This window comes from Kingella oralis (assembly GCF_014054985.1).
GTDB lineage: Bacteria > Pseudomonadota > Gammaproteobacteria > Burkholderiales > Neisseriaceae > Kingella_B > Kingella_B oralis.
The window spans coordinates 1,225,464-1,279,129 of sequence record NZ_CP059569.1 but is presented as its reverse complement, the minus strand read 5'-3'; the positions used below and the strand labels follow the sequence as shown (position 1 = coordinate 1,279,129).

66 protein-coding genes (2 of these 66 cut by a window edge) are annotated in these 53,666 nt (G+C 53.2%); 46 read left to right on the top strand and 20 right to left on the bottom strand.

Going from position 1 to position 53,666, the window contains the following annotated elements; translation table 11 throughout:
- From H3L93_RS06870 to H3L93_RS06810, 13 genes are all read left to right on the top strand, one after another.
- Positions 1-451, top strand: partial view of a phage head morphogenesis protein gene (locus H3L93_RS06870; protein ID WP_050755547.1) — the 3' portion only. Its footprint begins 320 nt before the window's first position; the window shows 451 of its 771 coding nt (coding positions 321-771); its start codon lies beyond the left edge, outside the window; the stop codon is at positions 449-451.
- Positions 432-1,475 (top strand): DUF2213 domain-containing protein, encoded by a 1,044-nt coding sequence (locus tag H3L93_RS06865; RefSeq protein WP_003794924.1) that lies wholly within the window; start codon positions 432-434, stop codon positions 1,473-1,475. Before H3L93_RS06870 ends, H3L93_RS06865 begins: the two co-directional genes overlap by 20 nt.
- Complete coding sequence (locus H3L93_RS06860; RefSeq protein WP_003794926.1) at positions 1,475-1,903, top strand: structural cement protein Gp24; 429 nt, start codon at positions 1,475-1,477, stop codon at positions 1,901-1,903. The genes H3L93_RS06865 and H3L93_RS06860 overlap by 1 nt, the downstream gene beginning before the upstream one ends.
- Before the next feature lie 9 nt (positions 1,904-1,912).
- Positions 1,913-2,887 carry a DUF2184 domain-containing protein gene (locus H3L93_RS06855; protein ID WP_003794929.1) on the top strand — a complete coding sequence of 325 codons (975 nt, stop codon included), beginning with the start codon at positions 1,913-1,915 and terminating at the stop codon, positions 2,885-2,887.
- A 61-nt stretch (positions 2,888-2,948) separates the two neighbouring features.
- The gene (locus H3L93_RS06850; protein ID WP_003794931.1) at positions 2,949-3,233 is read left to right on the top strand and encodes a HeH/LEM domain-containing protein; all 285 of its coding nucleotides are present in this window, start codon (positions 2,949-2,951) and stop codon (positions 3,231-3,233) included.
- The gene (locus tag H3L93_RS06845) at positions 3,230-3,604 is read left to right on the top strand and encodes a DUF4054 domain-containing protein (RefSeq protein ID WP_003794933.1); all 375 of its coding nucleotides are present in this window, start codon (positions 3,230-3,232) and stop codon (positions 3,602-3,604) included. Before H3L93_RS06850 ends, H3L93_RS06845 begins: the two co-directional genes overlap by 4 nt.
- Entirely contained in the window at positions 3,492-4,013 is a 522-nt protein-coding gene (locus H3L93_RS06840) for a Chromate resistance protein ChrB (protein ID WP_343062976.1), read from the top strand. The genes H3L93_RS06845 and H3L93_RS06840 overlap by 113 nt, the downstream gene beginning before the upstream one ends.
- 176 nt (positions 4,014-4,189) lie before the next feature.
- Positions 4,190-4,516, top strand: coding sequence for a hypothetical protein (locus H3L93_RS06835; protein ID WP_003794938.1), 327 nt, complete (start codon positions 4,190-4,192; stop codon positions 4,514-4,516).
- On the top strand, positions 4,513-4,974 hold the full coding sequence (locus H3L93_RS06830; RefSeq protein WP_003794940.1) for a phage neck terminator protein: 462 nt from the start codon (positions 4,513-4,515) through the stop codon (positions 4,972-4,974). The genes H3L93_RS06835 and H3L93_RS06830 overlap by 4 nt, the downstream gene beginning before the upstream one ends.
- Before the next feature lie 24 nt (positions 4,975-4,998).
- Positions 4,999-6,270, top strand: a complete 1,272-nt coding sequence (locus H3L93_RS06825) for a DUF3383 family protein (protein ID WP_003794942.1) — start codon at positions 4,999-5,001, stop codon at positions 6,268-6,270.
- Between the two features lie 11 nt (positions 6,271-6,281).
- Positions 6,282-6,713: a phage structural protein gene (locus H3L93_RS06820; RefSeq protein WP_003794944.1), complete on the top strand. Its 432-nt coding sequence runs from the start codon at positions 6,282-6,284 to the stop codon at positions 6,711-6,713.
- Positions 6,713-7,198: a phage tail assembly chaperone gene (locus H3L93_RS06815; RefSeq protein ID WP_003794946.1), complete on the top strand. Its 486-nt coding sequence runs from the start codon at positions 6,713-6,715 to the stop codon at positions 7,196-7,198. Before H3L93_RS06820 ends, H3L93_RS06815 begins: the two co-directional genes overlap by 1 nt.
- A gap of 32 nt (positions 7,199-7,230) precedes the next feature.
- The gene (locus tag H3L93_RS06810; protein ID WP_155803021.1) at positions 7,231-7,377 is read left to right on the top strand and encodes a DUF6889 family protein; all 147 of its coding nucleotides are present in this window, start codon (positions 7,231-7,233) and stop codon (positions 7,375-7,377) included.
- A gap of 1 nt (position 7,378) precedes the next feature.
- Here the strand turns inward: H3L93_RS06810 and H3L93_RS06805 are convergent, their stop codons facing one another.
- The gene (locus H3L93_RS06805) at positions 7,379-7,558 is read right to left on the bottom strand and encodes a ribbon-helix-helix protein, CopG family (RefSeq protein ID WP_003794950.1); all 180 of its coding nucleotides are present in this window, start codon (positions 7,556-7,558) and stop codon (positions 7,379-7,381) included.
- Between the two features lie 310 nt (positions 7,559-7,868).
- On the opposite strand from H3L93_RS06805, the gene H3L93_RS06800 reads away from it, so the two are divergent.
- From H3L93_RS06800 to H3L93_RS06715, 18 genes are all read left to right on the top strand, one after another.
- On the top strand, positions 7,869-8,498 hold the full coding sequence (locus H3L93_RS06800; RefSeq protein ID WP_155803028.1) for a hypothetical protein: 630 nt from the start codon (positions 7,869-7,871) through the stop codon (positions 8,496-8,498).
- Positions 8,499-8,547: 49 nt separating this feature from the next.
- Entirely contained in the window at positions 8,548-10,704 is a 2,157-nt protein-coding gene (locus tag H3L93_RS06795) for a tape measure protein (RefSeq protein WP_003794954.1), read from the top strand.
- Positions 10,704-11,378 (top strand): phage baseplate protein, encoded by a 675-nt coding sequence (locus H3L93_RS06790; protein ID WP_003794957.1) that lies wholly within the window; start codon positions 10,704-10,706, stop codon positions 11,376-11,378. The genes H3L93_RS06795 and H3L93_RS06790 overlap by 1 nt, the downstream gene beginning before the upstream one ends.
- Positions 11,379-11,386: 8 nt before the next feature.
- A complete protein-coding gene (locus H3L93_RS06785; RefSeq protein ID WP_003794958.1) occupies positions 11,387-11,695 on the top strand; it encodes a phage baseplate plug family protein in 309 nt (102 codons plus the stop codon).
- Complete coding sequence (locus H3L93_RS06780; RefSeq protein ID WP_050755567.1) at positions 11,682-12,587, top strand: phage protein; 906 nt, start codon at positions 11,682-11,684, stop codon at positions 12,585-12,587. Before H3L93_RS06785 ends, H3L93_RS06780 begins: the two co-directional genes overlap by 14 nt.
- A gap of 36 nt (positions 12,588-12,623) precedes the next feature.
- A complete protein-coding gene (locus H3L93_RS06775; RefSeq protein WP_050755549.1) occupies positions 12,624-13,277 on the top strand; it encodes a Gp138 family membrane-puncturing spike protein in 654 nt (217 codons plus the stop codon).
- The gene (locus tag H3L93_RS06770) at positions 13,274-13,630 is read left to right on the top strand and encodes a contractile injection system sheath initiator (protein WP_003794965.1); all 357 of its coding nucleotides are present in this window, start codon (positions 13,274-13,276) and stop codon (positions 13,628-13,630) included. The genes H3L93_RS06775 and H3L93_RS06770 overlap by 4 nt, the downstream gene beginning before the upstream one ends.
- Entirely contained in the window at positions 13,627-15,039 is a 1,413-nt protein-coding gene (locus H3L93_RS06765) for a baseplate J/gp47 family protein (RefSeq protein ID WP_003794967.1), read from the top strand. Before H3L93_RS06770 ends, H3L93_RS06765 begins: the two co-directional genes overlap by 4 nt.
- Complete coding sequence (locus H3L93_RS06760; RefSeq protein WP_003794969.1) at positions 15,040-15,696, top strand: baseplate wedge 1 family protein; 657 nt, start codon at positions 15,040-15,042, stop codon at positions 15,694-15,696.
- 36 nt (positions 15,697-15,732) lie between these two features.
- On the top strand, positions 15,733-16,653 hold the full coding sequence (locus H3L93_RS06755; RefSeq protein WP_246313962.1) for a phage tail protein: 921 nt from the start codon (positions 15,733-15,735) through the stop codon (positions 16,651-16,653).
- Between the two features lie 18 nt (positions 16,654-16,671).
- Complete coding sequence (locus H3L93_RS06750; protein ID WP_003794973.1) at positions 16,672-17,421, top strand: DUF4376 domain-containing protein; 750 nt, start codon at positions 16,672-16,674, stop codon at positions 17,419-17,421.
- Complete coding sequence (locus H3L93_RS06745) at positions 17,414-17,881, top strand: hypothetical protein (RefSeq protein WP_003794974.1); 468 nt, start codon at positions 17,414-17,416, stop codon at positions 17,879-17,881. Before H3L93_RS06750 ends, H3L93_RS06745 begins: the two co-directional genes overlap by 8 nt.
- 61 nt (positions 17,882-17,942) lie before the next feature.
- On the top strand, positions 17,943-18,209 hold the full coding sequence (locus H3L93_RS06740; protein ID WP_003794976.1) for a hypothetical protein: 267 nt from the start codon (positions 17,943-17,945) through the stop codon (positions 18,207-18,209).
- Between the two features lie 76 nt (positions 18,210-18,285).
- Entirely contained in the window at positions 18,286-18,660 is a 375-nt protein-coding gene (locus H3L93_RS06735; protein ID WP_003794977.1) for a hypothetical protein, read from the top strand.
- Positions 18,657-18,920, top strand: coding sequence for a hypothetical protein (locus tag H3L93_RS06730; protein ID WP_003794979.1), 264 nt, complete (start codon positions 18,657-18,659; stop codon positions 18,918-18,920). The genes H3L93_RS06735 and H3L93_RS06730 overlap by 4 nt, the downstream gene beginning before the upstream one ends.
- A 64-nt stretch (positions 18,921-18,984) precedes the next feature.
- Positions 18,985-19,467 carry a M15 family metallopeptidase gene (locus H3L93_RS06725; protein ID WP_003794981.1) on the top strand — a complete coding sequence of 161 codons (483 nt, stop codon included), beginning with the start codon at positions 18,985-18,987 and terminating at the stop codon, positions 19,465-19,467.
- 116 nt (positions 19,468-19,583) lie between these two features.
- Positions 19,584-19,865: a Gp49 family protein gene (locus H3L93_RS06720; RefSeq protein ID WP_003794983.1), complete on the top strand. Its 282-nt coding sequence runs from the start codon at positions 19,584-19,586 to the stop codon at positions 19,863-19,865.
- Positions 19,866-19,867: 2 nt separating this feature from the next.
- Complete coding sequence (locus H3L93_RS06715; protein ID WP_003794985.1) at positions 19,868-20,365, top strand: hypothetical protein; 498 nt, start codon at positions 19,868-19,870, stop codon at positions 20,363-20,365.
- 290 nt (positions 20,366-20,655) lie between these two features.
- Here the strand turns inward: H3L93_RS06715 and H3L93_RS06710 are convergent, their stop codons facing one another.
- The 5 genes from H3L93_RS06710 to H3L93_RS06690 form a co-directional block, all read right to left on the bottom strand.
- On the bottom strand, positions 20,656-20,997 hold the full coding sequence (locus tag H3L93_RS06710) for a hypothetical protein (protein ID WP_003794990.1): 342 nt from the start codon (positions 20,995-20,997) through the stop codon (positions 20,656-20,658).
- Between the two features lie 128 nt (positions 20,998-21,125).
- Entirely contained in the window at positions 21,126-21,308 is a 183-nt protein-coding gene (locus H3L93_RS06705; RefSeq protein ID WP_040558169.1) for a hypothetical protein, read from the bottom strand.
- A gap of 2 nt (positions 21,309-21,310) precedes the next feature.
- Positions 21,311-21,577, bottom strand: a complete 267-nt coding sequence (locus H3L93_RS06700; protein WP_003794995.1) for a hypothetical protein — start codon at positions 21,575-21,577, stop codon at positions 21,311-21,313.
- A gap of 234 nt (positions 21,578-21,811) precedes the next feature.
- The gene (locus H3L93_RS06695) at positions 21,812-22,159 is read right to left on the bottom strand and encodes a hypothetical protein (protein ID WP_003794997.1); all 348 of its coding nucleotides are present in this window, start codon (positions 22,157-22,159) and stop codon (positions 21,812-21,814) included.
- A 261-nt stretch (positions 22,160-22,420) separates the two neighbouring features.
- Positions 22,421-23,410, bottom strand: a complete 990-nt coding sequence (locus H3L93_RS06690) for a tyrosine-type recombinase/integrase (RefSeq protein WP_003795000.1) — start codon at positions 23,408-23,410, stop codon at positions 22,421-22,423.
- 142 nt (positions 23,411-23,552) lie between these two features.
- On the opposite strand from H3L93_RS06690, the gene H3L93_RS06685 reads away from it, so the two are divergent.
- The 6 genes from H3L93_RS06685 to H3L93_RS06660 all read left to right on the top strand — a co-directional run bounded on the left by H3L93_RS06685 (position 23,553) and on the right by H3L93_RS06660 (position 27,806).
- Positions 23,553-23,714 (top strand): hypothetical protein, encoded by a 162-nt coding sequence (locus tag H3L93_RS06685; protein ID WP_155803031.1) that lies wholly within the window; start codon positions 23,553-23,555, stop codon positions 23,712-23,714.
- A 33-nt stretch (positions 23,715-23,747) separates the two neighbouring features.
- Positions 23,748-24,362: a guanylate kinase gene (gmk, locus tag H3L93_RS06680; RefSeq protein ID WP_003795004.1), complete on the top strand. Its 615-nt coding sequence runs from the start codon at positions 23,748-23,750 to the stop codon at positions 24,360-24,362.
- Between the two features lie 92 nt (positions 24,363-24,454).
- Positions 24,455-24,664, top strand: coding sequence for a DNA-directed RNA polymerase subunit omega (gene rpoZ, locus H3L93_RS06675; protein ID WP_003795008.1), 210 nt, complete (start codon positions 24,455-24,457; stop codon positions 24,662-24,664).
- A 237-nt stretch (positions 24,665-24,901) separates the two neighbouring features.
- Positions 24,902-25,246, top strand: a complete 345-nt coding sequence (locus H3L93_RS06670) for a hypothetical protein (RefSeq protein WP_003795011.1) — start codon at positions 24,902-24,904, stop codon at positions 25,244-25,246.
- A 225-nt stretch (positions 25,247-25,471) separates the two neighbouring features.
- Complete coding sequence (locus H3L93_RS06665; protein ID WP_003795013.1) at positions 25,472-27,637, top strand: RelA/SpoT family protein; 2,166 nt, start codon at positions 25,472-25,474, stop codon at positions 27,635-27,637.
- 25 nt (positions 27,638-27,662) lie between these two features.
- Positions 27,663-27,806, top strand: coding sequence for a hypothetical protein (locus tag H3L93_RS06660; protein ID WP_003795015.1), 144 nt, complete (start codon positions 27,663-27,665; stop codon positions 27,804-27,806).
- Positions 27,807-27,833: 27 nt separating this feature from the next.
- On the opposite strand, the gene hfq is transcribed toward H3L93_RS06660, so the two are convergent.
- Positions 27,834-28,118 (bottom strand): RNA chaperone Hfq, encoded by a 285-nt coding sequence (hfq, locus tag H3L93_RS06655; protein ID WP_003795017.1) that lies wholly within the window; start codon positions 28,116-28,118, stop codon positions 27,834-27,836.
- Positions 28,119-28,291: 173 nt separating this feature from the next.
- On the opposite strand from hfq, the gene H3L93_RS06650 reads away from it, so the two are divergent.
- Both H3L93_RS06650 and rep read left to right on the top strand, forming a co-directional pair.
- The gene (locus H3L93_RS06650; RefSeq protein WP_040558171.1) at positions 28,292-28,702 is read left to right on the top strand and encodes a hypothetical protein; all 411 of its coding nucleotides are present in this window, start codon (positions 28,292-28,294) and stop codon (positions 28,700-28,702) included.
- A gap of 191 nt (positions 28,703-28,893) precedes the next feature.
- Positions 28,894-30,894, top strand: coding sequence for a DNA helicase Rep (gene rep, locus H3L93_RS06645; RefSeq protein ID WP_003795020.1), 2,001 nt, complete (start codon positions 28,894-28,896; stop codon positions 30,892-30,894).
- A 4-nt stretch (positions 30,895-30,898) separates the two neighbouring features.
- Here rep and H3L93_RS06640 read toward each other — a convergent pair whose 3' ends face one another.
- Positions 30,899-31,057, bottom strand: coding sequence for a hypothetical protein (locus tag H3L93_RS06640; RefSeq protein WP_003795023.1), 159 nt, complete (start codon positions 31,055-31,057; stop codon positions 30,899-30,901).
- Between the two features lie 624 nt (positions 31,058-31,681).
- Between H3L93_RS06640 and pyrG the strand changes: the two genes are divergently transcribed.
- Positions 31,682-33,310 (top strand): CTP synthase, encoded by a 1,629-nt coding sequence (gene pyrG / locus H3L93_RS06635; protein WP_040558407.1) that lies wholly within the window; start codon positions 31,682-31,684, stop codon positions 33,308-33,310.
- A 60-nt stretch (positions 33,311-33,370) separates the two neighbouring features.
- On the opposite strand, the gene H3L93_RS06630 is transcribed toward pyrG, so the two are convergent.
- From H3L93_RS06630 to H3L93_RS13335, 6 genes are all read right to left on the bottom strand, one after another.
- Positions 33,371-36,289, bottom strand: coding sequence for a type III restriction-modification system endonuclease (locus tag H3L93_RS06630; protein ID WP_003795028.1), 2,919 nt, complete (start codon positions 36,287-36,289; stop codon positions 33,371-33,373).
- Position 36,290: 1 nt separating this feature from the next.
- Positions 36,291-38,180 (bottom strand): site-specific DNA-methyltransferase, encoded by a 1,890-nt coding sequence (locus H3L93_RS06625; RefSeq protein WP_003795031.1) that lies wholly within the window; start codon positions 38,178-38,180, stop codon positions 36,291-36,293.
- A 614-nt stretch (positions 38,181-38,794) separates the two neighbouring features.
- On the bottom strand, positions 38,795-39,655 hold the full coding sequence (locus tag H3L93_RS06620; RefSeq protein ID WP_040558173.1) for a phosphoribosylaminoimidazolesuccinocarboxamide synthase: 861 nt from the start codon (positions 39,653-39,655) through the stop codon (positions 38,795-38,797).
- Between the two features lie 301 nt (positions 39,656-39,956).
- Positions 39,957-41,132 carry an alpha-hydroxy acid oxidase gene (locus tag H3L93_RS06615; protein ID WP_003795036.1) on the bottom strand — a complete coding sequence of 392 codons (1,176 nt, stop codon included), beginning with the start codon at positions 41,130-41,132 and terminating at the stop codon, positions 39,957-39,959.
- A gap of 186 nt (positions 41,133-41,318) precedes the next feature.
- On the bottom strand, positions 41,319-42,242 hold the full coding sequence (thrB, locus tag H3L93_RS06610) for a homoserine kinase (RefSeq protein WP_040558409.1): 924 nt from the start codon (positions 42,240-42,242) through the stop codon (positions 41,319-41,321).
- A 55-nt stretch (positions 42,243-42,297) separates the two neighbouring features.
- On the bottom strand, positions 42,298-42,432 hold the full coding sequence (locus H3L93_RS13335) for a hypothetical protein (RefSeq protein ID WP_003795042.1): 135 nt from the start codon (positions 42,430-42,432) through the stop codon (positions 42,298-42,300).
- 56 nt (positions 42,433-42,488) lie between these two features.
- On the opposite strand from H3L93_RS13335, the gene hisC reads away from it, so the two are divergent.
- On the top strand, positions 42,489-43,715 hold the full coding sequence (gene hisC / locus H3L93_RS06605; protein WP_003795044.1) for a histidinol-phosphate transaminase: 1,227 nt from the start codon (positions 42,489-42,491) through the stop codon (positions 43,713-43,715).
- Between the two features lie 233 nt (positions 43,716-43,948).
- Positions 43,949-44,542 (top strand): imidazoleglycerol-phosphate dehydratase HisB, encoded by a 594-nt coding sequence (hisB, locus tag H3L93_RS06600; RefSeq protein ID WP_003795048.1) that lies wholly within the window; start codon positions 43,949-43,951, stop codon positions 44,540-44,542.
- 172 nt (positions 44,543-44,714) lie between these two features.
- On the opposite strand, the gene H3L93_RS13330 is transcribed toward hisB, so the two are convergent.
- From H3L93_RS13330 to H3L93_RS06585, 3 genes are read right to left on the bottom strand one after another with little or no spacing between them, the layout of a single operon-like run.
- Positions 44,715-46,280, bottom strand: a complete 1,566-nt coding sequence (locus tag H3L93_RS13330; RefSeq protein WP_155803034.1) for a beta-galactosidase — start codon at positions 46,278-46,280, stop codon at positions 44,715-44,717.
- Between the two features lie 9 nt (positions 46,281-46,289).
- Entirely contained in the window at positions 46,290-46,469 is a 180-nt protein-coding gene (locus tag H3L93_RS06590) for a hypothetical protein (RefSeq protein ID WP_003795051.1), read from the bottom strand.
- Between the two features lie 33 nt (positions 46,470-46,502).
- Positions 46,503-46,643: a hypothetical protein gene (locus tag H3L93_RS06585; protein ID WP_003795053.1), complete on the bottom strand. Its 141-nt coding sequence runs from the start codon at positions 46,641-46,643 to the stop codon at positions 46,503-46,505.
- Positions 46,644-46,786: 143 nt separating this feature from the next.
- Between H3L93_RS06585 and H3L93_RS06580 the strand changes: the two genes are divergently transcribed.
- The 3 genes from H3L93_RS06580 (at position 46,787) to H3L93_RS06570 (ending at position 51,301) form a co-directional block, all read left to right on the top strand.
- Positions 46,787-47,791 (top strand): MBL fold metallo-hydrolase, encoded by a 1,005-nt coding sequence (locus H3L93_RS06580; RefSeq protein WP_003795055.1) that lies wholly within the window; start codon positions 46,787-46,789, stop codon positions 47,789-47,791.
- Positions 47,792-48,133: 342 nt separating this feature from the next.
- Positions 48,134-49,072, top strand: a complete 939-nt coding sequence (gene ylqF / locus H3L93_RS06575) for a ribosome biogenesis GTPase YlqF (RefSeq protein ID WP_003795060.1) — start codon at positions 48,134-48,136, stop codon at positions 49,070-49,072.
- Positions 49,073-49,624: 552 nt separating this feature from the next.
- Positions 49,625-51,301: an LTA synthase family protein gene (locus H3L93_RS06570; protein WP_246313961.1), complete on the top strand. Its 1,677-nt coding sequence runs from the start codon at positions 49,625-49,627 to the stop codon at positions 51,299-51,301.
- Positions 51,302-51,605: 304 nt separating this feature from the next.
- Here the strand turns inward: H3L93_RS06570 and rfbD are convergent, their stop codons facing one another.
- Positions 51,606-52,487, bottom strand: coding sequence for a dTDP-4-dehydrorhamnose reductase (gene rfbD, locus H3L93_RS06565; RefSeq protein WP_003795071.1), 882 nt, complete (start codon positions 52,485-52,487; stop codon positions 51,606-51,608).
- A gap of 255 nt (positions 52,488-52,742) precedes the next feature.
- Between rfbD and H3L93_RS06560 the strand changes: the two genes are divergently transcribed.
- Positions 52,743-53,012, top strand: coding sequence for a replication initiator protein A (locus H3L93_RS06560; RefSeq protein ID WP_081446087.1), 270 nt, complete (start codon positions 52,743-52,745; stop codon positions 53,010-53,012).
- Positions 53,013-53,063: 51 nt separating this feature from the next.
- Here H3L93_RS06560 and cdiI (H3L93_RS06555) read toward each other — a convergent pair whose 3' ends face one another.
- Both cdiI (H3L93_RS06555) and cdiI (H3L93_RS06550) read right to left on the bottom strand, forming a co-directional pair.
- Complete coding sequence (gene cdiI, locus H3L93_RS06555; protein WP_003795078.1) at positions 53,064-53,444, bottom strand: ribonuclease toxin immunity protein CdiI; 381 nt, start codon at positions 53,442-53,444, stop codon at positions 53,064-53,066.
- 199 nt (positions 53,445-53,643) lie between these two features.
- Positions 53,644-53,666, bottom strand: the 3' portion of a protein-coding gene (cdiI, locus tag H3L93_RS06550; RefSeq protein WP_155803038.1) for a ribonuclease toxin immunity protein CdiI. 442 nt of this gene lie beyond the right edge of the window; only the last 23 of its 465 coding nucleotides appear in the window; its start codon lies off the right edge, out of view; its stop codon occupies positions 53,644-53,646.

Sequence of the window (53,666 nt, the reverse complement as noted above, 5' to 3'; positions counted from 1 at the left end):
GTTGGATGTGATGAAACAGTTTGAAGCGGAGAATATCCGTTTGATTAAATCGATACCTGCGCAGTATTTGGAAACGCTGCACGGCAAGATTGTGGCGGCGGTTCGCGCGGGTATGCCCCATTCGCAGCTTGCGGATTTTATCCGTGAGACTTATGCGCTGCCCAAAAGCCGCGCGCGCTTGATTGCCCGCGACCAAATCGGCAAACTCAATGGGCAGCTTACGATGGAGCGGCAACGCGGCATTGGCGTTACGCAATACGTTTGGCGCACTTCGCTGGATGAGCGCGTGCGCCATGAACACCGCGAGCGCGAAGGTAAAGTGTTTGCTTGGGATAATCCGCCATCAGACGGACACCCAAGCGAGCCGATTCAATGCCGATGCAGCGCAGAAGGCATTTACCCTGATTTTGCTGATTTGAAAGGAATGGTTTATGAGCGTCATCCGCTATGACCGCGCGGAAATGAAAGCGCGGCGCAATCAAGATGGTTTTATTCACGACACGCCTGTTCTCACGCGAACGGGCGTTTTTGTTTATCGCAATGCAGATGGCAGCGAGCGGCGCGAATATCGCCCGCCTGAAGAGGTATTCCGCGCGGACAGTCTGAAAGGCTACAAAGGGCTGCCAATTACAAACGGCCATCCCGGATTGGTAACCAGTGCCAATGCCGCCAATCATACGATAGGCGCGGTGCTGGGTGAGGCAAGGCAAGACGGCAATAACCTGATTGCCGATATTGTGATTCACAACCCCGCAGCGATTAACGCGGGCAACAAAGAACTTTCAGTCGGCTATGAGTTGGATTTGGAGGAAACCGCTGGCATCACGCCCGAAGGCGAACGCTACGATGCGATACAGCGCAATATCCGCCCCAACCACTTAGCGATTGTGAGCAAGGGACGCGCAGGCAATGCGCGGTTGAATATGGACGGCAACGAAGCCGTGGATGATAAGGACGAAACGATGACAAAAATCTGTTTGGATAACGGCATTGAATACGATGCCGCGCCCGAAGTGATTCAGGCGTTTAATCAATTAAAGCAGGATGAGGCGGCGGGCAAAATCAAACTTGCCCAAGCCGAAGCCCGCGCCGATAGCGCAGAAGCCGATTTGAAGGCGTTGCAAGACAAGCAGCCGCAAATCAAGCAAGATGCGCTAAAAGAAGCGCGCGAACGTTTGCAACTGGAAGCAGTCGCCAAAACGCATGGCGTGGACTTTAAAGAAGACACCGCCGCGCGCGAGATTAAAGTAGCGGTGATTAAAGCCATTCGCGGCGATGCGCTCGTGTTGGACGGCAAAACCGATGATTATGTGGCGGCGGCGTTTGATATGGCGTTGGCGGCGCATGACGAGCAGGCGAAAAACAAAGCCTTGGCGGGGCAGCGTCAAGATATGGCGGATAAGGATGGCGCGGGCGGCGTATCGGCGGCGCAGGCGCGTGAGCAATACAAATCAAATTTGAAAGGGGCTGAATAATGGCTATGTATGACGACCAAATGGATGCGGCGTTTGCCGGCATGAAAGCAGACAGCGGCTTTGACCGCGTGGAAAGCTATGCGGTTGCCGCAGATGGTTTAACCGCAGGCGTGATTGTGGGCATGGATGCCAACGGCGCGGCGGTAGCGGGCAAAGGCACAAAAGCCGTGGGCGTGGTGATTCATTCGCACACGCCGCTTGCTCCCTATAAACAAGGCGATTGCGTTTCGGTGATGACGCGCGGGCTTTGCTGGGTAAAAGTGGCGGCAGGCAAAACCGTTGCCAAAGGCGAAGCGGTGAAGTTTAACGCGGCGGGGCTGCTGGATAATTCGGCAGCCGACAGCCTGAAAAATGCGGTTATCCGCGATGTGAAAAGCGTGGCAGGTGGCAAGATTGCTTGCGTTGAGCTGCACGCACCAACAGCTTAATGAAAGGAAATGATGATGCAAAAACATTTGCACTATGATGAAGCGGAAAAATCTGTTATCGCGCAATTTGCGCAATCTACGGGCAACGCAATGCGCGAAGACGAAAGCGTGTTTGCCGCGCGTGAATTGGATTTTGTGAAAGCCAAAATCTATGAGAAAAAACGCCCGCCGATGTTGGGCTTGGGGCTTGTTCCGATTGCTTCTGATGTGCCTGAATACGCCGAAACGGTGGTCTATAAAACCTATGACACTGTGGGCATGGCAAAGATTGTGGCAAATTATGCCGATGATTTGCCCCGCGCAGATGTACTTGGGACAGAACACACCGTGCGCGTGAAAACCGTTGCCGATTCCTACGGCTTTAACATCATGGAACTGAAAGCATCGGCGGGATTAGGCACCAACCTACCCACCCGCAAAGGCGAGGCTGCTCGCCGTGCGATTGAAGTGAAGCTGAACAAAGTGGCGATGGTGGGCGATGCGGAATATGGCTTGTATGGCATGACCACCCACCCAAATATCGGTGTTACCACGCTGCCTAGCGGCAAGGCTTGGGCGCAGGCAACAGGCGCGGAAATCATCGCCGATTTGGACGCGCTGTGGAATGCGGTGCGCTTGCAAAGCAAAGGGGTGCATACGCCGAACCGCCTGGTGGTTGCCAGCACATTGCACGCGCTATTGACTTCCAAAATCTACACCGAAGCGCACGGCATTACGGTGTGGGAGTTTTTTGGCAAGAAACATCCTTCGCTGCAATTGGTGGAAGCGCCCGAATTTGACGGCGCGGGCGCAGGCGGCAAGCATTTGCTGTTTATCGGCGAATTTGACGCGGAAAACATGAGCCATGAGTTGCCGATGGCGTTTAACCAAATGGAAGCGCAGGCGCGCGGCTTGGAAGTGGTTGTGCCTTGCTACGCACGCACGGCGGGCGTAGTGGTGCATTATCCGCTGGCGTTTTCTAAGTGTGAGATTGCGGCGGCTTAGGCTGGCTGAAAATTTGGGTTATACAGGGCTGCTTCGGCAGCCTTTTTTATGGAGAAAATCTATGTTAATCAAAAACATTAAACCCGCTGTGGTGGTATTGAATGGCATGACGGTGCTTGCGCCGATGCAGGAAGCCGAAGTGGCGGATAACGATGCGGGCGTATTGAGCTTGGTTGAAAGCGGGCATTTGGAAGTGTTAGAACAGCCTAAGTCAGAACCACCCAAGCAAGAAGATGTAACCAAGATGACAGTGGAGCAGTTGCGCCAGTATTTGACGGAAAAAGGCGTTGAATTTGCCAGCGATGCCAAGAAAGAGAATTTGCTGGCATTGGCAGGCGCACAATGAACCCGCTGATTGATAAGCTGCGTTTGCTTTGCCCTTATGTTGCTGCTGCGGATGATGCGTTATTGGAAAAGATGCTGATTTTGGCGGCGGAGTTTGCGCCGCCTTGCTTATCCGACAAGTTGAAAGAACGCGCGGTGTTGTATTACGCGGGCTATTTAGCGGTAAACGCACTTTCGGCAGCAGCGCAAGGGGCGGTGGTTGTGCCTGTGGGCGTAGTGTCGGAGCGTGAGGGCGATTTGTCGCGCAGCTATGGCAATAATGGCGGCGACCCTTGCGGTTATTTGGCGCAGTATCAAAAGCTGGCGGATTTGTGCAAACGCGGTGCGATTATTGTGTCGCAATATGGTGGCGGCTGTGGATGTGGAAATTAACGATTTTGGCTTGGATGATATTATCGGCAACACGCAAAGGCTGAATGGACGGGTGGTTAAGGTGGGTATTCAAGGCGGCTCGCATGATGATATGGTGGACATTGCTATTTACAACCACTTTGGCACGCGCCACATTCCGCCGCGCCCATTTATGGCGGATTGTGCGGAGCAGAACGCAGCGCAGATTAGCGAAGCGCAGCGGCGAGTGGTGTATCGCGTGCTGGAAGGGGCGGATGCGGAAGCGATGCTGCATCAACTGGGCAACTGGTATCGTGATGTGCAAAGGGCGCACATTCGCAATGGCAATTGGACACCGAATGCGCCTGCAACGATTAAGCGCAAGGGGTCTGACCGACCGTTGATTGATACGGGGCAGTTGGTTCATTCGGTGGAATATGAGGTAGTGTAGTTTTCAGGCTGCCACACCACGGGAACAAAGTTATGGAAACATTGGAATGGTTTTTGTCATTAAACGGCTGGGACTTTTTCTGGGCATTAGTAAAGTTGTATTTCTTACTCGCTGTGCTGGGTACATTTTTGAGATATGTATTTTGGCACAAAGAAAACGATTAAAGGCAGCCTGAAATGGGATTAAGAAAACAACACACCATTCGCCGTTTTGCCGATGGGGCGTATATCAAGGGGCGCTGGCAACAAGGCACGGAAACGCAAACGTTGGTTATCGCCGCTTCGGTGCAGCCGATACGCAACGATGAGCGGGAGAATTTGCCCGAGGGCAAACGCATGGGGCGAGCGGTTAAGATTTATACCGATGCGCTGCTGCGGGTGGACGACAACATGGGCGATGTGTTGCTGTGGCTGGGGACGGAATACCGCATCATCGCGCAGGCGCGGTTTCAAATGGGCATCATCAGCCATTACCGCTATTACGCGGTATCGGAGCAGCCATGAAAGAGTATTTGTACGATATTTTGGCAGCGTTGTTGCCTGTGCCGCTGATTTGGGCGTATGAAAACGGCAGGCAGCCTGAAAACGTGTTTGCCGCGCTGGACGTGCGCTCGGCGGATGCCAGTTTACCTGTGCTGCGTGCGCCGATTAGCGAAAGCGGCAGCCGTGCATTATCGGCGGTGCGTGAAGCGGCGGTAACGGTGCAATGCTATGGCGATGGCGCGTTTGAGATTTTGGACGCGTTGGCAATGGCATTGCAAACCGAAGCGGCAGCCGATGCGCTGGATGCAGCGAATGCGGCGGTGTTTGATATAGAGCGGGTGCAATCTGTGCCCAAGCTGTTTGAAGCGCAGTATCACGAGCAGGCGGTGTTGTCGTTTCGTTATCGCTATATGGCGGCTATGGATGAGACGGTGCCTGTAATTGAAAAAGCAGTTTTAGATGTAACCACGCGGCAGTAGCCGCTTTTTTTATGGAGTTTTGACATGGCAAAATTAGACCGATTGGTTAAGTTAAACATTTCGCTAAACACGACGGCAATCGCCACGGAAAGTTTTAGCGATATGATGATTGTGGGCTTGCACGCGGCAACCACGGCACGCATGGCGGCGATTACTTCGGCGGGTGAGTTGCTGGATATGGGTTTATCGGCAAGCGACCCGATTTACAAGGCAGCATTGGCGGCGTTTTCGCAAACGCCGACGCTGGCGAAAGTGTATATCGGGCGACGCGCGGCAAGCAAAATCACGCTATCGGGCGAGCAGATTACCGCCAAAATCACGCTGCCCAGCGGCGAAGTATTGGATATTGATGGTACAGCGGCGCAAGGCGCGGCAGCTTTGCCTGCATCGCTGAAAGCAACGGCAAGCGGCGACACGCTGACGATTGCTGAAGCAGCAGATATTGCGGTAAAGCCCACACGCGGCACAATGGCATTGAGCGCAACGGAAAGCTACACCGACGCGCTGAACGAAATCATCAAGGCGGGCGGTTCGTGGTATGGCTTAGTGGTGGCTGACCGCACGGAAAGCGTGGTGTTAGAAGTGGCGGCGTGGGCAGAAGCTAATGTGAAGCTGTTTGGCACAGCAACCGATGATGTGAAAGTGTTGAATGGCGCAGTACGCACCGACATTGCTGCCAAACTGATGGATAAGCAGTATTTCCGCACGTTTGTGGTATTTGACCGCGAAGCGGCAACGGAATTTAACGAAGCGGCGTTGATGGCGAAGTGTTTTACTTTTTACCCAGGCGGTGAGACGTGGGCGAACAAACGCCTTGCAGGCATTACTGCCGACCGTTTAGCGGAAGGCGAATACATTGCCGCCAGCGAAAAAAATTGCACCACGTTTGAAATGTTTAAATCGTTTGCGCTGACGCAAGGCGGCAAAACGGCGGCGGGTGAATGGATTGATGTGATTCGTTTCCGCGATTGGTTGCATAATGAAATGCAGGCAGATGTGGCGTTTGCGCTGATTAACGGCGACGGCAAAATCCCCTACACCGATGAGGGCATTACCATTTTAGCCAATGCGATGCAGAAATCTTTGCAGCTTGGCGTGCGCCGCGGCGGCATTGCGCCCGAGGAGTTGGACGAGAACGATAAGGTTGTCCCCAGCTACACGATTAAGAAGCCGAAAGCGTCGCAGATTTCGCCCAACAACAAGGCAAGCCGCGTGTTGAACGATTTGGGCGGCTCGGCGCGTTTGGCGGGGGCGATTCATGTGGTGAACATTAAATTTAGCTTAGGCTATGAATGAAAGGATAAACGATGAGTGCAGTAAAAACTTATTCGCCCGACCGTGTGAAATTGGTGGTGGGCGTGCATTCGGTAACGGGCTATGCAGATGGCACGTTTGTGAGCATTGAGCCTTTGGGCGATGGCATCACATCGCAGGCAGGTGCGGATGGCGAAGTGGCGCGCGTGATGAGTGCGGATAAGCGCGTGAAAATCACGCTGACTTTGCAACAAACCAGCCGCAGCAATGATGTGTTGAACACGCTGCTGTCTATTGACCATTTGAGCGGCGGCGATAAGCCGTTTCCGTTGATGCTGACGGATTTACGCGGCACAACATTGGTTGCCACCGATGCCGCTTGGATTGTGAACCGCCCCACGGTGGAATTTGGCAAGGAATTGGGCAACCGTGAATGGGTGATTGAAACGGCACGCGCTGCCTTTACCGTGGGAGGGAATAACTGATGAGCCAAACGGTTGAAATTAAAGTGGGCAAAAACACATTTTTTGTTACCAAAATGAATGCTTTTGAAGCCTTGCCTGTGTTTGGCGATTTGCAAAAGGAATTGCTGCCTGCGCTGGGCGCGTTGCTCGGCAGCCTGAAAGACAGCAAGCAAGAAGGCAGCCTGAAAGATGAGCCAGAAGGCAGCCTGAAAGATGTGAACAACGCGGATTTGGAAAAGGCGGTGGAAAAGCTATCGGCGCAGCTTGACGGCAAATCGCTGGAACGCTGGGCAACGCGCTTGTTGGATAGCGGGCATATTGCCTATGAGGACGAAAACGGCGAAGCGGTGCGCTTTAAGTTGGCGCGAGATGGGCATATCTTTGATGATTTTGCCGAAGTGTTGCAGCTTTTGGCGGTGGTGATTAAAGAGAATTTCGCTGCCCCTTTGACGCGCTGGCTAAACCTTTCTGGACTGGCGGGTTTAGCCGAAAAAGCGAAACCGTAGGGCGTTTTCGCGCCGATTTGGAAGCGGAATTTTTGATTTGGCGACCTGTGTTGGCGCGAAAAATCAGCCTTGCCGAAGTGAAAAACGGCACGGCTGATTTGGTGGACTTACTGAAAATCAATGCGATTTTGGATATGCAAGACGAGGCGGAAGCGCGGGAAGCGGAGAGATGGAAGTGATTTATTCCGTTGCCGCCAACAAGCGTAACGCTGCTTTGAACACGGTGGTTTGCGATTCGCCGCGCTCGGCAGCCAGCCGCTCCAACAGCGCGATGGTGTCGGTATCTAGGGCAAAGGTTTTTTGGCGGATGCCGTTTTTCTCGTGGTATTTGCGGGTACGCTCGGTTTGTGATTGCGCCATAATAAAACTCCTTGATTTTGATGGAGAGATTTTGTATAGTAGTAGGAAGCAGGGGAAGCGGTAACTCCCCCTGTCTGGTACTACGTTACCAAGCTGATTGCGACATCAGCAAGAATAACACCAGAAAAATTACTTTGATGACGGTACTCATCGGGTAATCCTTCCTGTGTAACACCCCCGAATTATCAGGTTTGGGGGTTTTTCCTTTGTTGTTCTCCACAACAAAATAATTGTATTACATATTACAAAATAAGTCAAACTTGTTTTGTGTTTAATGTATTGAAATATAAATTGTTTTTAGGAGTTTATCGTGGCAAAATTAGAAGTATTGGCAGGAGATTTTACTAATGGTGGTTTTCATGAGGTGATGTTCGGGCAATTTAAAATGTTACGACCGCAACCGAAAATTGATAGCTGGTTATCGGTTTTTCTTAGTTGGCTGGACGATATTGAATATGAATTCATCCCATTTGCTGAAATCGCAGAGATGGAGAAAGCAACAGAGGAATCTATTACACGGCTAGGCGGTGCAGTCGGCTGGGGGTTGGCTGGGTCGCTGGCTTTTGGTGGGGTGGGTATGTTGGCAGGATTGCTGCGTGGCGGGAAAGCTAAGGAAGTAATGTTTGTGTGTACATTTGTTGATGGACGCAAAATGATTGCTAAAACGGACAGCAAGACCTACGAAAGAATCTTGGCAAAGTGTTTAGAAAATATCCATTCACCACAGGATTTTGCAATACGTCAGCAACAATGCGCAGAGAGAAAATTGAAAAATCCTGCTAAAACTGCGGCGCAAATCCAAAAAACCAGATGGATGAAAGTGGGGAAAGCAGTTTTGTTTTTATTGTTTGTTGGTATGGCGTTGTATTGGTTTAATCATGCTAAACCGCGCACAAATGAAATGCAAAAAAGTGCTGTAATGCAGCAATTATCAGAATGATGTGATAGCCGCCCATTGGGCGGTTTTTTTATGCCTGAAAGGTTTTGCCATGATTGCAAGAGAATTGGTTACGCTGCTGCGTTTTAGAATGGAAAGGGCGGGTTTAAACCAGTTTTTAAATGGTTTGAACCAAGCGCGAACACGGGCGCAGGCGGCGGCGAATGATATTCGGCGCAGTTTTGCCAGTATGCGTTTGCAGCAGCGCGGCAGCGGGGCGATTTACAACCGCTCGCTGGATAGGTTGGGCATTCGCTCGGATAGGCAGATTTACGCAGACATCCGCAGGGCGCAATTGGCTTATGCGGCGTTTCGGCGCACGGGCATGGCAACCCATGCGGAGCTTGACCGCGCTTGGGCAAACACGCGTGCGCGGATTCGCGAGCTACGCGGGGAACTGAACGGTGGTAGCAGCAATTTGCTTGGTGGGTTAGGCAAATGGCTGGGCGCAGCGGCTGTGGGCGCAGGCGTGAAATCTATTATTGATACCAGCGCGGAGTTTGAACGCTATGAAACGGTGTTGGGCACGATTGAAGGCAGCAGCGAAAAAGCGCGTGCGGCGATGGATTGGGTGGCGGATTTTGCCAAGCGAACGCCTTATGAGCTTTCGGAAGTAACGGAAGCATTTGTGAAGCTGAAAGCCTATGGGCTTGACCCAATGAAAGACGGCTTGATGCAAACGCTGGGCGATACGGCGGCGGCAATGGGCAAGCCTGTGATGCAAATGGTGGAGGCGATTGCGGATGCGGTAACAGGTGAGAATGAACGCTTAAAAGAATTTGGCGTGAAAGCGTCTAAAAAAGGCGGGCAGATTGCGTATAGCTTTACCGATAGCGAGGGCAAGCAGCAAACTTTGCAGGCTTCGGCGGATAACCGCGCGGAAATTCAGGCGACTTTGCAGACGATTTTCAACCAGAAATACAAGGGAGCAATGGACAAGCTCTCTAATACTTGGGAGGGTTTAACGTCTAACTTGGCGGATAACTGGCAAAGTTTGAAGCGGGAAATCGGCAAGGCTGGGTTGTTTGATGGGGCGAAACGGGCGTTAAAAGGCTTGGTGGATTATTTGGGGCAGTTGAGCGCGGATGATTTGAAAGCCTTTGCGCGCGCTTTGACGGAAATCGGCAAGGCGGCGGCGTTTTTGGGCGCGGCGTATGGTGTTTATCGCTTGAATAATGCTTTGCTTGGCGCAATCTGCAGCGCAGGCAGCCTGAAAACGTTGTTGCAGGGCATTGGGATGAGCGCGAAAGCGTCGCTGCTGCCATTTTTGAAAATCGCGGCGGTGCTGTATGGCATCTACTTGATTGTGGACGATATTATCGTGTGGCTGAACGGTGGGCAGTCGGTGTTGGGGCGTTTGGTGGGCGCGTCGAGCGAATGGAAAACGCAGATTGATTGGGTGAAAGAGAAGCTAGGCTGGGTTTGGGAAAAGCTGGGGGCGATTAAGGATGCTTTGGGCGGCGCGGGGCAAACCACGGGCAAATGGTTGATGAAAATTGTGGCGTTGGTGGCGGTGGGCATGGCGGTGTTTAAGGTGTTTATGCTGTTGTATGGGGCAACGAAATTTATTGCGCTGGGCATCCGCTTGATTACGGCGGCAATGGCTGCTAATCCGATTTTGCTGGTAATTATGGCAATAATCGCGGCTATTTGGCTGCTGTATAACAACTGGGACACGGTGGTGGCGTATTTGCTGGCGGCGTGGGATTGGGTGAAAGCCAAAGCATCGGCGGCATGGCAGGCGATTACGGCTTGGGCGCTGGCTACTTGGGAGCGGATTAAAGCAGCTTGCTTGGCGGCGTGGAATGCGGTTTGGCAATCTGCGGCGCAAATGTGGAACAGCATCCAGCAAAAGGCAATTGGTGCTTGGCAGGCGATTAGCAGCAGCGCAAGCAGTATTTGGGGTGGCATCATCAGCACGGTAAACGGTCTTTGGGATACGGCGATTGGGTATTTTAAAGATAAGTGGGCAGCGGCGGTTGCGGCGGTGCGCGGTTGGTTTGATTGGATACCGGGCTTGGGTGGCGGCAGCATCAATGTGAACCATACGGTGAGCGCGGCGGCGATGACGGGCGCGGGAGTCGGTGTGCGCGCGGGCAGCGTGGTGAATAATGTTACGCAAAACATTACGGCAAATGGCGTGCAAAATCCTGCGCGTGCGGCGGCGCAAATGGGGCGTAATGCTTATGTGTTGAAAGGGGCTTCGTGATGGCTTTTCAGGCTGCCTATGATGGCGTGAAAAATGCAGCGGGCAAGGTAAACAAGCTGGTGAACATGGTGTTTGGCATCGGTGGGACAACGGTGGGTGCGTTGCAGTTGGACGCGCTGATTGAAGAAACCACAGAGCTTTCGGCAAATGTTACCCAGTATGCGGTGGAAGAAGGCGCGCCGATTGCCGACCATATCGGCGTGGAATCAGAGCGGCTGTCGTTGAGCGGGGTGGTATCGGGGGCGAGCGTGGTGTTGTTTGGCGATTCGGGCAAGTCTAAGCTGGTGCAGGCTAAGGCGCTGCTGCGACAAATGCACGAAAAGCGCGAGCCGATTACCATTGTGTCGGGTTTGGATTTTTACTCGGATTACGCGATTACCAGTTGCACGATTCGGCGCGGAGCGGATGGCGAGAAGCTGGATGTGGAGATGTCGCTGATTAAGATTCGCAAGGCGCAGCCGCGTGAAGCGGACGTGCCGCCGCAAAAGGCGAGTGGCAAGGCTAAGGGTAAGGCAGGGGAAACGGGCGCGCGCAAGGGCAAAACGGCGGGCAAAACGGCGCGCAAATCGTCTGTGCCGAAAACGGCGCAGCCTGCTGGTAAACCTGTATCGCAGCCGACCCAAGCAAGGCAGCCTGAAACGCGGCGCAGCCAGTTGCACAAAATAACGTATTAGGAGATTTTATGCTGGCTTTGACTTTGGCAGATGCGAATGATTTTGTGATAGAAGCGGAATTGGACGGTGCGGAATATGCGTTGCATTTTGCTTGGAACGATGAAAACAGTTATTGGGCGTTGGGCTTGGAAAATGCTGATGGTGTGATGCAGTTTGAAGGGCTGCGCATTTGCCCGAATGTGGATATTTTGGCAGGTTTGCGCTATTTGGATGTGCCGCAAGGGGTGTTGTTTTGCGATGGCGAGCCTGACCGCATGGCGTTTGTGGATGAGCGGGCGCAGATGATTTACGCTGGAGCGGATGATGTTTTTGTTTGACCGGACTTATCGCTTGGTGGTGGGTGAAGCAGGCAAAAAGGGGGTGGAAATTGCGCCGCCTTTTCATATTGAGTTTTCTGTTGAGAAAACAGCGAAGGAAGACCCGAATAAGTGCCAAGTGAAAATTTACAATTTGAAGCCTGACACGCGCCGTGCCCTGGAAAAACCTGATGCGTTTGCGGTGTTGTATGCGGGGTATGGCGAAAACGCGGGCGCGGTGGTGTTGGCGGCGGGCGCGGTGATTGAGTGCATTACGGCGTTTGATGGGCAAAATGTGGTAACGGCGCTGGAATTGGCGGATGGCTGGGTGGAGTTGCGCGATTGTTATGTGTCGTTGGGCTATGCAGCAGGGGCTTCGGCGCACGCGGTGATTCGGGATATTGCGCGGCAAATGGGGCTGGTTTTGGAAATGGCGGCGGATTTGCCCGACCATGTTTGGCAGCATGGCTTTTCGCATCATGGCGCGGCACGGATTGCGCTGGGCAAGGCAACGGCTGCGGCTGGGTTGGCGTGGTCTATCCAAAATCAGGTGTTGCGGGTGGTTAAAAAGCATGGCACTACGCCACGCCGCGCGGTGGTGCTGGCGGCGGATAGCGGCTTGGTGGGCTTTCCTGAACGCTTTGCCCAAGCAGCAACGGGTAAGGCGGCTAAGGGCAAGGGCGAAAAGGGGGCGGCGGAGAAAAAACGCTATGGCTGGAAAGTGAAGTCGCTGCTGCTGCCGCAAGTGAACCCGAGCGATGTGTTGAAGCTGGAATCGCGGCAGGCGAATGGGTTTTTTCGGGTGGAGAGTGTGAAGCATTCGGGCGGGTTTGATGGCGGCGATTGGGTGAGCGAATTTGAGTTGTTTGATTTGAATGAGCCGCCTGCGGCGAAACAGGCGAATAAAAAATAATCCCGCTTTGGCGGCTTTTTTTATAGGGAAATGGCAATGGATATTTCAGATTTGCGCGAGATGATGCAAACGGAATTGGAGGCGGTGCATACGACGCTGGCGGGCAAGATTGTGTCGTGGGATGGCTCGCGGGCGGTGGTGCGCCCTGCGCTGCCGCGTGCGATGCGTGATGGCACGGCTTTGCCTGCGCCGCAGATTGTGTCTGTGCCTGTGTGTTTTCCTGTTGGGGCGGGCGGGGCTGCGATGATAAGCGTGCCGCTGGCGGTGGGCGATGATGTGTTGCTGCATTTTGCGGAAACGGCAATTGATGCTTGGCTTTCGGGTTCGGACGCTGCGCCTGACGACCCGCGCCGCTTTGATTTGAGCGATTGCTTTGCTTCGCCTGTGTTGCGCCCTACGGTGGGCGCGGCGGATACGGAGAATGTGTCGCTATCGTTTGGCGCAGGCAGTCTGAAAATTGCGCCATCGGGGGAAATCACGATTGCTGCGCCCAAGGTTACGATTAACGCGCCTGTTATCAATAATGGCTTAGTGAGCATTAACCAAGGTATGAACAATGAAGCAGGCGGGGCGGTGGCGTGTCGTGGTGGCTTTGAGATTGTGGGCGGCGATGTGGTGGCGGATGGTATTTCGCATAAATGGCATACGCATCGGGGCGATAGCGGCGGAACGACAGGAGCGGCGCAATGAGTGTGGATTTGAAATTAGATGCTTCGCATGATTTGGATTTTTCGGATGGGCGGTTGCATTTTGTGGCGGGCGAGACGCGGATTCGGCAGCAGGTGGTGGTTACGCTGAAAACGTTTTTGGGCGAGTGGTTTTTGGACAATACGCATGGGGTGCCGTATTTGGAGAATATTTTGGTTAAGAATCCGAATCGTGCGGAAGTGGAAGCGATTTTGCGGGCGAAAATTAAGGCGGTGCCTAATGTGGTGGGCGTGCCGAAAATGCGGTTGTTGTTGAACCACCCGACGCGCTCGCTGGCAACGGTGTTTGAAATTGAAACGGATAGTGGACGGATTGAAACGGAGATTAAGCTATGAGCGGGGTTACGCCTTATGGTTTTGTGAAAATGCGGCTGCCTGAAATTCGGCGGGCAATCGCGGATGATTTGAAAAACCGTTTAATGGCAGCGGGGCTGGACGGCAATATTGAAACGCGCCCTGATAGTGTGTTGGGGATGCTGATTGATACGTTTGCGGAGCGGGAAGCGGCGTTGTGGGAGAACGCGGAAGCGGTTTACAACGCGATGTATCCGCAAACGGCGGCGGGGGTCTCGCTTGACCGTGCGGTGTCGTTGGCTGGGGTGGCGCGATTGGGCGCGCAAAAGGCTTACACGCGGCTAATTTTTTGGGGGGCAAAGGGAACGCTTATTCCGAAAGGGGCGCAGGCTTCGGCGGAAAACGGCTCGTTGTGGGCAACGGATGATGCGGTGAGCATTATGGCAAGTGCGGCGGCGGGTTTGGTGTTGCAGGCAACGGGCGATGAAGTGGGCTTGACGTGTAATGGGGTGGTGTATCGTTTTACGGGCAAGCAGCCTTTGGCTGGCTTGGCGGCGAAGTTTGAAGGCTCTGGCTTGTTGGCAAATTATGATGGTGTGAATTTGACTTTGACGGCAGGGGATGGTGTGAACCGCCGTTTTAGCGATTTGCTGGGCGTGCGGGTGCTGGAAATAGGTGCAGCGGTGGCAGCAACGGCAAGCGACAATGAAGCTACGGCGGCGGCAGGCGAGATTAACCGTTTGGTTGAGCCTGTGGCGGGATTAAGCCGTGTGGGTAATCCTATGGCGGCGATAACTGGGCGGGCGGCGGAAACGGATGCGGAATTAGCTTATCGGCATGGCATGGCGGTTTATCGGCTGGGGCGGGCGACGTTGCCTGCGCTGGCGGCGAATATTCGCGCGGATGTGCCGCAGATTAGGGAGATTGGGGTGTTTGCCAACAGCGGCGATGCGGTGGACGCTTATGGGCGATTGCCGCATTCGGTGCATGTGGTGGCAGACGGCGGCGATGTGGAGGCGATTGCGCGGGCGATTTGGACATATAAGGCGGCGGGTATTGATACGCATGGGCAGATTGTGCAGGAAGTGCAGACGGAATTTGGGCGGCAAACGGTGCGCTTTGACCGCATTGCGCCTGTTTATGTGTGGATTAAGGCGCAGATTACGCTGCTGCCTGAAACGGAGCAGGCATTCCCTGCGGCGGGCTTTGCGCAAATTCGGGAAAGTTTGTTGCAAGCGGCGGATGTGTTTGGGCTGGGCGATGATGTGTTGTATCAAAAGCTGTATTACGCGGTGTTCCGCACGGCGGGGGTGGCAACGGTGGATTTGAAAATCGCCCGCAGCGCGAAGCCGACTGAAAAACCTGCTGATTCGGCTTTTCAGGCTGCCAATCTGACCATTGACCCATTTGCCAAGGCGTATTTCAGCGCATCGCGCATAGAGGTGTCCTAAATGAAACATGATGAGATTGCTTGGGGGCATTGTTTGGCGCAGTTTTCAGGCAGCCTGAAATTGGAAGCGTTGGTGCGCAGTTTGTATGCGCCGCTCAATGCGCTGCAAACGGCTTATGATGATTTGCTGACGGTGCGCCATTTAGATAAAGCCGAGGGCGTGCAGCTTGATGGCATTGGGCAGATTGTGGGCTTGCCGCGCGAGGTGGATGCGGTGTTGTTTGCCCAGTTTTTTGGTTTTGATGGGCAAAGCGGGATTTTGAGCTTTAATAAGGCGCGGATTCGGCGGGAGCACGAAAAGAATGTGCAGGGCGGTATTGTGCTGGACGATGGGCAGTATCGCCGCTTGTTACATTGGAAAATTGCGGCAAACAATGGTTGCGGCTCGGCGCTGGAAATTGCGGCGGCGGTTAAGGCGGTGTTTTTGGCGGAAGAAGTGCGGGTGCAGGATAGGGGCAATGCAAAAATCCGCGTGTGGTTTCAAAAATCGGCGGCAACGCCTGCGGCGATTTTGACCGATGCGGCGCGTTGGATTCCGCGCGCGGGCGGGGTGGGGATTGAGGTGGTGGTTGCGCCAAAGGCGGATAAGGCGTTTGGCTTTGTGTCGCAAAAATTGTATGGCTTTGGCATCGGAAAACTAGTGCGACGGATTGTGTGATGACGGCGAAAGCCGTCTTTTTTTATGGAGATGTATATGGCAATAAGTACCTTAAATAGCTTTAACATGGCTTGGGGCGAGAACGGCGGGCGGTTTGATTGGCAGCCGGCGCAATATCGGCAGGGCTGGGCAACGATTGGCGATGTGCCGCCAAGTGTGGAGCAGTTTAACGCGCTGCATTATTTGCAAGACGAAAAGGCGAATTTTTTGTATCGCCAACTGGCGGATGTGGTGGCGGCAGCGGGCAAACAATACACGGAAACGGAGGTCGCGTCGCTGCTGACCGAGAGTATTCGCGAAATTATCAAGACAACGATTGGCGAAACAAAGGCATCATCGCAAACGGCGGGGATAATGAAGGTGTTGAATACGCTGGGCAGCACCGCCACCGATGCCGCGCTCTCCGCCGCGCAGGGCAAGGCGTTAAACGATGCGATTGCTGCGCTTAATGCGCTGCTGACGGGCTACACCGCAAACAGCTATTGCCCCAGCGGGCAAATCGGGCTGTTTGCAACGGACTACGCCCCTACTGGCTGGCTCAAAGCCAACGGCGCGGTGTTGTCGCGCACGGTGTATACCAATCTGTTTGCCGCGATTGGCACGCGCTTTGGCGCAGGCGACGGGCACAGCACGTTTAACCTGCCCGATTTGCGCGGGGAATTTCCGCGCTTTTGGGACGATGGGCGCGGGGTGGATGCGGGGCGCGTGCTGGGCAGTTGGCAGAGCGACGCCATCCGCAACATCACCGCGCAGATGTACCTGTACGGCCAAGATGGCTCAAGCAGCCAAGGCGCGTTCGGCTTCCGCAAGCAGGGCGAGCGCGGGCTGGTATGGTCGCGCAACGACAACAATGCGGGCGTGGTGATGGATTTTTGGCTGGACGCGTCCAAAGTCGTCCCCACCGCTCACGAAAACCGACCGCGCAATATTGCTTTGTTGGCGTGCATCAAAATTTAATCTGAAAGGAGCAAAACGATGAGTGAATTACCCAAAACCAAACCTGTATGCCAACTGGATGCGGATGGCTTTTACCTGCATCAAACCGTTGCCGACCAAGACCCAATGCAGCCCGAAAACTGGCTCATCCCCGCGGGCTGCATTGAAGCCGAGCCGCCCGAAGTCAAACCCGAGCAGGCAGCGAAATGGCAGCCTGAAAAAAAGGCATGGCAATACTTGCCCGATTATCGCGGCAAAACCGCTTATCGCACCGACAATGGGCAGCCTGAAACCATGCAGATAGTGGGCGAACTGCCCGCGTATTTAACCCTGATTGCGCCGCCGAGCGAATTGCATCAATGGAATGGCAAAGCATGGACGTTAAGCAAAGAAGCCGCCGCAGCCGTTAAAGCTGAGCAGCAGGCTGAAATGTGGGAGCGGATTAAAGCCAAACGCGCCCAATCCTGCCATGCGGGCATTTACATTAACTCCATCAAAAAATGGATGCACAGCGACCTAGACAGCCGCCAGCAATACACCTTTTTGCGCACGCTGAATAAGCTGCCCGAAGACCTAGTATGGAAAACCCTAGACAACAGCTTTGTGCCTATGACGCGCGAGCTGCTGGACGAGTTGAGCTTAAAACTGATTGCCGATGAGCAGCACGATTTTCAAAACGCCGAGCGGCATAAAGCTGCCATGCTGAAAGCAGAAAACCCGCTGGAATACGACTATTCAAGCGGGTGGAGCGCAGCCGAGTTAATGGACAAGGAGGTGCAACATGGATAACCGCATTGTTTTGGCGTTGTACAAAGGCAACCGCAGCGGCAAGTGGTACAGCCCCAGCGTGCTACAAGCGCGGCTGGGCGACTGGTTGATACGAAAATTCACACGCAGCCCTTACAGCCATTGCGAAATCGCCGTAAATAAGGGAAATGGGCAATACGACTGCTATTCCGCCAGCCTGCGCGACGGCGGCGTGCGCATGAAAACCATGCCGCTGCCTGCGGATAAGTGGGATTTAATCCCCGTCAATCAGCAAGATGCCTACATTGATGTGCTGAACTATTTTGCCCAAACGCGCGGCAAACCGTATGACTTTATCGGTGCGTGCGGCGTTATTCTCGGCATTAAAGGCAGCCTGAAAAAGTGGTTTTGCTCGGAATGGTGCGCGGCGGCACTTGGGCTGCAATATCCTGATAGATACAGCCCGCAGGCGTTGGCAAACTGGCTGCGGCAGCCTGAATAAAAGCCAAACAATTCAAATAGTGGTTTAAAATCTTGTTTTTATCACTTTTTGGAGAATAAGCATGGAAAACGACGAATTGGTTCGGCTTTTTATTGAACGAGGCGTTATCAGCACTGAAGAACGTGTAAAGGAGCTTGAAAAAAGGGGTTGGGTGAAGGTAACGCCCGAGGGATTTAATGATGTCTGCAAGGAGTTTGCGGAGAAAATGAAAGAAAAGTATCCCGAAATAGAGGTGCCAACTTGGGACGATTTTAAAAAGAGTATCGCCCAGCAAAGCAAACAAAATATGTTGGATATGTTGCTAAGAGCATCAGGGCAGAAATCTTAATCATCAAGGCAGCCATTTTCAGGCTGCCTTTTTTTATGGAGAAAAGCATGGATTTAAATGGCAGAAAGGAGCGGCAATGCCAGTAAACACAATCAACACCGCTGCAGCGGTCAACATTAGCGCAATCGGCATCGCGGGGACGTTTTTGGGCATGCCGATTGAGGCGTTGGTGCTGGGCGCGGTGGGCGGCGCGGTGGCACTTGGACGCAGCGAACCGAGCGGACGGCGGCAGGCAGTTTCGGGCTTGATTGCCAGCATGATGTTGGCGGGGACGGCATCGCCGCTGGTGGTGGAAATGGGCGCGCATTATCTGCATTTGAGTGATGCGGCGCTGCTCAAAGCCTTTGTGCCGTTTGCCATCGGGGCGACGTGGCAATGGTTTTTGCCCAAGCTAACCGTGTTGGCAGAAGCGTGGTTGCAGAAAATCTTTAAAAAGGGAGACGGTCAATGAACGAGTATTTGGACATGATTTGCGGCATGGTTATTTTTGTTTATTGCGCGTGCCGTTTGGGTGGACGTTGCTGGCGTTGGCATGATTTGGAATTTTGGGCGCATTTAGTGCTGATTGGCAGCGCGGTGGCGATTGTGGCACAACGCGAAGATGTGCCGATGGAAGCGGTGCTGTTTCGGCTGGGCGTGGCGGCGTATTTTATGGCGCAGACGTGGAAGATTTGGCAGATGCAGCGGCGGATGCGGCAGCATGAAGGATGATTTTGGCGGCTTTTCAGGCTGCCTTTTTTTGCGCCCATGCGGCGCGTTTTTTATGGAGTGAACTATGAGCTATAAATTAGGCAATACCAGCCAACAACGCCTTGTCGGCGTGCATCCGAACTTGGTTAAAGTGGTGCAACGCGCGATTGAAATCACCGCGCAGGATTTCGCTGTAAACGAGGGCTTGCGCACATTGGAACGCCAACGCCGCCTTGTGGCTTCGGGCGCATCGCAAACCTTGAACAGCAAGCATCTGAAACAAGCGGATGGCTTGGGGCACGCGGTGGATTTGGTGCCGTGGGGCGATTTTGATGGCAACGGCACATCGGAAATTAGCTGGCATTGGGGGCATTTTTACCCCATCGCCGAAGCGATGCGAGCCGCCGCCAAGGAATTGGGCGTGCGCGTGCGCTGGGGCGGCTGTTGGCAATGTTTAAACGACACCACTAAACCCGCGCAAGAGTTGGTGGCGGATTATTCAGCAGCACGGCGGGCGGCGGGGAAAAAGGCGTTTATGGATGGACCGCATTTTGAGTTGGCAGCCTGAAATATCTAACCGCCGTTAAGCAAGGTGGTTAGATATTTATTAAATATTTTTAAATCAATGGCTTAATTTTGGTAAGCAAGATTGAGTGATGTTTAAGCAACTTTTGGAGATTAACCATGAAAGCATTAACTAAAACTTATTTGGAAACTTTGATTAAAAATGCGGAATATATCCGCCATGAAAACTCTACGCTGACGATTTGCGTTTTAACGCTGAACAGCGGATTTGTTGTAACGGGCGAAAGCGCGTGTTTAAACCATGATAATTTTGACGCAGAAATCGGACGCAAAATTGCCTATGACAATGCGCTTGAGAAACTTTGGCAGTTGGAAGGTTATCATCAGAAAGCATTGTGGCAGCCTGAAAAGGAAGCGGAAGATTGGGTACGGGTGGAATAACGATGAAGCTTTACTGGAAATGTGGGCTGGCATTTGCGGTATTCTCCGCGCTGGTTTCAGGCTGCCTGATGTATGGGCGGCAGGAATATCGGCGCGGACACGCAGCGGCAACAGCCCACTACGAAAAACAGGCGTTGGCAGCGGAAAATGCGCGTATCAACGCCGTGCGCCAAACCGAACAGCAAACCGCGCAAACCTACGCGGCAAAATTGCAAACCATTGAACAGGAGAAACAAGATGCACAAAATGCTAATCTTGCTTTGCGCCGTGAGCTTGACCGCTTGCAGCAACGTGTCTCCGCCCAAGCAAATCAAGGCGGAAGTGTTAAAAACGTGTCCCAAACCGCCCGCGCATCCGCCCATCAAAACGCTGCCCAAGGCTGGGTTTTACTCGGAGAGTGCGGCAAACGCTATGCAGCAATGGCTGAAATAGCGGATGGGCAGCGCGATGATTTGGCGCGCTGGCAGGCTTGGGGGGAAGTGGTATCAGAACTGCAATAGAATAGCCCCTGAAACGGTATTGCATCGTTTCAGGGGGTATTTTTTGTTTTCAGGCTGCTTAATCTGCTGGGTGGTCGCTGATAATCTCCGCATCCCATCCTTTCCATTTTTTCCCCGTCCGCGCGGCGTATTGCAGTCCGTTTGCGGCGTTGCAGTATTCCCCACCGGTGCCGCGTTTGCCGCCCGCCGCCGTTGCCGCAACCGCTTGGCGTGTGACACCTATATATAGATGTCAATCATTAAGGCGGTGATACCATAACACAAAACCGCCCTCTCGGGCGGTTTCTTACTCAGCTGCCAAACTCTTCATAGAGCGCGGCGTTGGCGGCCGCAGCGTAGTCTTCTAAGTCGCAGCTGATGCTTATTACCACATCCATTACACGGTCATATCCGTGCTCTGCCGCCAGTTCGGCAATGCGGTTTTCTAGGGCTTGGTTGTCGGCAACCACTTTCGCCCACCAGTCATAATCGGCTTGGCTGATGGCAAAATCAGCGTTTTCATCGGTTTTTTCAAACTCGCGGGTAAACGCGCCGGTGTTGCCCATAAAATCAAAAATATAATCGCAACCTGTTCTGGGGTCAATGATGGCCAAAGTTTCGATTACGCCGGTTTCTTTGAAGAAGAGTTTCATTTTTTGCTCCTATCCGCCCGCAGGCGGTCAGTTGGTTAATCGGTTGTTTATCGCGCTGTGCTGCGATGTGTGTATTATATCCCATTGGGATATTTATGCAAGCACTTTTTGCACTTTTTTTGTCAAAATTATTTATTGCTTTGTTTTAATTTGGATTTAATTTGCTCTTTGACCCAACTGCCGAAGTTGGGCAGGGATTGGGCAAAGTCCAGTAGTGCCTGCTCGGTGTCGCGGTTGAAAGAAACCGTCTTGTTGGTGCTTTTGGCCGCGTATTTGGCGCGGGCTTTTTGCAGTGGGGTTTTGTCGGCCACAGTCAATCCTCCAGCTCTCTTGTCGGGGTGTCCAGCTCGTCAATGACATTGTGCAGCGCGGCAAACTTGGGACGGTTCAGCCCGCCCAAATCGCCGAACAACTCGGCAATGCGGCCATCGTCCTGTGCGGCCACTGCGCGTTTGAGCCGCTCAATCAAAGTAACATATTCGTCCTCCCACCGGTCCGCCCATTCGTGGGCAAAATTCAGGCGGGTTTGACGATTGCGGCTTTTTTTCAAGCGCTCGGTGATGCTGGTTCTTTTACTCATATATTTATCCCTCAAAAAAACAAAAACGCCTGAAAAATCAGGCGTTTTCTCGTACTGGCTACTAAAATAGCCCTATGGTTTCAACACGCGACCTTGCGGGCGAGAATATGAAAATGGCATTATAGTTTCAATACAACAGCCGCTTGCGGCGGCTGAAACAACAGGGCAGACTTTACGCCTTTTCATCTGCCCCGTCAATACTTACGACGATAATTCACGCCATGCCTCAGTTAGTTATTTAAAAATCTCGGCTTGGTGGGCTTGTATCCAGTGTGCATCAAATGATGTGCAGTCATTGTCAATCCAAAACCGCGCACCGTTATTGGCAAATGTTTGTTTGTAAAAATCAATAATTTTTCGCTGTTTTGCCGTCATTTCCGGGTCATCTAATTTATTGTCTTCGATTTGGCGGATAACATTTGCTGCTGTTTCAGCTTTGCGCCATCTGATGTCCTCTGCCCAATCAATCTGCTTTTGGCTGCCCTCCGTAATAGGAGACGCACACAATTCGCGGGCGATGGCTGCCTCTCTATCCATTTTTGCCTGTAAAACAGTAATATCGGTGTTTTTGTAATCACACATTTTTTGCTCCTATCCGCCCACAGGCGGTCAGTTGGTTAATCGGTTGTTTATCGCGCTGTGCTGCGATGTGTGTATTATATCCCATTGGGATATTTATGCAAGCACTTTTTGCATTTATTTTGCAAAAGATGGTGATATTATTGATTTTATTGTGAATTTATTTTGTTAAAAAAGAACCGCCGCGCAAAAGTCCTGACATCAAGACTTTTGCGCGGCGGGTTTGCGACTCAAAACGATAAACTATTGTGTTTTCAGGCTGCCTTAATCCAGCATATTGGCAATCTCCGCCATATCGGGGCGGTAGTATACGTTGAGCAAGATATTCAGGCTGCGGTGCCCTGATATTTTTGCCAGCGTTTCCACGGGTACTTTTTTGGATAGGCGCGTTAAGGCTTCACGGCGGCTGTCGTGGAAATGCAGGTCTGTGATTCCGCAGTTGTCGCGGGCGCGGCGAAACAGCACGTCTAGGCTGTGCGCTTGGATTTTGAACACGCTAATCGGGTCAATGGTGCGCAGTTTTTCCAAGAGGGCGATGGCGCGTTTGGTTAGGGGGACATCGCGCGGATGCCCGTTTTTGCTTTGGGCAACGTGGGCAATGCGGCGGTCAAAGTGGATGTTTTCCCATTTGAGCGCGCAAATTTCGCCTGCCCGCATGGCGGTTTCTACGGCGAAGAGTAGGGCGATGGCGCAACGTTGGGTAATCAGGCGGGGTGGCTCGCTTTCGCTGTAATGCAGGGCTTCGCAGATTTGCTGGATTTCTTGTGCACTGGGGCGGCGGGTGCGTTCTTTGGATGCTTGGGGTTTGCTGATTTTGCGCACGGGGTTTTCGCGCAACAGCCCCCATTCTTTCATGGCGTGTTCGCAAACGGCGGAAAGGGTGGATAATTCGCGGTTGACGCTGTCTCCTGATACTTGCTCCAAGCGGGCATCGCGCCAGTCGGCGAAATCTTGCGGACGCAGATTTTCCAAGCGGATGTGCGCCAGCGATGATTTTAAAATGCCGTTGATGCGGTAGGTTTCGGAGCGTTTGCCGCGTTTTTTGACGGTTTCGGTTGCCAGATACCGCTCTAAAATGTCGCCAAAGAAAACGTTGCGGCTTTGGTTGCCTTGCAGCCCGTCTCGGATTTCGGTCTCTACACGCGCCGCCCATGCTTTGGCATCGGAATGCCGCTCAAAGGTGGCTGAACGCGAAACGCCCCGCATCCTGATTTGGACGCGCCATTTGTCGCCGCGTTGGATAATGGTTGCCATGATGTTTTTGGTGTAATTTTTGGTGCAATCATTATCGGTTAAAAGTGGTTTTTTGTGTAGGCTTGGCGGAGATTTATTTTTATAGTCCGTTGTTTTATCGGGAATTATGGGTTATTTGTGTAGGATTAATGGGCGTTTAGAGTTGCCCTCCATCCGCACCACACTCAAAAAGCAGCCTGAAACGGCTGTTTTTTTGCGTCTTAACGGCATGAAGGTTGAGCGGATGTCGTCTTCATCTGAAATCCCAAAAGCGCGAACCATGCTGTTAATTTCCGCAGTAGGCAGCCTGAAAACTATGGCATAATTGTGTGTGATTTTGTAATAAAAGGTAAACACCATGACAACCGCCAAAGGCAATGTATTCGTTATCTCTGCCGCATCGGGCACGGGCAAAACCACGTTGGTTTCGCGTTTGACCGCACACAATCCGAACATTCGCGTGTCCGTTTCGCACACCACGCGCGCGCCGCGTGAGAACGAGCAGCACGGCAAGCATTATTATTTCACCACGCGCGAGCATTTCACCGAATTGGTGGGGCAGGGCGCGTTTTTGGAGCATGCCGAAGTGTTTGGCAATTTGTATGGCACCAGCGCGGCGGCGGTGCAGGAAATGTGCGCGCAAGGCTTGGATGTGATTTTGGAAATTGATGTGCAAGGCGCGGAGCAAGTGCGCAAGGCGTTGCCCGAAGCGGTGAGCATTTTTATTCTGCCGCCCTCGCTTGCGGTGTTGGAGCAGCGTTTGCGCAACCGCCAAACCGACAGCGAGGAGGTTATTGCGCGGCGGCTGAGCGAAGCGGAGCAGGAAATCCGCTATGCGTTTGCGTTTGACTATATTGTGGTGAACAACGATTTGGTGCAGGCGGAGAGCGATTTGCTGCATATTTTTAAGGCGCAACGCCTATTGCTGCGTAATCAAACGTTAAACGTTGAAAAAATATTGCAAAATCTTTAAAATTCAATTCTTAACAATTTTCAGGCTGCCTTATATTTTAGCTTCGCTACGCAGGCTGCCTCAAACCCACCCGCAACAAGGAAATAAGCAACATGGCCCGTATCACCGTTGAAGAATGCATTGAAAAAATCCCTAATCATTTTGATTTGACCCTTGCCGCCGCGCGCCGTGCCCGCCAGCTTGAAAACGGCACCACGCCTTTGGTGGAGGATATCCGCCACGACAAGCCTACGGTAACGGCGTTACGCGAAATCGCCGCCGGGCAGGTTACCAGCGAAGAGATGTTGTCGCGCGTTAAATAATGGTTTTCAGGCTGCCTATTGCGTTTGCTTGCGCGTTGGGCAGCCTGAAATGTTTAGAACCTGCATTCACTATTTACATAGGCATCTTTTATGCCCTAAAAACGCGGCTACCGCGTTAAAAATGCTCGCAAGGTGTCCGACCTTGCTGCGCTTTTTGTCTTGTACCCGCGCTTTTATGTCATAAAATCTACCTATGTAAATAATGGATACAGGTTCTTATAACTGGAAGGAATCATCATGTTAAAAAAATTGGTTTTGCTCGCCCTGATTGCCCCCGTGTTGGCAAACGCATCTTGGTTGGAAGAGCGCCGCTGCGGCAATCTTTACGAAGCAGGCTTTGCCACAGGCTTGTATTTGGGGCAATGCGGCGTATCCGCCGAAGCCATGCGGCAAAAATACGAACCGCGCTTAACGCAGGCGCTGAATAAGCATAACTGCGCCCAATACAACGAAAAAAACATCGCCAAGCTGAACCAAAACACCGAAGCGCTGAAAGCCAAATATTTGAAAAAAGCCGGCGCGCCCAATTTCTGCGCGAATTTTGATGCAGAAATCGACAAGCTGTTTCGCAAGTATGAATAGTTGCATTAAGGCAGCCTGAAAACCTGTTTGCCGTGTTCAACACGCATGCCCGCTGCACGGTTTTCAGGCTGCCGGATTGCTTTAAGCGTCGGCCATGCGCAAAACGCATGATGCCTTTTTCAGGCTGCCTAAACTCACGCGCAAAGGCAGCCTTGCACCTTTGCCCTGAGTATAAAAGGGCATACCGCAGCGCAACACGCAAGTTAATCAAGTCCCAACACCCCCATGCCCATTCCCTCTCCCCAAGCCTCTTACGACCCGCTCACCGCCGATTACCGCAACAAGCTGTTTCGCGAAGCCGGCTATCTTTCCGATGCCGAGCAACGGCAGCTTGAAACCGCCTGCGCCTACGCCTTTCGCGCTCACGACGGGCAAACGCGCAAAAGCGGCGAACCCTACATCACCCACCCCATCGCCGTCGCCACCGAGCTCGCCCGTTGGCACATGGACATCCAAACACTCAGCGCAGGTTTGATGCACGACGTGTTGGAAGACACGCCCGTAACCAAAGCGCAAATGGCAACCGATTTTGGCGACACCATCGCCGAAATGGTGGACGGTTTGTCCAAATTAGAAAACCTGAAATTTGACAGCCAAGCCGAGCAGCAAGCCGAGAGCTTTCGCAAACTGATTTTAGCGATGACCAAAGACGTGCGCGTGATTATCGTCAAACTATCTGACCGCCTGCACAATATGCGCACCCTCGGCGGAAAAAGCCCCGCCAGCCGCCGCCGCATCGCCACCGAAACGCTAGAAGTCTATGCCCCCATCGCCAACCGCTTGGGGCTCAACCACGTTTACCGTGAACTGCAAGACTTGTCGTTTCACGCCATGCACCCCAAACGCTACGAAATTCTCAAACGCGCCATGACCGCGTTCAAAAAAAATCGCCACGACGTGATAGACCGCGTGTTGCGCGACATCAACCTGCGCTTGGTTGCCTGCAACATTGAAGCGCAAATTCGCGGGCGCGAGAAAAATCTCTACAACATTCATCAAAAAATGCTGTCCAAAAAACTCAAATTTGAAGAAGTGTTGGACATCTACGGCTTTCGCGTGATTGTGAACAGTATCCCCGCCTGCTATGCCGCCTTGGGCGCGTTGCACAGCTTGTATCAACCGCGCCCTGGTAAAATCAAAGACTACATCGCCATCCCCAAATCCAACGGCTACAAATCGCTGCACACCACGCTCAACGGCCCGTACGGCTTGCCGATTGAAGTGCAAATCCGCACGCGCGAAATGCACGCCGTCGCCGAAGTGGGCGTGGCCAGCCATTGGGCATACAAATCCAAATCCGGCAAGGAAGACGAAGCCACGCAGCGCACCAACCAATGGCTGCAAAACATTTTGGACTTGCAAGCGCGCAGTGCCAACGCGATGGAATTTTTGGAACACGTTAAAGTGGATTTGTTCCCCAACGAGGTCTATATCGTTACGCCCAAAGGCAGAATCATCACGCTGCCGCGCGGTGCCACGCCGATTGATTTTGCCTACACCATCCACACCGACATCGGGCACCGTTGCGTGGGCGCGCGCGTGAACCGCGTTGCCGTGCCGCTCAACACCACGCTTAAAACGGGCGACACGGTGGAAATCATCACCTCTGCGCAGGGCAAGCCCAACCCCGCTTGGCTCAATTTCGCCAAGTCCAGCCGCGCCCGCAGCGCCATCCGCAGCTACATCAAAAACACCAACCATGCCGATGCGATTGCCTTGGGCGAACGCCTGCTCGCGCGCGCGTTAAACAGCTTGCTGCCGAAAAAAGTGGCACAATCTGAAACGCTGAAAGACAAATATCTGCAATCGTTGGAAGAGAAAAAACAAACGTTTGAAGACGTGTTGTATCAAGTGGGCATGGGGCGGTTGCTGCCCGTATCCGTGGCGATGGAAATTGCCGATTTGGCGGGCGAGCATTGGGGCGGTGAAGTGAAATTAAGCCCGATTCAAGTGAACGGCAACGATATGCCACACGTTCACTTGGGCAAATGCTGCTTGCCTTTACCGGGCGATAGCGTGCGCGCCGTAATCGTTGCCGACCAAGGGGTCATCATCCACCGCGACAACTGCGCCACGCTGCTGAAAACCGACAGCGAACACCAGCTTGATGCCGACTGGGGCATGCTGCCCAACAACGCCAGCAGAACGTATGACGCGGCGGTGGTGGTTTCGTCGCTGGATGCGCACGCGCTGCTGGCGGCGATTACTTCCGCCATTTCCGACAACGGCGCAGACATCGCCTCGGTGGACACGCTGTCCAAATCGCAAAGCGGCACGGAAGGTTTTGTGGCGTTCCGCTTTAACTTGAACGTGCGCGATTTGGCGCATTTGAACGCGGTGATGGCGGCGTTGCATCAGATTCCGCAGGTGCGCAAGGTTACGCGGGTGTGAGGTGGCTTGAGGCAGCCTGAAAACCATGCCAAACGGTTTTCAGGCTGCCTCATCGTGTATGCGCTGCATTGCCGTTAACGCGATGCGCCATTTCCCGCCCCCAAAAACATTTCAGGCTGCCTATCATTATCAAGGCAGCCTGCGTAGTGAAGCGGAGTTGCGAAGCTAAAATCATCTTGCGCTTACCGCGTTCGCATCATTCCGCAGCGGGCGCAGTCGTTTCCACTTGTTGCAACGCAGGTTTGTTGCTGTTGCCGTCGTGTTGCACGCTCACCGCGCGGGCGGGAACAATGGTAGAAATGGCATGTTTGTACACCATTTGCGTAACCGCCGTGTTGCGCAGCAGCACCACATATTGGTCAAACGATTCCACTTGCCCTTGCAATTTAATACCGTTTACCAAATAAATGGAAACGGGAACGTGTTCGCGGCGTAAAGCATTCAAGAAAGGGTCTTGTAGAAGTTGTCCTTTGGTTGTCATTGTTATTAAACTCCAATGTTATGATTATTGAGAACCTATTTTCAGGTTCTAAAAACAGGCGCAAACGCCCAGCCGTAAAGGATTTGAATTGTAATTCAAACCGCTGCTTTTACCAAATTGTTTTTGTTATTTGGCTTATAATTTTTAATCGCAACGACTTTCAGGCTGCCTACATGACCTTCCCATCGCCATTGTTCCCCTATCTTGCGCAAACAGGCGCGCAAAGCATCGCCAGTTTAACCGCGCTGGCAATTTCGCCCGATGAACGCGCCGAACACGCGGCGGTGTTGCGGCAAATTCTTACCCAGCAAAACGGCTATTTGTCGCGCGAACAAAGCAGCGCGTATTACCCCGCCGAGCTGTTGGAATATGCGCTGTATTATCCCGAGCATGCCCAAGCGTACACGATTAGCGTGTTGATTTTGCTGCAAACGGCGGTGCATCACAGGCAACTGTCGCCCGATTTGGACATGGCGGCAGAGCGCTATTGGCAAGAGACGCGCGAGACATTGCCCGCCAGCATGCAGCAGGCGTTGGATGGGACGTTTCGCTATGTGGCAGGGATGTTTCGCTGGATTGAGTGAAGCATTTTCAGGCTGCCGATGTATGCGCCACGCACCAAACCGCAAAACAAAAAATTAACTTAATCAACACTATAAGGCAGACTGAAAACGAGTAAAGCGCGTTTGGGTGAATACAATCGCATCGTATCTATTTTAGCTTCGTAACTCCGCTTCGCTACGCAGGCTGTCATCATTTAGGCAAAAGCAAAACCATGAAACTTAACCCCGAACAACAAGCCGCCGTGGAATATTTGGGCGGCGCATTATTTGTGCTTGCGGGCGCGGGCAGTGGCAAAACGCGCGTCATCACCGAAAAAATCGCCTACATGATTACGCAGGCGGGCTATAAGCCGCACCACATCGCCGCGATTACGTTTACCAACAAGGCGGCAAAAGAGATGCAAGAGCGCGTGTCGGCGCGGCTGGGGCGCGAGCAAACGCGCGGCTTGACCGTGTGCACGTTTCATTCGCTGGGGATGCGGATTTTGCGCGAGGAAGCGCAACACGTTGGCTATAAAAAGAATTTCTCCATTTTGGATGCGTCCGACAGCGCGCGGATTATCGGCGAATTGCTGGGCAGCTCGGGGCGCGAAGCTGTGTTTAAAGCGCAACACCAGATTTCGCTGTGGAAAAACAATTTGCAAACGCCCGAAGCGGCTTTTCAGGTTGCCGATGACGATTGGGCAAAGCAAATCGCGCAGGTGTATGCCGCGTATCAAACCACGTTGGCGCATTATCAAGCGGTTGATTTTGATGATTTAATTCGGCTGCCCACGCTGCTGTTGCAGCAAAATGCGGAAGCGCGCTTGAAGTGGCAGCAGCGTTTGCACTATTTGCTGATTGACGAATGCCAAGACACCAACGCTTGCCAGTATGCGCTGATGCGTGCGCTGGTGGGCTTGGAGGGGCGGTTTACCGCGGTGGGCGATGACGACCAGTCGATTTACGCTTGGCGCGGGGCGAATATGGAGAATTTGCGTCGTTTACAAGAGGATTATCCGCAGATAAAAATCATCAAATTGGAACAGAATTATCGCTCCACCGCGCGGATTTTGAAGGTGGCGAACCATGTGATTGCCAACAATCCCAAGCTGTTTCCGAAAACTTTGTGGTCGCAGCTGGGCGAGGGCGAAGTGGTGCGCGTGGTGGCGTGCCAAAGCGAAACGCACGAGGCGGAATTTGTGGCGCAGCAGATTGCGCGCAACAAGCTGATTTATGGTGCAAATTTTGCCGATTTTGCCATTTTGTACCGCGGCAACCACCAAGCGCGGCTGTTTGAAGATGCGCTGCGTTCGGCGCGGATTCCCTATCAGATTTCGGGCGGGCAAAGTTTTTACGACAAGGCGGAGATTAAAGACGTGTTGTCGTATCTGCGCCTGCTGGCGAACCCCGACGACGACCCCGCGTTTTTACGCGCGGCAACCACGCCCAAGCGCGGCATTGGCGACACCACGCTGGGCAAGCTCAACGATTACGCCAAGCAACATGAATGCAGCTTGTTTCAGGCTGCCCAAAGCATGGAGGCGTTGGCGGCGTTGAGCGCGAAAAACCGCGAGGCGGTGCAGCAATTTGTATATTTGATGCAGGATTATCAAGCGCGAGCGGCGGCGGACGACGCGGGCGAAGTGGTGCAAAATTTGTTGCAAGAGATTGAATACGAATCCTATTTGGCAGGCGCAGATGAGGGCGGCAAGGCAGCGGAAATGCGTTGGCAAAATGTGCAGGATTTAGCAGGTTGGCTAGCGAAAAAGGGCGAAGAGGGCGAGAAAAATTTGATTGAACTCACGCAAACCATCGCGCTGATGACGCTGCTGGAAGGGCGCGATGACGGCGAAGTGGACGCGGTGAAAATGTCCACCTTGCACGCATCCAAAGGCTTGGAATATCCGTTTGTGTATTTGGTGGGCTGCGAGGAAGGGCTGTTTCCCCACGCCGACAGCGTGGAAGCAGGCGCGTTGGAAGAAGAGCGGCGGCTGATGTATGTGGGCATCACGCGCGCCAAACAGCAGCTCACGCTCACGCATTGCATCAAGCGCAAGCGGCAGGGCACGTTTGTGTTCCCCGAGCCAAGCCGTTTTATCAACGAAATGCCGCAAAGCGATTTGGATATTTTGGGGCGCAAGGGCGGCAAGCCGATTGTGTCCAAAGAAGAGGGGCGCGAGCGGCTGGGCAATATGCTGGCGGCGTTGAAAGCGAAAACAGGGCGGGAATAGCTTTTCAGGCTGCCCAAGCATTGATGCAGCCTGAAACAGAACATGGCGTATCGCCGCCATACCCACTCTTTCCATTGCCGTAGCGCAAACGTTTCAGGCTGTCTTTGGGCAATGCAAAGGCAGCCTGAAAACACAAAACCGCTTGGGCATTGCACCATTCCATTTTTACTGAATAGATTGCCTTTCAGGCTGCCTAACTATTCACGAATGGTTAATACAACTGCCCATTCCCCTACGTCCAGCCGAACGCAGCATTCTTTTTTCGGAAACAAGCGTGCGCTTGTCCGACGACGCACGAAGTGCGGCTAGTTCGCACGCGCCGAAAAAAGGATGCGGAGAGAGGGGAGTTTGGCGCAGCCAAACCTGCACGTCGGGGTCGCCTTTCTTTTGCCAGAACCTGTATTCGTTATCTGCGCGAGCGGATTTTGTATTCAGTGAATACGAATACAAGGCGACAAGCCAAGTTAATAGCGAGACTATTAGCTTGGCTTGGCAACGCAGTAGGCGTATTCAATGAATGCAAAAGCAGCCGTGCAGATAGCGAATACAGGTTCCCATCTTTGGCGAAGCAAAGAAAAGTAAGTGCCCCGCTGGCATGAAGCGCATGGTTAAAGCTACACCCAAAGCCAACCACAAAGCACCAACCCAAAGCGTGGTGTGCGGCGCAACGCACGTTCTGGCAAAAATTCATTTGGCGTTGCCACACCCTATTTACCACCCGCCCACAAACTTTTACTTACCACCAATTTGCGTTAAAATCGCGCATTCCAACACAGGTATCACCATCATGACAAAATTCATATTCGTAACGGGCGGCGTTGTTTCTTCATTGGGTAAAGGCATCGCCGCCGCTTCTATTGCCGCCATCCTAGAATCGCGCGGGCTAAACGTAACCATGCTCAAACTAGACCCCTACATCAACGTAGACCCAGGCACGATGAGCCCGTTTCAGCACGGCGAAGTGTTTGTAACCGACGATGGCGCAGAAACCGATTTAGACCTCGGGCATTACGAACGCTTTATCCACGCCACGCTCACACGCGCCAACAGTTTCAGCTCGGGGCAAGTGTATGAAAACGTCATCGCCAAAGAGCGGCGCGGCGACTATTTGGGCGGCACGGTGCAAGTCATCCCCCACATCACCGACGAAATCAAACGCCGCATCCACGAAGGCGCGGCAGGCAAAGACGTAGCGATTGTGGAAATCGGCGGCACGGTGGGCGACATTGAATCGCTGCCGTTTTTGGAAGCCATCCGCCAAATGCGCAGCCAGCTTGGTCGCGCCAACACCTTGTTTGTGCACCTGTCTTTTGTGCCCTACATCGCCGCCGCAGGCGAAATCAAAACCAAGCCCACGCAGCACACCGTGAAAGAAATGCTCAGCATCGGCTTGCAGCCCGACATTCTCATCTGCCGCATGGACAGAATCCTGCCCGATGAAGAACGCCGCAAAATCGCGCTGTTTTGCAACGTGGAAGAACGCGCCGTGGTGGGCAGCTACGATGCCAAAAGCATCTACGAAGTGCCAGAAATGCTGCACAATCAAGGCATTGACACCATTATTTGCGAGCAGTTGCAGCTGAATGTGCGCCAAGCCGATTTAACCGAGTGGAAAAAAATTGTGTATGCGATTGAAAACCCGCAGCACAAAGTAAACATCGCCATGGTGGGCAAATATGTGGATTTAACCGAGTCCTACAAATCGCTCACCGAAGCCCTGCGCCATGCGGGCATCCACACGCAAACCGATGTCAATATCACATATATTGACAGCGAAACGCTGGAACAAGACGGCACAAGCAGCCTGAAAAACTTTGATGCCATCCTTGTGCCGGGTGGCTTTGGTTCGCGTGGCGTGGAAGGCAAAATTGCCGCCGCCCGTTTTGCCCGCGAGCACAACATCCCCTATTTGGGCATCTGCTTGGGGATGCAAATCGCGCTGATTGAATACGCCCGCGACGTAGCAGGCTTGGCAGGTGCCAATTCCACCGAGTTTGACTTGAAAGCCGCCCACCCCGTTATCGCGCTGATTGACGAATGGCAAACCGCCGATGGCAGCGTGGAAACGCGCGACGAAAACGCCGATTTGGGCGGCACCATGCGCTTGGGCGCGCAAGAAGTGGAATTGAAGCAGGGCAGCCTTGCCGCCAAAATCTACGGCGCAACCCAAATCCGCGAGCGCCATCGCCATCGCTATGAAGTGAACAACCATTATGTGCCGCAGCTTGAAGCCGCAGGCTTGGTGATTGGCGGCGTGTCGGCAGGGCGCGAGCGGCTGGTGGAAACGATTGAAATCCCCAACCATCCGTGGTTCTTCGCCTGCCAGTTCCACCCCGAGTTCACATCCAATCCGCGCAAAGGGCATCCGCTGTTTACCGCGTTTGTGAAAGCGGCGTTGAAGCAGCATCAAAAATAATTTTGTTGGCATGAATGAGCAGCCTGAAAATGGGATAAACCGTTTTCAGGCTGCCTTTTTTTAGCTCCCCTCCTGCCCCAAACACCTGCGTATCACCCCCGCCACTCTGTCGCTTTCAAACTGCTTACTGAACAAAATCTTCACGCCGCTTTGGCGGCCAAGTGCGTCGAACATTTTTTGCGCGTGTTCGATTTTCTGGTTTTCTTCTTGGCGCAAATCGTCGCTGTCTTCCACTTTTTTACTTTCCAGCACCAGATTCAGCGTTTCGCCGGTATCGGTTTTGACGAAATAGGCGAAATCGGGCGAGTAGGTGCCGCCGCCGGCCACGGGGATTTTGATGGCGTTTTTCGGGATTTTGGCAAACACCACCACTTCGCGCACTTCGCCGCCGCTGCCGCAGCCGGTGATGTTGTCCTGTTCCAGCGGGCTGTCGTAAAACACGCTGTCAAACAGAAACTGTGCCAGCGGCTCGTGCTGCGTGTCGTGCATGGTGCCGAAAACCGCGTCCACTTCGGGTTTCGGGCGGCCGTTTTCGTCGGTAAACAGGGTAGGGTGCACGCTGCCGCCGATGCTTTGGTAGGCTATTTGAAATTCGTGGAACGAGTGGAGCAACAGCCAGCGGGAAAAGCCGACTTTGATGGCGCGGATGGTTTGGAAGTTGAGGTATTTTTCCACTTCAAAACAGTCGCGCACGGCGTAAAAGGCGCAGTGCAGCGTGTCTTGCCGAATCAGTGTGCTTTGCGCCAGCTTTTCCAAAAAATCCCGATAAGTCATATTTACCAGCGGCTCGAAAGCGTCTTCCAAGCTGTCTTGGCGCACGGCGGCAAGCAGGCCGTTTTGCACGCGGATTTCGTTTTGCACGGTGCGGATGCCCGCAGGGGCGAATTTTTCGGCTTTGTCTCGCAGAAACTGCGTAAACAGTTGTAAAAACGCTTCTTCGCTGTCGATTTTGTATTGCAGAAACGCTTTGCGGTTGATGGCTTCCCACAGGGTTTTCAGTTCATCGTATTTGCCGACGCGCATTTTGACGGTTTGCCGTTTTGCGCCCGCATGGTCGATTTTGCCTTTTTTGAGGCCATCTGAAACGGCGAATGCGCGTGGAAACTGTTTTTTCGTTTCGGCAAAGCCGTTTGCTGAAAACACATCGTTGTCGTCGGTAAAATCTGCCAGTCTGCTGCGGATGCTTTTTTTCGTTTCCGTCGGGTAGGCGGCGATGATTTTGTCCAGCAGTTCGTCGTCCAGCTTGTCAAACACCGTCAGGCGAACCAGCGTGCTGTTTACTTCGCCCGTGAGTTTCTCCACAAAATCGCGCTCGCTGCCGTCCACAAAGTAATTCAGGAAAAACGCCTGTTCCTTTACCCGCGCCATGTATTCGTTTACCGGCAGGCGCAGGCCGCGCCCGACTTCCTGCAATTTGCTGGTTTCGCTGCCGCTGGAACGCAGCTTGCAGATTTGGAACACGTTGGGATTGTCCCAGCCCTCGCGCAGCGTCCATTTGGAAAAAATAAAGCGGCGCGGGTTGTTTAGGGAGAGCAGCGTTTCTTTGTCGTGCAGGATTTCGCTGACTTCCTGTTCGATTTTTTCGTCTTTGCCGCTGTTGTCCTGCGAGAAATAGCCGCCGTGGGTGGCGGATACGTCGTTCAGCGCGGTTTGCCAGTAGCTGCGTAAAAAGGCGTTGTTTTCGTTTTTCAGACGACCTTGCAGCTCGGCCGTTACCATTTGCTCAAACAGAGTTTTCAGGCTGCCTGCAAGGGCGTTTTTTTCGCGGTAGCCGGCGATGTCGTCGATAAAAAACAGCGTGAGCGGTTTGATGCGCCCGCCGCTGCGGGTGAGCAGTTCCGCTTCCAAATCAAAATGTTTCTTTACCGCCTGCCGCATCATTTTGTCGCGCACCGTGTTGCAGTAGGAATACGGGCTGATGCTGCCGCCGCGTTTGAGTTCCACGCCGTTGCTCAACACCAGCGTGGTTTTGTTCATCTCCGCCACAAACAAATCTTCGATTGCGCCGTGGATGGTTTTCAGGCTGCCTTCCTTGCCCAGGCGGTAGGTTTTGCCGCCCGATTTAAATACTGCTTCGCCGTTGTCCAAATCCGCCAGCGTAATGCGTGCGCCGTTATCGCCGTCGGTCTCTTCAGCGAACACGCGGATGCCTTTGACCAAATCGTCGTTAAACGCGTCCACAGCCGTTAAGCGGTAAACCAGATTTTCAAACCGCCCGTTAAAGGTTGCGCCGTAGCGCAAAACAAACTGGGGCGCGAGTTTCAGCAGGTTGGCCCAGGTTTTCTTTTCGGTGGGGAATTTGTGCGGCTCATCGACAATCACAAAGGGCTTTACCGAAGCCACCGCTTCAAACGGCTTGGAAAACGTGTCTTTAATCAGGCGGCTGCCGTCGTTGGCCTGCGTGGTGCCCGCCATCGTGTCGGAATTGACCATGCCCGCGTTAATCAGCAGCACATGGATTTTCTTGGCATCGTCGGTTTGCACGAAACGGATGATTTCAGACGGCACAAAGCTCTTTTTGCCCTTGCCCGGTTTCGCGCTTTCCACCGTATAAAGCTCGATTTGGACATCGCCGTAAACGCCTTCAAAATCGGTGCGGAAATGCTGTTTCAACGCTTCGCCCGCCAGAAATTTTTTCGTGCCCGCCTTGATGGAAAGCGTCGGCACGACGACCACGAATTTGAACACGCCCAGCGTGCGGTGCAGCTCATACATGGTTTTGGCGTAGGTGTAGGTTTTGCCCGTGCCCGTTTCCATCTGAATATCGATGATGTTGCCCGCAGCGGGCGGCGCGCCATCAATATTGTTCAGCCTTTGCAGGCTTGCGATATTGCGTTGCAAGAGGCCGTCTGAAAACACGATTTCGGGGTTTTCGCCGCGCCCGCTGATGTTTGCCGACGCACGGTCGAACACGCCCAAAACCGCGCGGATGGCGGATTCCTGATGCGGCAGATTTTTTTCGTAAGTAAAGCCCGCCATTTCAATACCTCGCCAGCACGTTTAATTTCAAGGATTTTTTGTTGGCATAGCCCTCCACCGCCTGCGCCAGCTCGCGCTGCATCGCGCTTGCCATGTTCGCGCCGTAGAAAATCACCCGCTCGGGCGCGAAATCCGCGTCGCTGTCCAGTTTTTCAATCAGGGCTTTTACCGTTTGCGAAGTGCAGCCTGCCGCCATGAAATACACATTGCCGCCGCACAAATGCGCCGTATAGCCCGCCAAATCCAACGGACGCACCGGCGCGGTAAGCGGGCAGCCGTCGTACACGCGCCAAGTGGTAAGCAGCGTATCAAGCTGTTCGGAGTTCAAATCGGCGCGGACACTTTCGGGCAGCAGCGGCTGCTGCGGGTCAAACGCTTCATCCGAGGCAGCCTGAAAACGCGGCACGGTGGTGAAAATTTTGAAGCCCAAATCGCCCGTGTAATGGGGATAGTCGGCGCGGATTTTCGCGGCGGCTTTTTCCAAACGGGCTTGGGTGATTTGGAAGATGGTTCTGTAACCGGCGTTATAGGCTGCTTTATGCTCTTTCTTTTTTGCACTTAGAATGTCTGCAATTTGAATGCATATGTACTTTCTTAATTTATAAGGATAGTTTGCATTTATATTCATGACAGCATGGGCGGTTGTTCCACTTCCCGCAAAAAAATCTAAGATTAGATCATCTTTTTGCGTGCATATTTCAATTAGAAATTCGATAAAGCCAGTGTATTTAGGGTATTTAAAAATATTCTTTTGTTTGAATAGATTGGCAAGTTCTTCAGTACCTAGGGCATTGTTAAATCCATTAAAAAGAATTTGTCTGGGGCGTTTTCCTAATTCAGGTAGCCTTTGCTTAAAATGAACATTCCAACCGTTTTTTGTTTCTATAAATTTTGCTTCTCCATCATCTAAATCCTTTTTCAATCTTTCTTGAGAACGCCTCCAACGTTCACTTTTGATTGAGCCATCAGGAAATGTAATTGAGTAATACAGGCTATCCTCATCTTCGTCTTCGTCAGAAGCTAATCCTGCGCGACTGTAAGTATCCCAAAAAAACTTCCCTTCTTTGTCCGTTTCTGAATATCGCTTTAAATCTTGTTCGGTATGCGGTGTGTAAAATGTGTTAAGCATATTTTTATTTTTTGCATACACCAACAAATAATCTGCTTCAGTAGCAAATTGCTTGTTATCAGAACCGCCACCTACTTTCGCTCTTCTGATTGCAGTAGATACAAAATTCTCCTCCCCAAACACCTCATCACACAAAATCTTCAACTGCGCCTGTTCATTGTCGTCGATGGAGATAAAAATCACGCCGTCTTCGCGCAAAAGCTCGCGGGCGATGTAGAGGCGCGGATACATAAAGGTGAGCCACGCGCTGTGGGAATTGGATTTTTTCGCGGTAAATTCCAGCACGCGGCAGGCTTCGTCCAAATCCATGCCGCCCAAACGGGCAAGCTGTTCGGGCGTGAACCGGCGGTCGTCCTGATACACAAAGCCGTCGCTGCCCGTGTTGTAGGGCGGGTCGATGTAAATCATCTTCACCGCGCCGGCATAGGCGTGTTTCAGGTGTTTGAGGATTTCAAGGTTGTCGCCTTTGAGCAGCAGGTTTTGGCTGGCGGCGTTTTCAGACTGCCTATTGTGGGCGACGTCTTCCGCCAGCAGCGTTTCGGGCGGCGCGTCGCGCAGGGCTTTGGCGTAGGATTTGCCCAGCCAGTTGAGGGAATAATATTCTTTCTGCACGGGCAGTCCGTCCGAACGCAGGCTCTCGGCCAGCCGTTCGGGCACAAACGCGCCGTTTTTGTCGAAACATTCGGGAAACTGCCGTTTGAGCAGATAAAGACGCTCCTCGCTTGGAGCAGAGCGGGAAAACAGATCGTCGCGGGCAGTCATTTCACACCCCCGTCTGCTGTTTTAACTTGACAAGTATTTGATTTTAAATTAAAATTGCTGGGTGCTGGGTGCTGGGTGCTGGGTGCTGGGTGCTGGGTGCTGGGTGCTGGGTGCTGGGTGCTGGGTGCTGGGTGCTGGGTGCTGGGTGCTGGGTGCCATAGTTCTATCCTAAATACATAAAAGAGTGGTATTTTAGCATTAGCCTTAAATTCTTAGGCAGCCTGAAAATGGATTTACTCTATTTCCAGGCTGCCTATTAGTGAAATCTAATTGCAAAAAAATGACTGCTATAATCCAGCAGTCATTTTTTTGCACTAGGCAGCCTGAAACCACCCGAAAGCCCCCATGAACACCATGCCCAGTTGGTAGGTCGGGCATTTATGCCCGACAAACGCTGACCTATTTATCTATAGTCGTTCCAATTAAGACTTAGACAAGGCGGTGAGCCGCAGATAGTACAAGTAGTACAGCAAGGCGAGCCAACGCTGTATAAGGCTTAATTGGGACGACTATAATACGCCACTAAAAACGTCGGGCATAAATGCCCAACCTACTTAGGTTCTACAAGCGTTTCAGGCTGCCTTTGCGAAACATCAAAGGCAGCCTGAAAATTATTACGCCGTAAGCAACCGTAGGGCTTCTTGATACTTGGCAACGGTTTTTGCCAGCACATCTTCGGGGATAGCGGGGGCGGGGGGCTGTTTGTTCCAGCCGCTGCGTTCCAGCCAGTCGCGGATAAATTGTTTGTCAAACGACGGGGGATTGCTGCCGACTTGGTAGCTTTGCGCCGCCCAGAAGCGGCTGGAATCGGGGGTGAGCACTTCGTCCATCAGGGTGAGCGTGCCGTTGGCATCCAGCCCGAATTCAAATTTGGTGTCGGCGATGATGATGCCGCGGGTGGCAGCGTAGGCAGCGGCTTCGGTGTAGAGTTGGATGGCTTTGGCGCGTACTTGCTGGGCAAGTTCGCTGCCGATTAGGTCGGCGCAACGCTCAAAGCTGATGTTTTCGTCGTGGTCGCCCACTGCGGCTTTGGTGGAGGGGGTGAAAATGACTTCGGGCAGTTTTTCGGCTTCGTGCAGGTGAGCGGGCAGTTGGATGCCACAGATTTCGCCTGTGGCTTGGTAGGCTTTCCAGCCGCTGCCGCTGAGGTAGCCGCGCACCACGGCTTCTATTTTGACGGGGGTGAGCCGTTTGGCGACGACGGCGCGTTGGGCGATGGCGCGGGCGGTTGCTTCGGGCAGGATGTCGTGCACGGTTTGCCCTGTGAAGTGGTTGGGCATGATGTGGGCGAGTTTGTTGAACCAGAAGTTGGAGATTTGGGTGAGGATTTCGCCTTTGTGGGGGATGGGTTCGTTGAGGATGACATCAAACGCGGAGAGGCGGTCGCTGGCGACGATAAGCATGGTTTGCTCGTTGATTTCGTAGAGGTCGCGGACTTTGCCGGAGTAGAGTTTTTTGAGGGGGATGGTGGTCATGGTTAGGCTTTCTTTGGGGTGGTTGGGGGAATGGGCAGCCAGAAAGGGCTGGGGATGGGGTTTCAATCTTGCGCTTTGCGCGGCGATATACGCCTTTGGCTGTGCATAAGTTCGCATGGCGAAATCAAAGATTTGAACAAAGGGGCAAGGCTGTCTTTGCTGCGCTGGATTGCGATGTTTGGGGTAGTCTGAAATGGGTGGGCTTGGGCTGGGGTTATGGAGTGGGTGTGGCGGCGATACGCCACGTTCTGTTTCAGGCTGCATCAAGGGTTGGGGCAGCCTGAAAATGCTTTACCTGTTTTCAGGCTGCCTCGGGGTAGCTGCCTTTAACCAATATCTCGCGGGTTACGTTTTGGATGTCGCGGTGTCCTGTGAACGCCATGCTCAAATCCATTTCGTTGTACAGGATTTCCAGCGCGCGGGTTACGCCTGCTTCGCCGTAGGCGGCGAGCCCGTAGAGGTAGGGGCGGCCGATGAATGTGCCGCGTGCGCCGAGCGCCCATGCTTTTAGGATGTCTTGCCCTGTGCGGATGCCGCCGTCTAGCCAGACTTCGGTTTGGCTGCCCACGGCTTGGATGATGGCGGGCAGGGCGCGGATGCTGGATGGTGCGCCGTCTAGCTGCCTGCCGCCGTGGTTGGAGACGATGATGGCATCCGCACCGTGTTGCACGGCTTTTTCGGCGTCTTCGGGGTCTAGGATGCCTTTGATGATGAGTTTGCCGCCCCATAGGTCTTTGATGTGGGCGATGTCGTCCCAGCTGAGTTTGGGGTCAAATTGTTTGGCAACCCAAGGCATGAGTTCGGATAGATTGGTTACGTCTTTGGCGTGCCCTGCGATGTTGCGGAAGGTGCGCCGCCGGGTGTTGAGCATTTTCAGCCCCCATTCGATTTTGGTGGCAAGGTTGATGAGGTTGGCGAGGGTGGGGCGCGGGGGGACGGTGAGCCCGTTTTTGATGTCGCGATGGCGTTGCCCGACGATTTGCAAGTCGGCGGTGAGCACGAGCGCGCTGCATTGGGCAGCTTTGGCGCGGCGGATGAGGTCTGCCATGAATTCGCGGTCGCGCATCACATAAAGTTGAAACCAGAATGGGGCGGTGGTGTTTTCGGCGACGTCTTCGATGGAGCAGATGGACATGGTGGATAGGGTGTAGGGGATGCCGAATTTTTCGCAGGCGCGTGCGGCAAGGATTTCGCCATCGGCGTGGAACATGCCTGTTAGCCCTGTGGGGGCGATGGCAAGCGGCATTTTGACTTCTTGCCCGAGCATTTGGGTTTTCAGGCTGCGGTTTTCCATATCCACCAGCACGCGCTGGCGAAATTGGATGGGGGCAAAATCAGCGGCGTTGGCGTGGTAGGTGGTTTGTGTCCACGAGCCTGTGTCGGCGTATTCGTAGAACATTTTGGGTAGCTTGCGGCGGGCGATTTGGCGCAGGTCTTCTATGGTGGTGATTTGGGATAGGGGTGGAGTGAATAGCATGGGGTGTCCTTTTGGGGTTTTCAGGCTGCCTATTGATAGAGCGTCGGCGGCTCGCCGACATGGGCGGTTGGGTTGATGAGGTGGCTGGATGGTTAGCGTTTATGGCGATGAGCCGTCGCCGTTCCATTGTGGGCAGAAAAACAATAGGCAGCCTGAAACACAAAATCCGTTTCAGGCTGCCTTTGTTTACGCGCTGCGGTAGGCGAGTAATAAATTGCGGAATACGTTGGGGTCTTTGATAAAGGTCATTTCGCCCTCGGCGGGGAAGTGGTAATCCAACAGGCGCGATACCCAGAAGCGGACGCAGCCTGCGCGGTAGGCAGTGGGCAGGTAGTCTTGTTCGGCGGGGGTTAGGCGGCGGATGCTTTGGTAGCCGTTTAGGAAGGCGTGTTGCAGGGTGGGGTCTATGTGGTTGTTGGCGGTGCGCGCCCAGTCGTTGATGGCGATGGCGATGTCGTAAACAAAGCTGCCGTTGCAGGCGTAGTAAAAATCTATAAAGCCTGCGACTTGGTCGCCGTTGAGCAATACGTTGTCTTTGAATAAATCGGCGTGGATGATGCCGCTGGGCAAATCGGTATCGGGGTGTTGGGCGAGATAGGCGATTTCGTCTTGCAATAATTGCGCGTCTTGGGGTTCTAGGTGGGGGATAAGCTGTTGGACGCTGTCTGTCCACCATTTGGCGTGGCGGGGGTTGGGCATGGTTTGGGGGAAGGTTGCGCCTGCAAGGTGCATTTGGGCGAGCATGGCGCCGGTGTTGCGGCATTGGGCGGCGGTGGGATAGGCAACGTCGCTGCCGTTGAGTTTTTCTACGATGCAGGCGGGCTTGTTGGCAAGGGTGGCGGTGAGTGCGCCGTTGCGCTGGGCGATGGGGGCGGGGCAGGCAACGCCGTTGGCGCTCAGGTGTCGGGTGAGCTCCATGAAAAACGGGACTTCGTGCGCTTTCAGGGTTTCAAACACGGTGAGCACATAGCTGCCGCTTTGGGTGTGCAAAAAATAATTGCTGTTGGTTACGCCTTGGGCGATGCCTTGCAGGGATTGAAATTCGCCAAGATTGTATCGGGTGAGCAGTTGGCGCATTTCGTCGTCGGAAACGCTGGTGTAAACGGACATGGGGCAGCCTGAAAACGAATGGGGTTGAAAGGGAGCTATGATAGCAAATTTGGGCTTATTCGGCAGCCTGAAAAGGCGGTGCGCTGTGCCAAACAAAAGCATTTTCAGGCTGCCTTAACGCGCGCTCATGCAGCCTGAAAATGGGAAACTTCGCTTGGGGGCGTTTCCCATTTTGTGATACATTTAGCACCGTTTCAGCCAAACAATTCAAATATTTAATTCAAACTTTTCACGAGAGCGCAAACCATGCCTACATCTGTTATCCGTCCCGATATTCTCGCCCAAACCGCTTATGCCGTTGCCGATGTTCCCGCCGATTTCATCAAGCTGGATGCGATGGAAGTGCCGTATCCCTTGCCTGAAAACTTGCGCGCCGAATTAGCCGCCGAGCTGGCTGCCGCGCCGATTAACCGCTATCCCAACATCGCCGCTAGCCCCTTGCCACAGCTGCTGCGCGACACCTTTGCCATCTCCGAAGGCGCGCAAATCGTGCTGGGCAACGGCTCGGACGAAATCATCCAATTCATCACGCTGCTGGTTGCCCAAGCCAACGCCAGCGTGTTGGCGGTTGAACCCAGCTTTGTGATGTATCGCCGCAACGCCGAATTGTTTGGCTTGAACTACATCGGCGTGCCGCTCAACCCCGATTTCACGCTCAATTTAGAAGCCACGCTTCACGCCATCCAGCAGCACAAACCCGCGCTGATTTTCCTTGCCTATCCCAACAATCCCACCGGTGTGCCGTTTAGCCGCGAAGCCGTGGAAGCCATTATCCAAGCCGCCACAGGCATTGTGGTGATTGACGAAGCCTACGGCGCGTTTAGCCACGACAGCTTTATCGCCCAAGCAGGGCAGCCTGAAAACCTCGTGGTGATGCGCACATTAAGCAAAATAGGCTTTGCAGGCTTGCGCGTGGGCTACGCCGTGGGCAGCCCCGCCGTGATGGGCGAGTTAGCAAAAATCATGCCGCCTTACAACATGAACCAGCTTAGCCTTGCCGCCGCCGCCTTCGCCCTGCGCCATGCCGAAGCGTTTATGCAAAACATAGAAACGCTGAAAAACGAACGCGCCCGCGTTGCCAACGCGCTGGCAGAGTTGGAAGACGTAACCGTGTTCCCCAGCGAAGCCAATTTTGTAACCGTGCGCCTGCCCGATGCGCCGCTGGCGTTTCACACGCTCAAAGACAACAAGATTTTGGTGAAAAACCTGCACGGCGCGCATCCCCTGCTGCAAAACTGCCTGCGCCTCACCATCGGCACGCCCGAGGAAAACGACCAAGTGCTGCGCGTGCTGGCAAACGTGATTGCCGACCATATCCGCGCCAAACAAAGCGGCTTTTATGCCAACGCCGATGCCATCGCGCGGCTCAACGCAGGCATGATTAAAGGCGTGTTGCTGGCGGTGGTGCTGTTCTCGCTGATGAGCATTTATTTGTGCAGCCATTATTTCAGCGATTTGGTGGTGGCGATTTAGCCGAATTGAGTAGGTTGAGGCAGCCTGAAAATCGTTTTAGCGCAGCCCAAAGGTTGCCATTTCATGCGTTGCGCCGCATACCACGCTTGCCGTGCGCTGATGGCAATCATGCGCTCTCCGTTGTAATCCGTTGTAAATAACCCCAAAGGCAGCCTGAAACGCATCAAAAGCCGTTTCAGGCTGCCTCAATCCCATTTTCTCCCCATTTTCAAACACAACCACAAGGACACCCCATGCGAACCGCCACCATCACCCGCAACACCAGCGAAACCCAAATCACCGTTTCCCTTAATCTGGATGGCACAGGCAAAGCCCGCTTTGACACGGGCATTCCCTTTTTGGAACACATGCTAGACCAAATCGCCCGCCACGGCTTAATAGACCTAGACATCGTGTGCAAAGGCGATTTGCACATCGACGACCACCACAGCGTGGAAGACATCGGCATCACGCTCGGGCAAGCGCTCAAAGCCGCGCTGGGCGACAAAATCGGCATCCGCCGCTATGGGCACAGCTATGTGCCGCTGGATGAAGCATTAAGCCGCGTGGTGCTGGATTTATCAGGGCGCGCAGGGCTGGAATACCACATTGACTTCACCCGCGCCACCATCGGCAAGTTTGACGTGGATTTGTTTAGCGAGTTTTTTCACGGGCTGGTAAACCACGCCATGATCACGCTGCATATTGACAACCTGCGCGGCAAAAACGCCCACCACCAAGCCGAAACCGTGTTCAAAGCCTTCGGGCGCTCGCTGCGGATGGCGGTGGAATACGACGAGCGCATGGCAGGCAAAATGCCTTCTACCAAGGGGACGCTTACCGCATAATGCCCGCTGTGTTGTGTTTCAGGCTGCCTTTGAGTGATGCAAAGGCAGCCTGAAAATTGGTTGTGGAATGTATTAAGAACCTGTATTCACTATTCTCATCGGTATCTTTTATGTCATCAAATCTACCTATGCAAATAGTGAATACAGGTTCTTATTCCGAAATATTAATTAATTATTTTTTAATCATTTTTCGCAACACATTTACTGCCATTTTTTCTGTGCCATTATTACGCCACAAACCAAAATAATCCTCTGCTGTAGTAAGCTCTAATGCATCAGCTTTGCCATTATGGTCAGTATCTAAATTTGCATCAGGTTTACCATCATTATCGGTGTCAATATTCACATCTAATATTTTGTCATTATTGGCATCTTGGCTGATGATTCCTAAAACATATGGTTTACGATCATTTTCACCATTATATAAAATGATTGGTCCTTTATAATTTTTGCTTTTTTCAGCCGTTTCCAATAGCAAGCGAATAGTATTGGCTTGTTTTTCTTCATCTAGCCCTTCATACATAGCGGGTACGCCCACTTCTGTTGCCCAAATTTCTTTAGCATCGCCGTTATCAGCCATAATCTGATATAAGGTTTTTTCGTTAGCTGCTTGAGGCGCAAGATCAATATGAACTTTGTCGCCATACATAATTGCCCAGCCATTGGTACGCCATTCTTTGCCCGTAATCCCATATGGATGGTGTGAAAGCGTATCAAAATAACCTTTTGCACCTGCTGCATACATACGGTTTAGAAACTCAAATGGTGAAATGTAACCATCGCTATAGGGGCGTGAATCCCCCACTGTCATGCCTCCCGCTAAAATATTTACATTGGGATTTGCTTTGTGCGCAGCGATATAAGCTAGTTTAAGCAAATGTGTATAATTTTCAGGGTTTGGTTTAGGGTTCGTTAAGCTGTCATGCCAGAAACCAGGATTGCCAGGCTCATTCCATACTTCAAAATTGGATATTCCTTGTGGCGCATAGCGATGTACCACATCTCCCATAAATTTAGCAAAATCAGCATAATAAGCAGCTTTGGGCGCAAATGACGCTATATACATCCCATTGGTTTCCCATATTTCTTTTTCAGTATTAGATAACTTGTTGGCATCGCTTGCCCATTCTGGTGTGCCGCTAACTTGCATGAGAACTTTCATGCCATATTTTTTTGCTAGTTGCACAGCTGCATCAGTATCAGACCAATCGTATGTACCATTTTCTTTTGGCTGAATGCGATGCCATGAAGCAATTATGCGTACCCATGTAACACCTAATTCGGCAGCGCGTTTATATGAAATCTCTGCTTTCTCTAAATTGCTTCCCCAAAAAGGGTTGGTTGGCTGAATACCTATATTATTTAGAGTAGAGGATGGATTATGTATATTGTTGTGATTTTGTGTAGTGTTATGACCATTTGCGCCTGAATTGGAGTTATCGGGCGCAGGGGTAGGTGCGGGCGCAGATGGCGCATTGTTGCCATTGTTGTTGCTGTTGTCGGGCGGGATATGGGTGCCGTTGCCGTTGTTATTGGATGGCGGTGGGGGCGCGGGGGGATTGTTGTTTCTGTTTGGGTCTGTGGGATGAGTGCTGGAGTTTCTGTTTTTCTTAGTCGTTATTATGTGCGCATTTTTGTTGGATGATGCGCGCGATGATGCTGTTGTCATTTTTTTATCGTTTAAACAGCCTGTTAAACAAAGTGCCAGCAGCGGCAAGAACCAATAGTGCTTTTTCATGTTGCAACCCTAATCAAAAATTGAAAAACGAATGTTTGCGGCTAGGTAAAATTGAATCGTATCAAAAAACGCAGTAAGAACGATGCCGTTTTGTAAATTTTTGCCTTGTTTTTGTAAAACCATACGGCAGCCTGAAATAATATGCTGGTGTGATTTGCGCACTAAAAAACCTGCATCCACCAACAGCATGGCGAATACAGGTTTGCACGTTTTCAGGCTGCCTCAGCCGCCGCACACGCCGCAGCAACCGCTTTTGCCGTGTTCGTCTTTTTTCTCGTTGTTCAAAACGGGCAATTCCACCTCTTTGGCGGGCGCGTCTTTTTGCTCGTTGACATCGTTTACTTGAATGGTGTTTTCGCTCATGGTTTTTCCTTAAAAGCGGGGTTAATCAAGCGGCGGATTATAGCGAGTTTGCACGGCATAGGCAGCCTGAAAAATCCCCCGCCCCCTGTTTCAGGCTGCCTAAACCCCGTATCATCCCATCCTTTTCATCCCACCACACAACCATGCGCTATCCCATCCGCCCCGCCAGCGACCACTACCATCCCATCAGCCAAAAATTCTATGTAACCCCGCCGCAGCAGCCCGTGCAGGGCGGCATTAAAACCGTGCTGCGCTGGCTCAAAGCCATGACCTTCGATGCGCCCAAATACGCCCCGCCCGCGCCGCTGCCCAGCCAAATACCCGATTGGGCAACCTTTTTGCAAGACGACCAGCCGCGCTTCGTTTGGTTTGGGCACAGCACCGTGTTTATCCGCATCGGCGGCAAAACCCTGCTGCTGGACCCCGTGTTCAGCCGACACGCCTCGCCCATCCCGCTTATCTCGCGCCGCTATCAAGCCCCGCCCGCCAGCCTTAGCCAACTGCCGCCCATGGACTACATTCTATACAGCCACAACCACTACGACCACCTGGACAAGCTCACCGTGCGGCACCACATCGACAGCGATACCCAATTTATCGTGCCGCTCAATCTGGGCACGCTGCTGCAAAAATGGGGCATCCCGCCCGCGCGCATCATCGAGCTGGATTGGTGGCAACACACCGCCATCGGCAGCCTGAAAATCCACGCCGTGCCCGCGCGGCACAACAGCAGCCGCGGCTGGGGAGACTTCAACAAAACCCTGTGGGCAGGCTACGTTATCCAAACCCCGCAGCACACCGTCTATTTTTCGGGCGACAGCAGCTACGGCAGCCACTACCGCCAAATCGGGCAACGCTTCCCCAAAATAGACCTCGCCCTCGTTGAAAACGGGCAATACAACGCCAGCTGGCGCGACAACCACATGCACCCCGAAGAAACCGCCCAAGCCGCCGCCGACCTGCGCCCCCAACGCTTTATGCCGATACACTGGGGCATGTTTAGCCTCGCCATGCACCCGTGGGATGAACCCGTGCGCCGCAGTCTCCCGCTGATTCGTGCGCAAAACATCGCCACGCTCACCCCCACGCTCGGGCAAGTGTTCACGCTCAACACGCCAACCAGCGACTGGTGGGAAAACATAAAATGATATAATCCACACCGTTTTCAGGCTGCCTTATCTTGTTTACAAGAACAACAAAGGCAGCCTGAAAAACCGTTTACAAGCCTATCTACCCCCATTTCAGGCTGCAACCTTTGTAAACCCTAAAATCAAACAAAAAATATTAAATTACCGTCATTCCCGCGCAGGCGGGAATCTTGGTTGAACTTAAACAACGGTTTGTTTTAACAATCATTCCAGAATAGCCAATAAGATTCCCGCCTGCGCGGGAATGACGGTATTTTTTGTTTTCAGGCTGCCTCAAAGCCCCACCAAATTTCAGGCTGCCCCATCCCAATCACCCAACCCCCAACACGAAAGCACCCCAACATGGCAATCCAATGGTTTCCCGGCCACATGAACAAAGCAAAAAAAGCCATCGCCGAGCGCCTTAAAAGCGTAGACATGGTGATAGAAATGCTTGACGCACGTCTGCCCGCATCCAGCGAAAACCCCCTGCTCGCCCAACTCGCCAAAGGCAAACCCAAGCTCAAAATTCTCAACAAACAAGACCTTGCCGACCCCGAGCGCACCGCCATCTGGCTGGATTACTTTACCGCGCAAGAGCAAACCCAAGCCATCGCGCTAGACAGCTCCGAAAAAGCCGCCGCTCCCAAAATCACCGCCGCCTGCCGCAGCCTAATGCCCAACCGCAAAGGCATAGACAAACCCCTGCGCGTGCTGATTTGCGGCATCCCCAACGTGGGCAAATCCACGCTCATCAACGGCATGATCGGCAAAAAATCCGCCAAAACAGGCAACGAACCAGGCATCACCAAAGCCGAACAATGCCTATTTTTGGCGGACGACTTTTGGCTCTACGACACCCCCGGCATGCTCTGGCCCAAGATTATCGTAGAAGAATCGGGCTACAACCTCGCCGCCAGCGGCGCCATCGGGCGCAACGCGCTGGATGAAGAAGAAGTCGCGCTGGAACTGCTGGACTACCTGCGCCGCCACTACCTGCTCCTACTGCAAGCGCGATACAGCGCCGACAAAGACCCCAGCAGCCATTGGAACGACACCGCATGGCTAGAATGGGTTGCACAAAAACGCGGCGCCGTATTAAGCGGCAACCGCATCAACTACCAAAAAGCCGCCGAGCTTATTCTCACCGACTTTCGGGAAGGCAAAATCGGGCGCATCACGCTGGAAACGCCCAACCAATGGGAAACATGGCTCAAAGCCGCCCGCAAAAAAGAAGCCGAGCGCAAAGCCGAACGCGAAGCACGCAAAGCCGAGCGCAAAAGGCAGGCGCAAGGTTCATAAAGGCAGCCTGAAAATGGGAAAAACCGTTTTCAGGCTGCCTCAACATCCGCTTATCTTTGCCCATAAGCGTGGCGTCTTGCCGCCACACCCACGCCCCGCAGCCCAACCCTCCGCGCATGGTTCAACAGCGCAAACAGTAAAGGCAGCCTGAAACCTAAAATGGAGCGTCGGCGGCTCGCCGACATTGCTCCAACCCATCAAGCTCTGTTAAATCGTGCCATTTAGCAACAAGCCATCGCCACGCCATTTTAAATTTTCAGGCTGCCTCAACTTACCCCCAAAGGCAGCCTGAAAACCCAAATCACCCCTCCCCAACAACTCTCTCACCATCCCCCATCATGCACTCCCACACTCCCCGCCCCCTATGGCAACTCCCCCTGCTCGTACTCGCCCTTGCCGCGCTGGTTTTCGCCGCCCTGCGCCTCGCCCTACGCGCCGCCTATCCGCACTATTTCGCCGATACCCACCTGCTGCCCGCCTTGCTCACAGGCGCGCGCTTTGACCTAAAACTCGCCGTTATCGCCCTTGCCCCTTGCCTGCTTGTGGTGGCTTGTGCCCACCCGCCGCGCCCGTGTGGCAACGGCATGGCTCGCCTTTGCGCTGCTGGTTGTGTTGCTCGGCTTGGGCATCGCCGATTTGGCATACTTTGGCGAAGTCAGCCGCCACATCGGCAGCGATTTGCTCAACATCGGCGGCGACATCGGCAGCATCATCGGCATCGCCTTCGGTTCGCGCCTTATTTACACGCTGGCTGCGCTGGCTGCCTTTGCCGCGCTGGCGTATTGCTGGCAACGCAGCGTTATCCGCATCGCCCGCGCGCCGATTAAAGGCAGCCTGAAAAGCATCATCCCGCAAAGCCTTGTTTTGCTGATGGGCTATGTGTTCCTTGCCCGCGGCATGGTGCTAACAGGCAAACCGCTGAACAGCATAGATGCCTTCAACGGCAACGGGCAAAGCCAAGCCAACCTCACGCTCAACGGCGCACTCGTTACCCTGCAAGCGCTCAACGACCGCCGCGCCGCCGCGCCGTTGCGCTATCTGGACGACGCCACCGCCCAGCGCATCGCCGCCGCGCATCCCCATCCCTTCCGTTATCAAACCAGCAATCCGCCCAGCCGCAAAAACGTAGTCATCATTTTGCTGGAAAGCTGGAGCTACAAATACATAGACGCGCTGGCAGGCAAAGGCTACCGCGCCACGCCACACATGGACGCGCTCATCGCCCAAAGCCAAGTGTGGACGAACTTCTACGCCGCAGGGCAGCGCAGCATCATCGGCATCCAAGCCAGCCTGACTTCCGTGCCCGCCCTGCCCAACCGCCAGCCCATCGGCTTCGGGCTAGAACTCAACAACATGAGCCGCATCGCCGAACTCGCGCAGCAACAAGGCTACCGCACCCTGATGCTGCAAACATCCAACCGCCGCTCATTCCACATCGACGGCGTAGCCAAAGCCATCGGCTTCCAAGAATACTACGGCAAAGAAGACGTACCCATCATCCGCGCCTACCCGCAAGACCCGCCGCCCTTTGGCTGGGACTACGACAGCCTGATGTATTTCGGCAAACAAATCAGCAGCAAGCCCGAACCCTTTTTCGCCTTCTTTTTCAGCGGCACCACCCACGAACCCTACGCCCGCAGCGGCAAAGAATTCGACACCCGCCCCCACGCCGAAACAGGTGAAAACGGCTTTCTTAACACCCTGCAATACAGCGATTGGTCGGTCGCCCAATTTATGCAATACGCCGCCCAGCAGCCGTGGCACAACAACACCATCTACATCTTTATGGCCGACCACACCCGCAACGAACCCATCCGCAGCGACAGCGTGCGCGAGCAATACCACATCCCGCTGATTGTGTACCACCCGCAATGGCAGCCTGAAAAACATCCCGAACTCGCCAGCCAATACGACATCCTGCCCACTCTAGCCGACTGGCTCGGCATCCAGCAGCCCGTGTACACCTTCGGGCGCAGCCTTGCCAACCGGCAAACACGCGCCAACGAACTGCCGCTGATGCTCAACCACGGCGACGATGCCTACATCCTCAGCTCCAACGGCATCGCCCCGCTCGCCCCAGGCAGCCTGAAAACGAATGCAATGAGTGTCGGCGAAGCCAAAACGCTAGACAGCAACGACAGCAGCGCATGGCAGCAAGATTGGCAATACGAGCAATGGCGCATCCAAACCGCCGACCAAAAACTACGCCATAACCAATGGGCGCAGTAAGCAGGCGATAAGGCAGCCTGAAAGTGGCGCATCGGCGGCTCGCCAATATTTCGCTGGCAACTTGCCAATAAGCGCAGCAAATAGTGCGTGAACCAGTTCACACACCCACACCCGCCCATTTGGTAACAAGCCATCGCTGCACCATTTATTAGCTTTTCAGGCTGCCTTTGCCCATCCCCAATCCAAAAAACGCCGCAGGTCGTCCTATTGACCTGCGGCGTTTGTTTACATCAGATGGACGGCGTTTGCCCGATGGCGGCAACGCTTGATTGCACAACGACAACCAAGGCAGCCTGAAACCCGCTTAAACATAGTCTTTCAGGCTGCCTAATGCGGCTTGCCAGTCGCTGGGGGCGATGCCGAAGGCGGCTTGGATTTTGCTGCAATCGAGGCGCGAGTTAGCGGGGCGGCGGGCGGGGGTGGGGTAGTCGGCGGTGGCGATGGCGTTGAGCGTGGGAATGCGCGGCAGCAGGTTTTGCTCGGCGGCGCGGCGGAAGATTTCGCCGGCAAAGCCGTGCCAGCTGGTGTAGGGGCTGCCTGAAAAGTGGTACACGCCGTATTCGACGGGCTGCCCTGCGGCGATGTGTCGGGCGATTTGGATGAGCGCGGCGGCGATGTCGCCTGCGTAGGTGGGCGCGCCGAATTGGTCGGCAACGATGCCGAGCGTGTCGCGTTCGCGTCCGAGCCGCAGCATGGTTTTCACGAAATTGTTACCGTGTTCGCCAAACACCCATGCAGTGCGCAAGACGATGGTGCGCGGGCAGGCGGCGAGCGCGGCGGTTTCGCCGTCCAGCTTGGTTTGCCCGTACACGCTTTGCGGGGCGGTGGAGTCGGTTTCGCGGTAGGGGGCTTCGCCTTTGCCGTCAAACACATAGTCGGTGGAGATGTGCAAAAACGCTGCGCTGATGGCTTGGGCGGCTTCGGCTAGGTGGCGTGTGCCGTCCACGTTGATGGCGCGGGCGAGTTCGGGCTCGCTTTCGGCTTTATCAACGGCGGTGTGGGCGGCGGCGTTGATGATGATGTGGGGGCGGTGAGTTTGGGCAGCCTGAAACACGGCGGCGCGGTCGGTGATGTCCAGCGTGTCGCGGTCGGCGGCGATGACGGTGGCGTCGGGCCGGGCTTGCAGTTGGCGCACGAGCTGGCTGCCGACTTGTCCGTTTGCGCCGGTGATGAGGTAGGTGGTCATGGGGTGCTCCTTTGGCGTGGGGGGCGTGGGGGTTAAAGGGGGAAGGTGTTTTCAACCTTGCGCGTTGCGCTGCGGTATACCCCTTTGGCTTTGCATAAGTTCGCATGGCTAAATCAAAGATTTAGATGCTCACTTATACCCAAATCAAAGATTTGGACAAAGGGGCAAGGCTGCCTATTATAAGGGGATGGCTGGGGCAGCCTGAAATTTATCGTGGGGCTGTGCGTTGGTTGCCAAGATGTCGTCGTGCTGCCAATGCTTCATGCGCGGATGGCAGTTGGGCAAGATTTTCAGACTGAGCTATGTGCTAAACATTGCGGGAAGCAAAAAGAATGGCACATTTCTCTGGGAACGTTGCATAAAAAATCGGGCAGCATGGCTACGCTACGAGAGTTTCGCCGTGCCGTTCGTTCATTGGTCGCCAGCAATGATTTGCCCGATTACCGACTGACTTATGATGATAAGAAAGATGTGTTGAGAGTGCGGAATCGGGATTGGTCTAAATTTCTCAAAAAATCACCATAGGCAGCCTGAAAATGGAATTTAGTGTTTTCAGGCTGCCTAAATGGGGTAACATCATTCAAGAGGTTTATATTCAGCTGGAAACTCATCTACCCCAATCGGTTGCCAATTATCTAAAATCTGATTTAAGAAATCGCGGTATTTTTGCTCAGGATGGAGTTCTAAAAACCGCTCGCAGGCTTGCTTGGCGTAAGCAAAACAAACACTCTCGGGAACATGAACTACCCAATCGGGTAAGTCAAATCCCCACACAAATTCAACACCTAGGAAATAATCTTCGGGATCTGGACTATTAAAATCTGGATAGGAACAATAAGTTCCTTCCACAAAAAATGTATCGCGCTCTACCAAGATACAATAAATTGCCTCTAAAAATACGCCATCATGGTAAAAAACACTAAAACAATATTTAATTGTTCTTTCTGGATTTTCCATATAATTGGTATTTGGATAAAAAAAAATCAAAATTATCTGGTTCTATTGGATTGTAAATAGGAATATCTTTATTCTGGATGCACATTATTTATCACTCCTGTGTTTTTATCTACATAAACCCTAAATTTTTCAAAAAATCACAATAGGCAGCCTGAAAAGCCTAAATTGAGAGTTTTCAGGCTGCCTAAATGGAGTAACATCATTCAAGAGGGTGATATTCAG

Excerpts from the sequence above, each read along its gene's own strand:
- H3L93_RS06855 (WP_003794929.1), top strand. The coding sequence starts at position 1,913 with ATGATGATGCAAAAACATTTGCACTATGATGAAGCGGAAAAATCTGTT.
- H3L93_RS06560 (WP_081446087.1), top strand. The coding sequence starts at position 52,743 with ATGCTTCATGCGCGGATGGCAGTTGGGCAAGATTTTCAGACTGAGCTA.
- H3L93_RS06860 (WP_003794926.1), top strand. The coding sequence starts at position 1,475 with ATGGCTATGTATGACGACCAAATGGATGCGGCGTTTGCCGGCATGAAA.
- H3L93_RS06700 (WP_003794995.1), bottom strand. The coding sequence starts at position 21,577 with ATGAGTAAAAGAACCAGCATCACCGAGCGCTTGAAAAAAAGCCGCAAT.
- H3L93_RS06790 (WP_003794957.1), top strand. The coding sequence starts at position 10,704 with ATGGCTTTTCAGGCTGCCTATGATGGCGTGAAAAATGCAGCGGGCAAG.
- H3L93_RS06780 (WP_050755567.1), top strand. The coding sequence starts at position 11,682 with ATGTTTTTGTTTGACCGGACTTATCGCTTGGTGGTGGGTGAAGCAGGC.
- H3L93_RS06815 (WP_003794946.1), top strand. The coding sequence starts at position 6,713 with ATGAGCCAAACGGTTGAAATTAAAGTGGGCAAAAACACATTTTTTGTT.
- H3L93_RS06615 (WP_003795036.1), bottom strand. The coding sequence starts at position 41,132 with ATGCTATTCACTCCACCCCTATCCCAAATCACCACCATAGAAGACCTG.
- H3L93_RS06745 (WP_003794974.1), top strand. The coding sequence starts at position 17,414 with ATGGATAACCGCATTGTTTTGGCGTTGTACAAAGGCAACCGCAGCGGC.
- H3L93_RS06835 (WP_003794938.1), top strand. The coding sequence starts at position 4,190 with ATGGGATTAAGAAAACAACACACCATTCGCCGTTTTGCCGATGGGGCG.
- ylqF (WP_003795060.1), top strand. The coding sequence starts at position 48,134 with ATGGCAATCCAATGGTTTCCCGGCCACATGAACAAAGCAAAAAAAGCC.
- rpoZ (WP_003795008.1), top strand. The coding sequence starts at position 24,455 with ATGGCCCGTATCACCGTTGAAGAATGCATTGAAAAAATCCCTAATCAT.
- H3L93_RS06760 (WP_003794969.1), top strand. The coding sequence starts at position 15,040 with ATGAAACATGATGAGATTGCTTGGGGGCATTGTTTGGCGCAGTTTTCA.
- H3L93_RS06740 (WP_003794976.1), top strand. The coding sequence starts at position 17,943 with ATGGAAAACGACGAATTGGTTCGGCTTTTTATTGAACGAGGCGTTATC.
- H3L93_RS06795 (WP_003794954.1), top strand. The coding sequence starts at position 8,548 with ATGATTGCAAGAGAATTGGTTACGCTGCTGCGTTTTAGAATGGAAAGG.
- cdiI (WP_003795078.1), bottom strand. The coding sequence starts at position 53,444 with ATGGAAAATCCAGAAAGAACAATTAAATATTGTTTTAGTGTTTTTTAC.
- hisC (WP_003795044.1), top strand. The coding sequence starts at position 42,489 with ATGCCTACATCTGTTATCCGTCCCGATATTCTCGCCCAAACCGCTTAT.
- gmk (WP_003795004.1), top strand. The coding sequence starts at position 23,748 with ATGACAACCGCCAAAGGCAATGTATTCGTTATCTCTGCCGCATCGGGC.
- H3L93_RS06730 (WP_003794979.1), top strand. The coding sequence starts at position 18,657 with ATGAACGAGTATTTGGACATGATTTGCGGCATGGTTATTTTTGTTTAT.
- H3L93_RS06820 (WP_003794944.1), top strand. The coding sequence starts at position 6,282 with ATGAGTGCAGTAAAAACTTATTCGCCCGACCGTGTGAAATTGGTGGTG.
- H3L93_RS06765 (WP_003794967.1), top strand. The coding sequence starts at position 13,627 with ATGAGCGGGGTTACGCCTTATGGTTTTGTGAAAATGCGGCTGCCTGAA.
- H3L93_RS06770 (WP_003794965.1), top strand. The coding sequence starts at position 13,274 with ATGAGTGTGGATTTGAAATTAGATGCTTCGCATGATTTGGATTTTTCG.
- H3L93_RS06825 (WP_003794942.1), top strand. The coding sequence starts at position 4,999 with ATGGCAAAATTAGACCGATTGGTTAAGTTAAACATTTCGCTAAACACG.
- hisB (WP_003795048.1), top strand. The coding sequence starts at position 43,949 with ATGCGAACCGCCACCATCACCCGCAACACCAGCGAAACCCAAATCACC.
- H3L93_RS06695 (WP_003794997.1), bottom strand. The coding sequence starts at position 22,159 with ATGTGTGATTACAAAAACACCGATATTACTGTTTTACAGGCAAAAATG.
- H3L93_RS06620 (WP_040558173.1), bottom strand. The coding sequence starts at position 39,655 with ATGACCACCATCCCCCTCAAAAAACTCTACTCCGGCAAAGTCCGCGAC.
- H3L93_RS06755 (WP_246313962.1), top strand. The coding sequence starts at position 15,733 with ATGGCAATAAGTACCTTAAATAGCTTTAACATGGCTTGGGGCGAGAAC.
- H3L93_RS06585 (WP_003795053.1), bottom strand. The coding sequence starts at position 46,643 with ATGAGCGAAAACACCATTCAAGTAAACGATGTCAACGAGCAAAAAGAC.
- H3L93_RS06690 (WP_003795000.1), bottom strand. The coding sequence starts at position 23,410 with ATGGCAACCATTATCCAACGCGGCGACAAATGGCGCGTCCAAATCAGG.
- H3L93_RS06670 (WP_003795011.1), top strand. The coding sequence starts at position 24,902 with ATGTTAAAAAAATTGGTTTTGCTCGCCCTGATTGCCCCCGTGTTGGCA.
- H3L93_RS06830 (WP_003794940.1), top strand. The coding sequence starts at position 4,513 with ATGAAAGAGTATTTGTACGATATTTTGGCAGCGTTGTTGCCTGTGCCG.
- hfq (WP_003795017.1), bottom strand. The coding sequence starts at position 28,118 with ATGACAACCAAAGGACAACTTCTACAAGACCCTTTCTTGAATGCTTTA.
- H3L93_RS06590 (WP_003795051.1), bottom strand. The coding sequence starts at position 46,469 with ATGCTGTTGGTGGATGCAGGTTTTTTAGTGCGCAAATCACACCAGCAT.
- pyrG (WP_040558407.1), top strand. The coding sequence starts at position 31,682 with ATGACAAAATTCATATTCGTAACGGGCGGCGTTGTTTCTTCATTGGGT.
- H3L93_RS06850 (WP_003794931.1), top strand. The coding sequence starts at position 2,949 with ATGTTAATCAAAAACATTAAACCCGCTGTGGTGGTATTGAATGGCATG.
- thrB (WP_040558409.1), bottom strand. The coding sequence starts at position 42,242 with ATGTCCGTTTACACCAGCGTTTCCGACGACGAAATGCGCCAACTGCTC.
- H3L93_RS06725 (WP_003794981.1), top strand. The coding sequence starts at position 18,985 with ATGAGCTATAAATTAGGCAATACCAGCCAACAACGCCTTGTCGGCGTG.
- H3L93_RS06775 (WP_050755549.1), top strand. The coding sequence starts at position 12,624 with ATGGATATTTCAGATTTGCGCGAGATGATGCAAACGGAATTGGAGGCG.
- H3L93_RS06580 (WP_003795055.1), top strand. The coding sequence starts at position 46,787 with ATGCGCTATCCCATCCGCCCCGCCAGCGACCACTACCATCCCATCAGC.
- H3L93_RS06640 (WP_003795023.1), bottom strand. The coding sequence starts at position 31,057 with ATGGAATGGTGCAATGCCCAAGCGGTTTTGTGTTTTCAGGCTGCCTTT.
- H3L93_RS13330 (WP_155803034.1), bottom strand. The coding sequence starts at position 46,280 with ATGAAAAAGCACTATTGGTTCTTGCCGCTGCTGGCACTTTGTTTAACA.
- H3L93_RS06650 (WP_040558171.1), top strand. The coding sequence starts at position 28,292 with ATGACCTTCCCATCGCCATTGTTCCCCTATCTTGCGCAAACAGGCGCG.
- H3L93_RS06840 (WP_343062976.1), top strand. The coding sequence starts at position 3,492 with ATGGCGGCGACCCTTGCGGTTATTTGGCGCAGTATCAAAAGCTGGCGG.
- H3L93_RS06845 (WP_003794933.1), top strand. The coding sequence starts at position 3,230 with ATGAACCCGCTGATTGATAAGCTGCGTTTGCTTTGCCCTTATGTTGCT.
- H3L93_RS06735 (WP_003794977.1), top strand. The coding sequence starts at position 18,286 with ATGCCAGTAAACACAATCAACACCGCTGCAGCGGTCAACATTAGCGCA.
- rfbD (WP_003795071.1), bottom strand. The coding sequence starts at position 52,487 with ATGACCACCTACCTCATCACCGGCGCAAACGGACAAGTCGGCAGCCAG.
- H3L93_RS06625 (WP_003795031.1), bottom strand. The coding sequence starts at position 38,180 with ATGACTGCCCGCGACGATCTGTTTTCCCGCTCTGCTCCAAGCGAGGAG.
- H3L93_RS06865 (WP_003794924.1), top strand. The coding sequence starts at position 432 with ATGAGCGTCATCCGCTATGACCGCGCGGAAATGAAAGCGCGGCGCAAT.
- H3L93_RS06630 (WP_003795028.1), bottom strand. The coding sequence starts at position 36,289 with ATGGCGGGCTTTACTTACGAAAAAAATCTGCCGCATCAGGAATCCGCC.
- H3L93_RS06710 (WP_003794990.1), bottom strand. The coding sequence starts at position 20,997 with ATGAAACTCTTCTTCAAAGAAACCGGCGTAATCGAAACTTTGGCCATC.
- H3L93_RS06665 (WP_003795013.1), top strand. The coding sequence starts at position 25,472 with ATGCCCATTCCCTCTCCCCAAGCCTCTTACGACCCGCTCACCGCCGAT.
- H3L93_RS06720 (WP_003794983.1), top strand. The coding sequence starts at position 19,584 with ATGAAAGCATTAACTAAAACTTATTTGGAAACTTTGATTAAAAATGCG.
- H3L93_RS06715 (WP_003794985.1), top strand. The coding sequence starts at position 19,868 with ATGAAGCTTTACTGGAAATGTGGGCTGGCATTTGCGGTATTCTCCGCG.
- rep (WP_003795020.1), top strand. The coding sequence starts at position 28,894 with ATGAAACTTAACCCCGAACAACAAGCCGCCGTGGAATATTTGGGCGGC.
- H3L93_RS06805 (WP_003794950.1), bottom strand. The coding sequence starts at position 7,558 with ATGGCGCAATCACAAACCGAGCGTACCCGCAAATACCACGAGAAAAAC.
- H3L93_RS06660 (WP_003795015.1), top strand. The coding sequence starts at position 27,663 with ATGCCAAACGGTTTTCAGGCTGCCTCATCGTGTATGCGCTGCATTGCC.
- H3L93_RS06785 (WP_003794958.1), top strand. The coding sequence starts at position 11,387 with ATGCTGGCTTTGACTTTGGCAGATGCGAATGATTTTGTGATAGAAGCG.
- H3L93_RS06750 (WP_003794973.1), top strand. The coding sequence starts at position 16,672 with ATGAGTGAATTACCCAAAACCAAACCTGTATGCCAACTGGATGCGGAT.